51 protein-coding genes, 2 tRNA genes and 1 pseudogene (1 of these 54 only partly in view) are annotated in these 57333 nt (G+C 64.3%); 25 read left to right on the top strand and 29 right to left on the bottom strand.

The window, feature by feature from the left end; genetic code table 11:
- The 8 genes from Q7U29_RS11880 to Q7U29_RS11845 all read right to left on the bottom strand — a co-directional run.
- Positions 1 to 456, bottom strand: the 5' portion of a protein-coding gene (locus Q7U29_RS11880; protein ID WP_304741659.1) for an enoyl-CoA hydratase. Its footprint begins 357 nt before the window's first position; 456 of the gene's 813 nt are visible here — the first part of the coding sequence; it begins with the start codon at positions 454 to 456; its stop codon lies beyond the left edge, outside the window.
- Between the two features lie 32 nt (positions 457 to 488).
- Complete coding sequence (locus Q7U29_RS11875) at positions 489 to 1007, bottom strand: nuclear transport factor 2 family protein (protein ID WP_304741604.1); 519 nt, start codon at positions 1005 to 1007, stop codon at positions 489 to 491.
- A 148-nt stretch (positions 1008 to 1155) separates the two neighbouring features.
- Positions 1156 to 1869: a glutamine amidotransferase gene (locus Q7U29_RS11870; RefSeq protein WP_370691741.1), complete on the bottom strand. Its 714-nt coding sequence runs from the start codon at positions 1867 to 1869 to the stop codon at positions 1156 to 1158.
- A gap of 266 nt (positions 1870 to 2135) precedes the next feature.
- Positions 2136 to 2915 (bottom strand): SDR family oxidoreductase, encoded by a 780-nt coding sequence (locus Q7U29_RS11865; protein ID WP_304741602.1) that lies wholly within the window; start codon positions 2913 to 2915, stop codon positions 2136 to 2138.
- A 181-nt stretch (positions 2916 to 3096) separates the two neighbouring features.
- Positions 3097 to 3612, bottom strand: coding sequence for a TerB family tellurite resistance protein (locus Q7U29_RS11860; protein WP_304741600.1), 516 nt, complete (start codon positions 3610 to 3612; stop codon positions 3097 to 3099).
- 260 nt (positions 3613 to 3872) lie between these two features.
- On the bottom strand, positions 3873 to 5285 hold the full coding sequence (locus Q7U29_RS11855) for an adenylate/guanylate cyclase domain-containing protein (protein WP_304741598.1): 1413 nt from the start codon (positions 5283 to 5285) through the stop codon (positions 3873 to 3875).
- A 47-nt stretch (positions 5286 to 5332) separates the two neighbouring features.
- Entirely contained in the window at positions 5333 to 6721 is a 1389-nt protein-coding gene (locus Q7U29_RS11850) for a cytochrome P450 (protein WP_304741596.1), read from the bottom strand.
- A 107-nt stretch (positions 6722 to 6828) separates the two neighbouring features.
- Positions 6829 to 8199 carry a hydrolase gene (locus Q7U29_RS11845; RefSeq protein WP_304741594.1) on the bottom strand — a complete coding sequence of 457 codons (1371 nt, stop codon included), beginning with the start codon at positions 8197 to 8199 and terminating at the stop codon, positions 6829 to 6831.
- Positions 8200 to 8341: 142 nt separating this feature from the next.
- Here Q7U29_RS11845 and Q7U29_RS11840 point away from each other — a divergent pair, with 142 nt between their 5' ends.
- A complete protein-coding gene (locus Q7U29_RS11840) occupies positions 8342 to 10027 on the top strand; it encodes an MFS transporter (protein WP_304741592.1) in 1686 nt (561 codons plus the stop codon).
- Between the two features lie 80 nt (positions 10028 to 10107).
- On the opposite strand, the gene Q7U29_RS11835 is transcribed toward Q7U29_RS11840, so the two are convergent.
- Together Q7U29_RS11835 and Q7U29_RS11830 are read right to left on the bottom strand one after the other, a co-directional pair.
- A complete protein-coding gene (locus Q7U29_RS11835) occupies positions 10108 to 10320 on the bottom strand; it encodes a hypothetical protein (protein ID WP_304741590.1) in 213 nt (70 codons plus the stop codon).
- Between the two features lie 200 nt (positions 10321 to 10520).
- Positions 10521 to 10799: a hypothetical protein gene (locus Q7U29_RS11830; RefSeq protein WP_304741589.1), complete on the bottom strand. Its 279-nt coding sequence runs from the start codon at positions 10797 to 10799 to the stop codon at positions 10521 to 10523.
- Between the two features lie 315 nt (positions 10800 to 11114).
- Between Q7U29_RS11830 and Q7U29_RS11825 the strand changes: the two genes are divergently transcribed.
- Complete coding sequence (locus Q7U29_RS11825; RefSeq protein ID WP_304741587.1) at positions 11115 to 12134, top strand: polysaccharide deacetylase family protein; 1020 nt, start codon at positions 11115 to 11117, stop codon at positions 12132 to 12134.
- Positions 12135 to 12154: 20 nt separating this feature from the next.
- On the opposite strand, the gene Q7U29_RS11820 is transcribed toward Q7U29_RS11825, so the two are convergent.
- From Q7U29_RS11820 to Q7U29_RS11790, 7 genes are all read right to left on the bottom strand, one after another.
- Positions 12155 to 12427: a hypothetical protein gene (locus Q7U29_RS11820; RefSeq protein ID WP_304741585.1), complete on the bottom strand. Its 273-nt coding sequence runs from the start codon at positions 12425 to 12427 to the stop codon at positions 12155 to 12157.
- 175 nt (positions 12428 to 12602) lie between these two features.
- A complete protein-coding gene (locus tag Q7U29_RS11815; protein WP_304741584.1) occupies positions 12603 to 12968 on the bottom strand; it encodes a hypothetical protein in 366 nt (121 codons plus the stop codon).
- A gap of 157 nt (positions 12969 to 13125) precedes the next feature.
- The gene (locus Q7U29_RS11810) at positions 13126 to 14409 is read right to left on the bottom strand and encodes a hypothetical protein (RefSeq protein ID WP_304741582.1); all 1284 of its coding nucleotides are present in this window, start codon (positions 14407 to 14409) and stop codon (positions 13126 to 13128) included.
- 128 nt (positions 14410 to 14537) lie between these two features.
- Positions 14538 to 14613, bottom strand: a tRNA-Thr gene (locus Q7U29_RS11805).
- A 101-nt stretch (positions 14614 to 14714) separates the two neighbouring features.
- A complete protein-coding gene (locus tag Q7U29_RS11800; RefSeq protein ID WP_304741580.1) occupies positions 14715 to 16427 on the bottom strand; it encodes a heme biosynthesis protein HemY in 1713 nt (570 codons plus the stop codon).
- A gap of 36 nt (positions 16428 to 16463) precedes the next feature.
- Entirely contained in the window at positions 16464 to 17618 is a 1155-nt protein-coding gene (locus Q7U29_RS11795) for a COG4223 family protein (protein ID WP_304741578.1), read from the bottom strand.
- A 63-nt stretch (positions 17619 to 17681) separates the two neighbouring features.
- Positions 17682 to 18413 (bottom strand): uroporphyrinogen-III synthase, encoded by a 732-nt coding sequence (locus tag Q7U29_RS11790; RefSeq protein ID WP_304741576.1) that lies wholly within the window; start codon positions 18411 to 18413, stop codon positions 17682 to 17684.
- A 135-nt stretch (positions 18414 to 18548) separates the two neighbouring features.
- Here Q7U29_RS11790 and tsaD point away from each other — a divergent pair, with 135 nt between their 5' ends.
- The 4 genes and pseudogenes from tsaD (at position 18549) to Q7U29_RS11770 (ending at position 22739) form a co-directional block, all read left to right on the top strand.
- Positions 18549 to 19622, top strand: a complete 1074-nt coding sequence (tsaD, locus tag Q7U29_RS11785; RefSeq protein WP_304741574.1) for a tRNA (adenosine(37)-N6)-threonylcarbamoyltransferase complex transferase subunit TsaD — start codon at positions 18549 to 18551, stop codon at positions 19620 to 19622.
- Positions 19623 to 19721: 99 nt separating this feature from the next.
- Positions 19722 to 20702: an NAD(P)H-dependent glycerol-3-phosphate dehydrogenase gene (locus tag Q7U29_RS11780; protein ID WP_304741572.1), complete on the top strand. Its 981-nt coding sequence runs from the start codon at positions 19722 to 19724 to the stop codon at positions 20700 to 20702.
- Positions 20703 to 20846: 144 nt separating this feature from the next.
- A complete protein-coding gene (locus Q7U29_RS11775; protein WP_304741570.1) occupies positions 20847 to 21260 on the top strand; it encodes an EVE domain-containing protein in 414 nt (137 codons plus the stop codon).
- Between the two features lie 203 nt (positions 21261 to 21463).
- Positions 21464 to 22739, top strand: a pseudogene (locus Q7U29_RS11770) (GGDEF domain-containing protein).
- Between the two features lie 173 nt (positions 22740 to 22912).
- Here the strand turns inward: Q7U29_RS11770 and Q7U29_RS11765 are convergent.
- Positions 22913 to 24097 (bottom strand): DNA topoisomerase IB, encoded by a 1185-nt coding sequence (locus tag Q7U29_RS11765; protein WP_304741566.1) that lies wholly within the window; start codon positions 24095 to 24097, stop codon positions 22913 to 22915.
- A 393-nt stretch (positions 24098 to 24490) separates the two neighbouring features.
- Between Q7U29_RS11765 and acs the strand changes: the two genes are divergently transcribed.
- A complete protein-coding gene (acs, locus tag Q7U29_RS11760) occupies positions 24491 to 26443 on the top strand; it encodes an acetate--CoA ligase (protein ID WP_304741564.1) in 1953 nt (650 codons plus the stop codon).
- 409 nt (positions 26444 to 26852) lie between these two features.
- Positions 26853 to 27365 (top strand): L,D-transpeptidase, encoded by a 513-nt coding sequence (locus Q7U29_RS11755; RefSeq protein WP_304741562.1) that lies wholly within the window; start codon positions 26853 to 26855, stop codon positions 27363 to 27365.
- Between the two features lie 62 nt (positions 27366 to 27427).
- Here Q7U29_RS11755 and Q7U29_RS11750 read toward each other — a convergent pair whose 3' ends face one another.
- Positions 27428 to 28024, bottom strand: a complete 597-nt coding sequence (locus Q7U29_RS11750) for a thermonuclease family protein (protein ID WP_304741560.1) — start codon at positions 28022 to 28024, stop codon at positions 27428 to 27430.
- A 65-nt stretch (positions 28025 to 28089) separates the two neighbouring features.
- The gene (locus Q7U29_RS11745) at positions 28090 to 28320 is read right to left on the bottom strand and encodes a DUF1674 domain-containing protein (RefSeq protein ID WP_304741558.1); all 231 of its coding nucleotides are present in this window, start codon (positions 28318 to 28320) and stop codon (positions 28090 to 28092) included.
- Positions 28321 to 28500: 180 nt separating this feature from the next.
- Between Q7U29_RS11745 and Q7U29_RS11740 the strand changes: the two genes are divergently transcribed.
- From Q7U29_RS11740 to Q7U29_RS11705, 8 genes are all read left to right on the top strand, one after another.
- Positions 28501 to 29865, top strand: a complete 1365-nt coding sequence (locus Q7U29_RS11740) for an RsmB/NOP family class I SAM-dependent RNA methyltransferase (RefSeq protein ID WP_304741556.1) — start codon at positions 28501 to 28503, stop codon at positions 29863 to 29865.
- A 174-nt stretch (positions 29866 to 30039) separates the two neighbouring features.
- Positions 30040 to 31734, top strand: coding sequence for a heparinase II/III family protein (locus Q7U29_RS11735; protein WP_304741655.1), 1695 nt, complete (start codon positions 30040 to 30042; stop codon positions 31732 to 31734).
- 496 nt (positions 31735 to 32230) lie between these two features.
- Positions 32231 to 33373 carry a hypothetical protein gene (locus Q7U29_RS11730; RefSeq protein WP_304741554.1) on the top strand — a complete coding sequence of 381 codons (1143 nt, stop codon included), beginning with the start codon at positions 32231 to 32233 and terminating at the stop codon, positions 33371 to 33373.
- 124 nt (positions 33374 to 33497) lie between these two features.
- Positions 33498 to 33812, top strand: coding sequence for a HigA family addiction module antitoxin (locus Q7U29_RS11725; protein ID WP_304741552.1), 315 nt, complete (start codon positions 33498 to 33500; stop codon positions 33810 to 33812).
- A gap of 388 nt (positions 33813 to 34200) precedes the next feature.
- Positions 34201 to 35793, top strand: a complete 1593-nt coding sequence (purH, locus tag Q7U29_RS11720; RefSeq protein ID WP_304741550.1) for a bifunctional phosphoribosylaminoimidazolecarboxamide formyltransferase/IMP cyclohydrolase — start codon at positions 34201 to 34203, stop codon at positions 35791 to 35793.
- 123 nt (positions 35794 to 35916) lie between these two features.
- Positions 35917 to 36966 carry an aromatic ring-hydroxylating dioxygenase subunit alpha gene (locus Q7U29_RS11715; RefSeq protein WP_304741548.1) on the top strand — a complete coding sequence of 350 codons (1050 nt, stop codon included), beginning with the start codon at positions 35917 to 35919 and terminating at the stop codon, positions 36964 to 36966.
- A gap of 4 nt (positions 36967 to 36970) precedes the next feature.
- The gene (locus Q7U29_RS11710) at positions 36971 to 37726 is read left to right on the top strand and encodes a GntR family transcriptional regulator (RefSeq protein ID WP_304741546.1); all 756 of its coding nucleotides are present in this window, start codon (positions 36971 to 36973) and stop codon (positions 37724 to 37726) included.
- A gap of 70 nt (positions 37727 to 37796) precedes the next feature.
- Positions 37797 to 38777 carry a PDR/VanB family oxidoreductase gene (locus Q7U29_RS11705; RefSeq protein ID WP_304741544.1) on the top strand — a complete coding sequence of 327 codons (981 nt, stop codon included), beginning with the start codon at positions 37797 to 37799 and terminating at the stop codon, positions 38775 to 38777.
- 51 nt (positions 38778 to 38828) lie between these two features.
- Here the strand turns inward: Q7U29_RS11705 and Q7U29_RS11700 are convergent, their stop codons facing one another.
- Positions 38829 to 40214, bottom strand: coding sequence for an MFS transporter (locus tag Q7U29_RS11700; RefSeq protein ID WP_304741542.1), 1386 nt, complete (start codon positions 40212 to 40214; stop codon positions 38829 to 38831).
- A 123-nt stretch (positions 40215 to 40337) separates the two neighbouring features.
- Between Q7U29_RS11700 and ggt the strand changes: the two genes are divergently transcribed.
- From ggt to Q7U29_RS11680, 4 genes are all read left to right on the top strand, one after another.
- Positions 40338 to 42086 (top strand): gamma-glutamyltransferase, encoded by a 1749-nt coding sequence (gene ggt, locus Q7U29_RS11695; protein ID WP_304741540.1) that lies wholly within the window; start codon positions 40338 to 40340, stop codon positions 42084 to 42086.
- 181 nt (positions 42087 to 42267) lie between these two features.
- Positions 42268 to 43164 (top strand): NAD(P)-dependent oxidoreductase, encoded by an 897-nt coding sequence (locus tag Q7U29_RS11690; RefSeq protein WP_304741538.1) that lies wholly within the window; start codon positions 42268 to 42270, stop codon positions 43162 to 43164.
- A gap of 11 nt (positions 43165 to 43175) precedes the next feature.
- Positions 43176 to 44573, top strand: coding sequence for a serine hydrolase (locus Q7U29_RS11685; protein ID WP_304741536.1), 1398 nt, complete (start codon positions 43176 to 43178; stop codon positions 44571 to 44573).
- 159 nt (positions 44574 to 44732) lie between these two features.
- Entirely contained in the window at positions 44733 to 46424 is a 1692-nt protein-coding gene (locus Q7U29_RS11680) for a methyl-accepting chemotaxis protein (RefSeq protein ID WP_304741534.1), read from the top strand.
- Between the two features lie 166 nt (positions 46425 to 46590).
- Here Q7U29_RS11680 and Q7U29_RS11675 read toward each other — a convergent pair whose 3' ends face one another.
- Together Q7U29_RS11675 and Q7U29_RS11670 are read right to left on the bottom strand one after the other, a co-directional pair.
- Positions 46591 to 46926, bottom strand: a complete 336-nt coding sequence (locus tag Q7U29_RS11675) for a GIY-YIG nuclease family protein (RefSeq protein ID WP_304741532.1) — start codon at positions 46924 to 46926, stop codon at positions 46591 to 46593.
- 138 nt (positions 46927 to 47064) lie between these two features.
- Entirely contained in the window at positions 47065 to 47730 is a 666-nt protein-coding gene (locus tag Q7U29_RS11670) for a glutathione S-transferase family protein (RefSeq protein ID WP_304741530.1), read from the bottom strand.
- A 174-nt stretch (positions 47731 to 47904) separates the two neighbouring features.
- On the opposite strand from Q7U29_RS11670, the gene Q7U29_RS11665 reads away from it, so the two are divergent.
- The 3 genes from Q7U29_RS11665 (at position 47905) to panE (ending at position 50293) form a co-directional block, all read left to right on the top strand.
- On the top strand, positions 47905 to 48531 hold the full coding sequence (locus Q7U29_RS11665; RefSeq protein WP_304741528.1) for a DUF2239 family protein: 627 nt from the start codon (positions 47905 to 47907) through the stop codon (positions 48529 to 48531).
- Positions 48532 to 48608: 77 nt separating this feature from the next.
- The gene (locus tag Q7U29_RS11660; RefSeq protein ID WP_304741526.1) at positions 48609 to 49217 is read left to right on the top strand and encodes a 2-hydroxychromene-2-carboxylate isomerase; all 609 of its coding nucleotides are present in this window, start codon (positions 48609 to 48611) and stop codon (positions 49215 to 49217) included.
- A 155-nt stretch (positions 49218 to 49372) separates the two neighbouring features.
- Entirely contained in the window at positions 49373 to 50293 is a 921-nt protein-coding gene (gene panE, locus Q7U29_RS11655; protein ID WP_304741524.1) for a 2-dehydropantoate 2-reductase, read from the top strand.
- 152 nt (positions 50294 to 50445) lie between these two features.
- On the opposite strand, the gene Q7U29_RS11650 is transcribed toward panE, so the two are convergent.
- The 6 genes from Q7U29_RS11650 to Q7U29_RS11625 form a co-directional block, all read right to left on the bottom strand.
- On the bottom strand, positions 50446 to 51027 hold the full coding sequence (locus tag Q7U29_RS11650) for a cytochrome c (RefSeq protein ID WP_304741522.1): 582 nt from the start codon (positions 51025 to 51027) through the stop codon (positions 50446 to 50448).
- 96 nt (positions 51028 to 51123) lie between these two features.
- Positions 51124 to 52386, bottom strand: coding sequence for a sorbosone dehydrogenase family protein (locus tag Q7U29_RS11645; protein WP_304741520.1), 1263 nt, complete (start codon positions 52384 to 52386; stop codon positions 51124 to 51126).
- A gap of 273 nt (positions 52387 to 52659) precedes the next feature.
- Entirely contained in the window at positions 52660 to 52860 is a 201-nt protein-coding gene (locus tag Q7U29_RS11640; protein ID WP_304741518.1) for a hypothetical protein, read from the bottom strand.
- A gap of 10 nt (positions 52861 to 52870) precedes the next feature.
- On the bottom strand, positions 52871 to 53482 hold the full coding sequence (locus tag Q7U29_RS11635; RefSeq protein ID WP_304741517.1) for a GDYXXLXY domain-containing protein: 612 nt from the start codon (positions 53480 to 53482) through the stop codon (positions 52871 to 52873).
- Positions 53482 to 54789 carry a DUF2157 domain-containing protein gene (locus tag Q7U29_RS11630; protein ID WP_304741515.1) on the bottom strand — a complete coding sequence of 436 codons (1308 nt, stop codon included), beginning with the start codon at positions 54787 to 54789 and terminating at the stop codon, positions 53482 to 53484. Before Q7U29_RS11630 ends, Q7U29_RS11635 begins: the two co-directional genes overlap by 1 nt.
- A gap of 169 nt (positions 54790 to 54958) precedes the next feature.
- Positions 54959 to 55033: transfer RNA gene (locus Q7U29_RS11625), tRNA-Gly, on the bottom strand.
- 262 nt (positions 55034 to 55295) lie between these two features.
- Here Q7U29_RS11625 and trxA point away from each other — a divergent pair.
- A complete protein-coding gene (gene trxA, locus Q7U29_RS11620; RefSeq protein WP_304741513.1) occupies positions 55296 to 56219 on the top strand; it encodes a thioredoxin in 924 nt (307 codons plus the stop codon).
- A gap of 189 nt (positions 56220 to 56408) precedes the next feature.
- On the top strand, positions 56409 to 57083 hold the full coding sequence (locus tag Q7U29_RS11615; RefSeq protein WP_304741511.1) for an LON peptidase substrate-binding domain-containing protein: 675 nt from the start codon (positions 56409 to 56411) through the stop codon (positions 57081 to 57083).
- The last annotated feature ends 250 nt before the right edge of the window (positions 57084 to 57333 follow it).

Raw genomic sequence — 57333 nt, 5'->3', positions numbered from 1 at the left:
ATGTTCGGCGATCAGCCCGCGGCGCGAAAACGCGGTCGTGAACACGGTGTTGTCGGCGGCGAAACGCAGGTCGCAATACAGCGCGTGCACGAGGCCAATGCCCGCGGTGGCACCGTTCAGCATGCCGATGATGGGCTTTGAAATCGACGGATAATAGCCGTAGCGGCTCTGCCAGTCCGGCCGCCGGTTCATGTCGAACGCTGGCAGGCTCTGGGCGCGCTTGATGTCGTCGGGATCGAGACCCTTCAGCGCATCCATATCTGCGCCGGCGCAGAAGCCGCGGCCTGCTCCGGTCAGCACGATGACGCGCACATTGTCGTCGGCCGCTGCCGACTCCATGGCATGGCGCACATCGCGCTCCATGATCGGCGTCCATGCATTCATGCGGTCGGGCCGGTTCAGCGTAATGGTCGCGATCTTGTCGCTCACCTCGTAGAGAATATGCTGATAGGCCACCGGATCTTGCGCCACTGCGCGTTGCTGCTGGGTCATGGGTCGTGAGTCTCCCTCGTCGCACGCGAGCCTTTGGGCCGCGCCAGATAATCGATGGTTTCCGGTCGCTCCTTGAGCCAGCCGGTCCAGCGCTTGAACACCTTGGTCATGCGGTCCGGCTCGACGCCGAGCTGCGCCATCGCCACGCCGCCATTGACGGATTCGCGGTACTCGGCAATCAGGCCGTCGCGGATGATAAAGCGGCTCATGCCGTCGATGACGACGCGCTGGCCCTTGAACTGCGGGATGGTCGAGGTGAAGCTCGACAGCGACCACGCATAGCCTTGCCGGCCGTCGAAAACCGGATCGAACATTTCCCAGCGATAATCCGCGGCATCGCGGTGAAACAGATCCTGCATCATGTGGGCAATGTCGGCGCGGCCCTGATGAGGGCCGTAGATATAGTCGTGGTAGATGCCGTCCTCGGTGAAGTGCCTTGCGAAGCGCGCGCCGTCGCCTGATTCCGCCGACAGCGTGAAGTCGCTCAAAAGCGCAGCGAATTCGTCGCCGGTCATCCCGCCTCCCGATGCCTGCTGATTGACCGCAAGCTTGTGCTGTAGACACTAGCACATCTGCAGATTTGGAAAGGCCTGGAGAAAGGACTTCCTGGGAGAAAGGATTTGGAGAACCGCCGCACGGAATATCGCGGCGTTTTTTGCCGCGCTATTCCGCGGCTTCCGACATCGCCGAGCGCGGCACGCGCGTCAGCCAGTCGTCGAGAAACGCCTTCAGCCAGGCGCGCTCGGTGACGTCATGGATGGCGCGGTCGGCGAAGTGATGGTGGCGCGCCCGCGCGCCGGGTGCGTCGAGGCGATCGTAGCCGCGCGTGGTCCAGCGATGCATCATCGCGTAGGTCACATCGGGATGAAACTGCAAGCCGAACGCATGACCCGATTGAAACGCCTGGACCGGGAAGTCGCCGCCCTCGGCCAGCAATTCGGCGCCATAGGGAAGTTCGAACCCCTCGCGGTGCCAGTGGTAGACGTGATCCGGCCAGTGCGGGCACAGCGCCAGCCCCGCTTGCGTCGGGCGGATCGGGTAATACCCGACCTCCGCCCGGCCTTCCGGATGGGGTGCTACCCGCGCGCCGAGTTGCATGGCGAGCATCTGTGCGCCCAGGCAAATTCCCAGAAACGGCCGCTGCTCCCGCAGCGGAACCGAAATCCAGTCGATTTCCCGGCGAACGAATTCATCGGGGTCATTGGCGCTCATCGGCCCGCCGAAAATCACAGCACCGGCGTGGTCGTCGAGGGTCTCCGGCAAGGGGTCGCCAAAACGCGGACGCCTGACATCCAGCCGGTGGCCGAGCGCCCGCAGCGCGTTGCCGACCCGGCCCGGCGTCGAGCACTCCTGGTGCAGGACCACCAGCACCGGCAGCAGGGATTTATCCGGCGAAGGCGCGAAAGGCGCCGCGGCCGCTCCAGCAGGGAAGCGCAGGACATTTTCGCCCGGGATCTTCTCGCCCAAGATTTGGTCCGACTGAAACATCGACTTTTTCTTCTCAGTGGCCATCAAGCCGGCAACATACCTAAGTCGCCGTTAATTTCGGGTGCGTTCACGGGAAATATAAGCAAATCGCGGGCCAGAACGGCGCGATGGCCAGGACAGCGGCTTGAGACAGCGGCTTGAGACTGCTGCTTGGGTCAGCGCCTGCGCAGCTGCAGGCGGGCGACCGCCGCCAGGATGAACCCGCGCGGAAACAGCCGGAGCAGGAACGGCACGATCTTGACGCCAAGGCCCGGGATCACCGTCCGCTTGTTGGCCATCAGCCCGCGATACCCCTGCTGTGCGACATCCGCCGGGGTGACATTCAGGATCACGGAATCGACTCCGGGCAGAAATCCCGCCCGCGACTGAAATTCCGACGGTACCGGCCCCGGGCACAGCGCGGTGACCCGCACGCCGTGCTGTGCCAGCTCAGCCCGCAACGCCTCTGTGAAAGACAGCACATAGGCCTTGGACGCATAGTAGACCGCCATGCCGGGCCCCGGCAGAAAGCCGGCAATGGAAGCCAGATTGAGGATACCGCCGCGGTGCCGGATCAGGCTGTCGGAAAACCGCAGGGACAGTTCGGTCAGGGTCCGGACGTTGAGGTCGATCATGCCGAGCTGCTCGGCGCGGTCGCGGTCGACAGCCCTGCCGAACATTCCGAAGCCCGCATTGTTGACGACGTAATCGACCTCGACGCCTTCGGCGGCCAGGATCGCGGCAATCCTGTCACCGGCGTCGGGTTGCTCGAGGTCGCAGGCAATCACGATCGGCACCGCGCCGCCGCCGGCCACGATTTCGTCAGCCAGTGTCGCCAGGCGATCCCCGCGTCGCGCCACCAGGGCCACGCGATGGCCGTTCGATGCGAAAACGCGCGCCAGCTCGGTGCCTATGCCCGCAGAGGCACCCGTAATCAGCGTCACACGCTCGGTCACGATTCAATACTCATAAATCAATTGCAGGAAACGCGGCTAACAGCCGGGACGAGAGCATAGGGTTGAGGGGAGACGCAAGTCACCTGCAAGCATATCGTACGCGCAAAGGCACAATGCTGCCCGTCGAAGTGCCGCGTTTAGAGGGCTTATCTCACCCGGGACCGGCGTGACGCCGGGCACGTTAAATTTTCGTCATGTCGGATACCGCACCGTTGACGGCGCCGCCGCTGGCCGCCTCGGGTCGCCGTGCGGCCACACGGTGCTTCAGCTCGATCCGGTCCCGCGAGGCCACGCCCAGCAGATCCGCGGCGCGCCAGACCACGTTATCCTCGAACTCGCTGACCTGCCCGTCGGCATAGACCAGCTCCCACATCATTTCGACGATGCGGAGCCGGCCTTCCGCATCCACCGAACGCATGATGACACTGGTGAAATGATAGAGATCGACCGCCTCGCCCTCGACCAGCGTCGCCGACGCGATCAGGTGATCCGCCGTGCCGCGATCGAGCCCGAAGCGGCTTTCGATCAGGCTGTGCAGCTTGCGCTTTTCGGTCTCCGTCGGCTCGCCGTCGATCGAAATGACGTGAATCAACAACGCCGTCGCCGCCAGACGATACCCGGTATCGTCAAACGCCCGATCCGCCAGCGCGGTGGGAGAAACAACGTCGGCAATAAATTGGCGCAGTCCGTCCAGCATTGGTTTTCCTGCCGAAATCCGGGGGGTTATTCGGGGCTTGCTCGCCGCAAGCGGCGGTAGCTGATATATGGGTCGGAAAATCAACCCGCGCAATCCACGCCGGTTCCCGGCCTGCATTACGATTGGGCAATCTCGCGCGGTCGTCATGGCCGGGCTTGACCCGGCCATCCACGTCTTTTGACGGATTGCGAAGAAAGGCGTGGATGCCCGGGTCAAGCCCGGGCATGACGAGTCGATAAATGTCGGCCGAACCTCAAATACTAAGGTATTTCGTACACCACGATCTTGTCGGCGATGCCGCGCAATGCCGCCTGCTTTTGAATGGGCGTGATCGACTCCCGCCGCAAAATGGCGGCCACCTCCGGCGCATCGTTGACCGGCCCGGTGATATGCATTTCCTGCGAGGTCGACAGGCTCTGAACCCGGGCGGCGATGTTGACGGTCTGGCCGAAATAATCCTGCCGCTCGTTCAGCATGACGGCGAGGCAGGGCCCTTCATGAATGCCGATCTTGACCACCAGGTCCTGGGTGCCGCGCGCGGCATTGAGCCCGTCCATCGCGGCGCGCATCCGCAGGCCCGCGACGATCGCGTGCTCCGGCCTGACGAAAGTCGCCATCACGGCATCGCCGATCGTCTTCACGACGGCGCCCTTCTCCGAGGAGATGATTTCCAGCAGCGCGTGGAAATGCGCGCGCACCAGATCGAAGGCGGCGAGATCGCCGACCCTCTCATACAGCGCGGTAGAGCCCTTGAGGTCGGTGAACAGGAATGTCAGCGAGGTGATCTTGAGCCGCTGATCTACATTGAGATTGTCCGCCTTGAATACGTCTCGGAAGGTCTGGTTCGAGAGCATCCGCTTGGCGGTGAGGAACGGCTTGCGCTTGCCGATCAGGTGATGCATCACATCGCCCGCGATAAAGACAGACGGCAGCACTCGCACATCGGCCTGATTGTCGAGCGACAGCCGCAGCGGTCCCGGCCGCATCGTTCTGGTTCCGCCGGTAGGCGTTGGCGTCTTGCTGTAAACCAGTGACAGCTGTTGACGCTCCCTGGTCGGCTCACCCTGAACATCGATGAATTGCGCCGAATGCGTCACCGGCTCGAACACGATGATGAATTCTTTCGGCAGTTGCAGCGACAGCACTGCCTTCTCGCCCGCCGGCAATTCGAGCGTATCGAGCGTCACCTCATCGGCCAGCGTCGCGACGGATTCCCGGTCGAAATCGATACCCGAACTCCAGAACACCTGTTTGTAGTATTCCCAGACCGGCAGCGAGTTCGGATCATGCGCGGCGATGCGCCTGATACGGGGATTGACCGTGAAGGCTACCTCGACCTGCTCGTCGACGGAGGCTTCGTAGCCGCACGCGCAGAGGCCGCAATGATAGTCATCCGGACTCAACGATTTCAGCGTGCCGTGGGCGCCGAGCACACCGCCGCATCCGGGGCACAGCACGTTCCAGGAAAGGTCGAACAACCCGAGCCGGGAAGCATGGAGAAAGCCCGAAATCACCCGTTCCTCGTCGAGCCCGGTCCGCTTCGAAAAGTCCAGCGCGTTGATGCGGTTGAGCTCGTGGTCCTCGCCCTGTTCGACCGCAAGCTCGATCGCAGCGGCCACCACCGGATCGGCGGTCTGCTTCAGCAGGGCAAATTGGGCCTTGAGGTCGTTCATTGCGCAAGCCTAGGGCAGATCGCGTGTCTATCCAAGCAATGCATTCGTCACCGCGGCGTAATCCCGAACATCGGCGAGCGATCGGGTTGCGTCGTCACCACGCCGACCGGCATCACCGGCGCTTTATCAATGAGTTCGACCTTGAACGCGCCGATCAACTTGGCCAGCGCCAGGGTGGCCTCGACCAGCGCGAAATGCGCGCCGATGCAGACCCGGGCGCCGACGCCGAACGGCAGATAGGCGAAGCGGTCGGGCGGCGGCGCGGGCGGCATGAAGCGCGCCGGAATGAAGGCGCCCGGATCGCGCCAGAGCTTTTCATGCCGGTGCAGCAGCCACGGCGCGATCAGCACGATGTCGTTTTTCTTCACCGGCATGCCGCCGATGATATCGGCCGCGCCGGCCGCGCGAGCGATCAGGAACGCCGGCGGATAGAGCCGCATGGTCTCGTCGACCACGGCGCGGGTAAACTTCAGCCGCTCGAGATCGAGCGTGCCGCCAGCGGTCGCGGCCTTCACTTCGGCGGCCAACCGGTCCTGCGTCGCCGGGTCGAGCGCCAGCAGATACAGCGCCCAGAACAAGGCCGTGGCGGTGGTCTCGTGGCCGGCGAGAATCATCGTCGCCACCTGGTCGCCGAGTTGCTCGTCGGTAAAGGCGTCGCCGGTCTCGGGATCGCGCGCGGCGCCCATCAGATCGAACAGATCGCTCGGCGGCGCGCCCTCCTCCTTGCCGGCGGCGCGGCGCTCCGCCATCAGCATGGCCACGAATTGCGTCCATCGCTTGCGGAAGCGGGAGCGAGCGAAATCCTGCGGGCTCGGCCAGCTCAGCGGCAACACCAGATCGAAAAAATGCGGCCGCGCAAGATTCTCGCCGTACTCCATCACGAAGTCGCGCAGCGCCGCGCCGTGGCGGTCCATGCCGAACGAAAACATCGTGCGCCCGGCGATCTCGAGCGTCATGCGCTGCATCGCCTCGCGCAGATCGGCTGGCGCGTTGTTGGCCGCCTGAAGCTTTGCAATGGTCTGGTCGGTCGCAGCCAGCATGTGCGGAATCAGAGGCATCACCGCGCGCGGCGTGAAGGCTGGTGCCAGCGTCCGACGCTGATGTTTCCAGGTACGGCCTTCGGCGATCAGCAGGCCTTCGCCGAGCACCGGGCGCAACACCCGGATTGCCGCCGGCGTGCGCACGTAATTCTCGTAATTGTCCACCAGCACATGCCGGATCGCGTCGGGGTCGTTCAGGATAAAGCTGCTGCGCCCGAAGAAGCGGCTGCGGATGATATCTTCTTCGTAAGAACGGTCCCCCCAGACGCTGATCGCGCTGGTGCGCATCGCCATCACCCGGCCGAAAAGACCCATGCTGTCGGGCGCGCGCGGCGGCGCCGGCGGCACCAGCGGCGCACGCGTGACCGGCGGGTCCCAGGCTTCGGCTATGCTCATTGACGGCCTCGCAGTTCTCAGGGACAGATCTGCCCGTCGGGCGCCGCTCTATCAGGTCCGGAAATCCGGGCGCCAGGAAGGCGGACGAATGGGGGACCATCCAACAGCTAGTAAGTCAGCTCGGCGATCGCAATCCTGTTTTCCGATGCCGGCCAGGCCCGGGCGACGATCCGCTCCTCGTTGAACTGCGCGACGACCGCGCGCCCGGCCTCCGCGGCCGGCAGCCGCAAGGTGGTGACCGAATCGGTGGGCACGCCGGCTTTGACATCCTTAGGCTCCTGCCCATCGAGCAGCACCACGTCGCGGGGAAGGCCGAAATAGCCGCGCGGCCGCGACAGGATGACGACCGCGCCGGCGGTCGCATCGGCTGGTCCCAGCGGGCGCGCGGCGCGCAGATGCACGATGTCGGAGGAGCGCGGAAACGGCGACCGGTAAAGATGCGTGGTGGTCGAGCCGGGCGAGGTGAGCACGATCTCGAGATACCAGGTGGGATCGACCGACGCTGAGCCCCAGCGCCCGTCCGCGCCGGTTTGCGAGGAATGGACCGGGCCGCCCAGCCGTTCGCCGGTATCCGGCGATACGCGATGCACGTCGACCGAGGCGCCCGCCACCGGGCGGTTGGTTTGAACGCCGCCCGGCGTGCCCGTCACCAGGCCGCTCAGTTTGACTTCCGCTTCCGGCGCGATGGAGATCCGGGCGGGCTCGCGGCCGGCGATGAATTTGTAGATCTCGCGGAACGCGCGCGGATGAAACGCCGTCTCGCGGTGGTCGATGGCGCCGAGCACGAGGTTGGTGGCGCCCTTGAGCGCCGGGCCATCCGGTGTGATGCCGGTTGGCGTGCCCGGTTTGCCGACGAAGCGGCCATCGGCTTGGGCGTATTTGTCGATGCCGTCGCTGCGCAATGTCAGGAACGCGGTGCCGGGCGTCACCTCGCTGTCGCCCTCGTTCAGCCCGCGCAGGAACGGACCGCGGCCGTTGAACTCGCTGCCCGGCATATCATCCCAGTCGAAGATGCCATGGTTGGGAACCCCGCACAGCACGGCGTGGCTGACATCGGCGCCGCCGCCGTTCTTGATATAGCTGCGAATCGAATTGCCGCCGCGGGAATTGCCGACCAGCGCGACGCGCGACGCCCCGGTGCGGCGTTTCAATTCCTTGATGGCCTCGCCGAGTTCGCGGCGCTGGTCCTCGGTCGAGGACCGGTTGGGCTGCGCCACCGCATCGTCGGATCGCGCCAGCGGATCGGTGAAATTGATCGCCAGCATCCGGTCGCGCGCAACCCCGTTCGATTCCATCCGCCACAGCGTGGTGACCCACAGCCCGGAATGATCGCCATTGCCATGCACGAACAGAACCGGCGGAACTTGCGCCGCCGGGGCGGTCGGCGCCGTCTGCGCGAAGGCCGACGGACCGAAGGTGCCGGCCGCCAGGGTAAGGGCGCTGGCGCCCTTCAATAGCGTCCGCCGCGATATGATCATGAGGTGCTCCCGTCATTTCGGTCTTTTAGCCGCCCTGTGTGACCGCTGATAGCGGCCTAAACACTGGACAGCCAAGGACTTTCGCAGGCATCACTGCAAAACGCAGGGAATCAGGGCCGCGACCGGCCCGTCGGAAGGGGCAATGAAGGAACCGCCGAAGCGCTCGATGTTATCAGGGGACGGCGTGGCCGCCCCGCTGCGGCATGCGGTGTTCCGGCGGATCTGGCTCGCCAGCCTGCTCTCCAATCTCGGCCTCCTGATCCAGGGGGTCGGTGCCGCCTGGGCGATGACGCAGATGACGTCGTCGGCCGACAAGGTTGCGCTGGTGCAGACCGCACTGATGCTGCCGATCATGCTGATCTCGATGCCGGCCGGCGCCATCGCCGACATGTATGACCGGCGCGTGGTGGCGCTGGGCTCGCTGTGTTTCGCGCTGACCGGTGCGACGGCGCTGGCCGTGATGGCTTGGCTCAATCTGGTGACGCCGAATATCCTGCTGGCGTTCTGTTTCGTCGTCGGCTGCGGCATGGCGCTGTTCGGACCGGCGTGGCAATCCTCGGTCAGCGAACAGGTGCCGGCGGAGCATTTGCCGGCAGCGGTGGCGCTGAACGGCATCAGCTACAATATCGCACGAAGTTTTGGGCCGGCGATCGGCGGCGTCATCGTCGCGACTGCGGGCGCGGTCGCGGCCTTCGCCGCCAACGCGCTGCTTTATATCCCGCTGTTGATCGTGCTGTTTCTCTGGCGCCGCAACAGCGAGCCGTCACGGCTGCCGCGCGAACGTCTCAACCGCGCCATTGTTTCCGGCGTGCGCTACATCGCCAACTCGCCGTCGATCCGCATCGTGCTGACGCGCACGCTGGTGACGGGCATCATCGGCGGTTCGGTGATGGCGCTGATGCCGCTGATCGCCCGCGACCTGCTGAATGGCGGCGCGCAGACCTACGGCATCATGCTCGGCGCGTTCGGCATGGGCGCGGTGATCGGCGCGCTCAACATCGGCACGTTGCGCAGACAAATGAGCGGCGAGGCCGCGATCCGCGCCTGCACGATATCGATGGCGGGGGCGATCACGGCGGTGGCGTTGAGCCGGCAGCCTGTACTGACGGCCGCTGCGCTGGTGGTGGCCGGCGCGGTCTGGATGGCTGCGGTGGCGCTGTTCAACATCGGCGTCCAGCTCTCCGCGCCGCGCTGGGTCGCGGGCCGCTCGCTGGCGGCGTTCCAGGCCTCGATTGCCGGCGGCATCGCGATCGGCAGCTGGGGCTGGGGCTATTTGACCGACCTGGCCGGCGTGCAAACCGCGCTGCTGGTTTCCGCCGCCATGATGCTGGTGTCGCCCTTGCTCGGCCTGTGGCTGCGGATGCCGCCGGTCGGCGCGCGCAACGAGGATGCGGAGGTTCTGGCCGACCCCGAGGTGCGGCTGTCGCTGACCGGCCGCAGCGGGCCGCTGGTGGTCGAGATCGAATACCGCGTCGATCAGGAAAGCGCCCGCGCCTTCCACAATGTGATGCAGGAAGTGCAGCTCAGCCGGCAGCGCAACGGCGCCTATGGCTGGTCGATCGCGCGCGACATCGCCGATCCCGAACTATGGACCGAACGCTATCACTGCCCGACCTGGCTGGATTATCTGCGCCAGCGCAATCGCTCGACGCAATCCGAACGCGCGCTGCATCAGCGCGCGATGGATTTTCACCTCGGACCCGATCCGGTGCGCGTCCGCCGCATGCTGGAGCGGCCGTTCGGATCGGTGCGCTGGAAGGAAGACACGCCGGACCGCGCCGCGAGCGAAGTGTTGCCGGTGGCGACGGCCGCGGGCAGCAGTACGTAGTTTCGCGCTTCCCCCCTCCTCCCACGCGCTCTTGCGCGTGGTGGGGAGGGGAGAGAGATTCCGGATTCGCGCGGGGAGATTTACTGCCCGTGCCTCGTCAGCAGGGCCTGGCATCCCTTGCTGAGCCTGGCGCGATTTTGCCTCAGGCAGGCCAGCACGACCTGATCGCCCCCATCGAGATGGGCGCGGCAAAAACGTGAAGCGTCGCGCGCGCAGACGTCCTGTCCCTGCTGCTGTGCCGAAGCAGCCGAGGTCATCAGAACGAGCGGAATGATGCAAAGAAATCTGGTCATATGATTACGCCTACCCGGTCATGATCCAGGCGCGTTCTAATGCGCTCAAGCCGGCGCCGCAACGCCTTTGGGGTAAGGCCCGACCAGTGACGCCGTCATGCCCGGGCTTGTCCCGGGCATCCACGACTTGGAGGCACGGCAGCGAGGCAGACGTGGATGGCCGGGACAAGCCCGGCCATGACGATTTCCTGGACCCGAAATTACTGCGCGGCGACCTTGCTGGATTTCTGCGCGAGATCGCGGTCCATCACGGCCCGGCAGCCGGTGCTCAGGCTGGCGCGCTTCTTCATCATGCAGGCGGTGATCTTCGGGATATTCGGGATCTCGTCGCTGCACAGCTTGAACGCGTCGCCGGTGCACATCTGCTGCGCTTCGGCGCTGAAGGCGAAGCTCGGGGTCGCCGACAGGGCGGCGAAAGAAACCGCGAAGGCCAGCACGATACCGGCTTGGCGGATGGTCCTGGTCAAATAGGCGGTCATATCAGGCTCCCTTTGGCCCGGCTCGGCGGGCCCGTTGTTGATGACCAGAGCATGCCGGAACGGTTGCGCCGCCGCTGTGACGTCCATCACACAGAAAGCCGGCCCCGTTTCCGGCCACTCGGGCATCGGTCTCGACGAGGATACGGCGCGCCCATCTGCCGGTTTCAGGAACGGGATCGTCAGCGAACGACGCTTCGTCGCGCCGCCTGGCAAAAATAATTTCGTCGGACCGGCCGTCGTTGGTGGGGCGTTAAGACCTCGTTTGCATTAATGGCCCTTGAGTATGTTGTGGTGAATTTTGTGGAAAGTGTAACGATGCGTAATGCATTTGGCCTGTTGGGCGCGTGTGTTGTTTCGGCTGTCGTGATCGCCGCCGTGTGGTACTGGACCTCTTCGCCGCGTGCGGATGCGGCCGCTCCTCCCCAAACCGTCAATGCACGAAAAGCCGAGCCGCTTCCGGTCGTCGCCGCCAAGCCGGCCGTGCCCGATGTCGAAGTCACCGCGGCGCTTTCCGCGCCCGCTCCCGCCAAGCCCGCCGCACCCGTGCAGGCAAAATGCGCCAACCCCGATGCGCTCGGCGTCAGCCGCGTCGTCGTCGCCGACACCACGGGCGGACCGGGCTTCGGCTTCCAGCAATTCAAGCAGCTCGACTTTCTCACCGAGAAGGAAGTGGTGCTGACCTTCGACGACGGCCCGTGGCCGACCACGCCCTCGGTACTGAAATCGCTGGCCGAGGAATGCACCAAGGCCACGTTCTTCCCGGTCGGCAAGCACTCCACCTATCATCCGGAAATCCTGAAGCAGGTCTACAATGCCGGCCACACCGTCGGCTCCCACACCTGGTCGCACGCGCATCTCGACAGCAAGAAGCTGACCGAAGCGCAGGTCAAGGAAGAGATCGAAAAGGGATTCAGCGCCATCAAGATGGCGATCGGCACCGCACCGGCGCCGTTCTTCCGCTTTCCCGGCCTGCAGCATACCCCGGCTTCGGTGGACTATCTCGGCACGCGCAACATCGCGATGTTCTCCACCGACGTCGACTCCTTCGACTTCAAGTCCAGGGACGCCGCACAGATCGTCACTAATGTGATGACCAAGCTCGACAAGACGGGCAAGGGCATCATCCTGATGCACGACCTGCAGAAGCGCACCGCGGAAGCGCTGCCCACGCTGCTGCGCCGCCTCAAGGCCGGCGGCTACAAGGTGGTGCACATGAAGGCCAAGGTGCAGCTGGAGACGCTGGCCGAATACGACGCTCTGCTGATCAAGGACATGAAGCTGCCGGCCGTCGCCAGCCGTCCGGTCAGCAGCGTGATCCAGACGGTGACGGAATAACGCGCCCGCGCAGCCTTGGCTCAGGCTTTCTTGGGGCAGGCCGCCTTGCTCTTGACGGTCTGCACCGGAGCCTGAGGCTGCGGCGGCGCGTGAGGTTGACTGCTCGCGCCGGCCAGCGCCGGCCGGCTCGCGCTGAGAAATTCTTCCCAGGCGACCTCGGACGACCAGTTGACCCATCGAACGACGGCGCCGACCAGCGCGAGCAAAACCATCACCTGGACCAGCAGGATTCGAACAATCCCCAAGCGGTCGATGGTGCGGCCTATTCTGCTTTGATGGTCCATTGAAGGCATGGTCGCCTCCCTCGTTCAGTTTCGTTCGCGTATTACCGCGGCTGCGAAATATGGATGTGAACTGCTTCACAGCTCACGATTAGTTCAAACCCCGTGAGTTCGGCTCACGCGTGAGTGATGGGTCATGCGCATGGCGCGCGACCCGTTGACGATTCTCAATGACGCGATTGGCGTCTCACCAATAGATGCCGTGGCGATTCAATTCGCGGATCACCCGCGCTTCGGTCGATTCGCGCCGGCGTTTCGGCTTTTCGGTGCCGGTCGCCCGAGAAGCTTTCTCGGCGACGGAATTTGTGGTCTCGGCCTTCGGCGCTTCGGTCGCCGCACCAACGGCCGCAGGCCGCGCGACATAAACAGGCGCTTCGCTGGCGGCCGGCGTTTGTACCGCCTTCGGCGCCTCGGCCGGCTTTTGTTCGACCGGTTTGGCTGGCTCTGCCGCCGCCGGCTGTTCGTTCGATGCCAGCGTCAGGCTTCGTATCGGACCGGCCTGGGCGGTCGCCGACGCCAGCACCATCGCGGTGATCAAGAAGTATTTGCGCATGTGAAGTCTCCCGTGGTTCAGCGTTGCGGGGAGACTAGGCTGGGCGCGGCTATGGCTCTGTGAGATGCGTCACACAGACATTTGAAACGCGCTTCAGATGTGCCTTGACGGCTGAGGCAGGTAAGACTGACAGTCCACTGCATTCGAGGTTATCGGTTTATTCACTCGCCGGGATTGGTTTCCTGCTGTGATACTCAACGGAAAACTTCGAGAGCGCGATTGTCCGCCTAAGTTTGGCTTCACTCAGTGTCAGATCGAGAAAATTGAACAGTTCGTTTTCATCAACGAACCGTTTTCCCTCGCTCAAGCAGAAAAATAAAACTCGGCTTACCAGCGTTTCTGCGTGTATCAAGATCGCATCAGCCTCCTCTTGATTTAGCGTGCGGACCGCGTGAATTGATGAGTTACGCCGCAACCTCACATGGTGGGCAATTTGACGCGCAGTTTCCTTATCAAGGAAGAGCAGAGCAGTCCGGCTTACTGTAACCTCGTATTTGTCGCGCTGCGTACCGGTTAGGCTCTCCAACGCCCCCCACATCCCAAGCAGAGCTGCTTCCGCGTCATGTTGATCGAGAGCACGGCAGTAACGTAGTAATCCCGACCTGATGTGGTTGGAGAGCGGGTTGTCTTGCAATTTTCGCCACCAGCCCTTCAGGTTCTGATTGAATTTCTTGGTTTTGCCGTCCTTGAACCTAACCGTTGGTGTCTCGTGCAGCCAGCGATGCTCGTACCAAAACGTCTTGGTAGCAATAGAGCCATCAACGTTATGGACTGTTCGGTACGGGCCACTGCGAAACCGGTTCACCGCGTGTGGAGCGCTCATCCGCGAGAAGGGATTCACTCCTCGTTTTGAGTTTACGAACAGATTTAGCATGCCGCGTAGAGTATCAATTGAGTCAGTAGCGACCGCATGCGCTTCATGTGCATCAAATGCCGACACATGTGCTAGCACGTTAGTAAGTCCTTCAGACGCTTGGGAAATCTTGTGAGATCGCAAGACGTCCGACAGATCGTCTCTAGATTGTCGGACACCCCTCATGAAGTTTGATTTTTGTGATGGCTGCCATTGCAGCCGGACGTCACCGTCCTTCATGCCAGAGAACAATCTTAAGCCGGTGTAAGTCACCGACGAGACCATGACGAAATCTGTCTTGGCCCGCGAGGAGAGTTGAGTAAACGCTTTATCGCATCTTCGAAGGAATGCGTCGCAATCCTTCAGCGTCAAAACTGCATCGTTCAGCGCTTGTTCAACGCAACGATGTTTGAGCTGGCCGACTTTCTCGGAAGCACGTACCGCGGACTCAAGAACGGGCAACCAAAAATGATAATCAGCCGCATCGAACGAGATGCGAGCATCCTTTCCGATTTTTCGACAAGCTGCAATCTTCCCCAACACAAGTGGATTATTGAAGCCCTGCTCCCAACTAAAATTGCTCCCCATCAACAACGTCCTCGTTTTCCGCAGCACGAGTATGCAGAGCCGATCGTCACGGCGACCATGCGCCGCTCATATCGCGGTCCGACGCCAAGCCGACGTAATAGCAATCTTTAGATATCTTAGGAGGAAACTGGTGCCGCAAACAGGACTCGAACCTGTGACCCCGTCATTACGAATGACGTGCTCTACCAACTGAGCTATTGCGGCGGACCAAGCGATGCGCTCAGGCAGCGGCCTGAAAACGCTGGCCCCTGATATCGGGCAGGAGGCGTTTTTGCAAGAAAAACGCTCTCCGAAATCTCCCTAAATCAGCTCCCCCATCGGGACAGAAACCCGCGCCAGCCGCCGGCCTGGCTCTGTGTCGGGCTCAATTGTTCCCTGAATTCCTCGCTGGCGGGATCGTCGTCGATTCCGGGGTCGTCGGGCGCCCGCACGATGGGGATCACCTGGGGAATGGTCTTGGGAATATCCTGGCGGGCACGGAACAGCGGCGCAGGCGCCGGGGCCACGGGTTCGACCGGCGGCGGGGACGGCGCGGGCACCGGTTCGGACTCGGCCGCAGCGGCCGGTTCGGCCGCCGGCGCCAGGGTCGGGGAATTGTCCTGCGCCGCAGCCGGCGGCGAGGCCTCCTCGGCGGTCACCTCGGCTTCGGGCTGTTTCGGCGGCTCGACACGGCGCGGCGGCGCCAGCATCTCCTCTTCGAGGGCGAAGGCTTCGATGGCGGCGCTGCTGTCGGACGGCAGTGCCGCCAGCGGCGTCTGCCATTGAAACGCATCCAGCCGCCCGGATACCGGCGACACCGGCCGCCAGCGATCGCTGACATAGCCGTCCGCGGTCCACACCGGATCGTGCTGCGCGCGCACCGCGCGCAAGGTCCAAGCCCGCGCCCGGCCGCTGTCGCCATGCTCGGTGCGCTCGATTTCCGCCATCAGCAGCGCCACCCGCTGCGTCGGCACCGCGATGAACCGCGCCAGCGCGGCCCGCGCGCGCTCGTATTCCGCGGCATCGATCGCGGCGCGCGCGATCGCCAGCGCGCTTTCGATATGGCCAGGCGCCTTCGCCGCCAGCGTCTCGATCCGCACCAGCCGCTGCCGCGCGGAATCGCCGAGCTTCACATGCGCATAGGCATCGGCGAGATCGGGATGCGGCTGCGCCAGCCAGGCCGTCTCCACGATCCGCATCGAACGCCGGATCTGATGCGCCTCGGTCTGATACTTGCTCGCCAGCACCGCAGCCGGCACCAGCGTCGGCGCCAGCTTGATCGCTTCCATCGCGCTTTCGCGCGACTTGTCGCGGTCGACCTTCTCCAGCTCCAGCGCGCGCGCCGTCAGCAGCACGCCGCGCTGGCGCCGGTAGGTGGCCTTGTCGATCAGCCCCGAGGCGAGATTGTTGTCGAGAATAGCAAGCGCGCCGCTCCAGTCGCCCTTGGCGCAACGGAAGCCGAGCAAGGCATGCGAGGCCCAGATCGAGGCCGGCGCCAGCTTCAGCGCCTCTTCGGCGATCATGACCGCGCCGACCGGATCGTCGGCACGCTGCGCTTCGATGAACAGCCCGCGCAGGCCCAACAATCGTGTGTCCTCGCGCTCTGCCATGGCGCGGAAAGCGCGTTGCGCGCCTTCGCGGTCGCCGTCCATCTGGGCGGATTGCGCGTGCAGCAGCAGCGCCAGCGGATCGTGCCCGGCATCGCGGCGCGCGACATCGGCATGGCGGCGCGCCGCAGCGGAATCGCCGTGACCGATCGCCAGCAATCCTTGCGTGATGGCATGGCGGCCGCGCGCCTGGCGGCGTTCGCGCCGCCGGTGCTTCAGACGCTGCGGCGCGCCCCACAGCGCGCGCAGGATCGCCCATACCAGCATGACGGCGACAATGGTGATGCCCAGCGCCAGCGCGAACACCGGCAGCGAGGCCTGGATACGCCAGCCGCCCCAATTCAGCGCGACATCGCCGCCCTGATCGGCGACCCATGCAGCGCCAGCCGCTGCGAGCGCGATCAACACCAGGTACAGAATGATCCGATACATGAAGGTCCTATCGTGCAGGTCTATTGAACAGGCTTGTTATTGAACAGGTTTGGCGAGCGTCGCCATCGCATCGGCGGCGAATTGGCGGGAGGCCGCGAGCGCGGCATCGCGGGCATCGGCCTTGTCTAGCCAGGCTTGCGCGGCGGCGCGATCGGCCGGCGCCAGCGACTTCAATTCGCGCCGCGCCTCGGCGAAATCGTTGCGCAACGCCGCCGCCGTGACCCGCGCCACCACCGCGCCGCGATCGGTGCCGACGGCGTCGCTACGCTCGATACGGACGAGTTTGGCGGCACCCGCCTGCAGCCGGTCGACAATGCCGGTACCTGTCGTCGAGGTTTCAGGCGCCGGGGGCGACAATTTTGGCACCAGCGTCAGCAATTCGCGGCTCAGGCTGTTGGCGCTTGGCACCCCGGAAGCCGCAAAGCCTTCCAGCGGTTTCAAGGCCTCCGGATTCGGCGCCAGCGCTTTCGCTGCACTAATCGCCGCGGGATAGGGATCGCCGGTTCGAACGAGAACGTCGAGCAGGGCCGCCGCCACGATGCGGCGCAGCGGCACATCGTCGGCCGGCTTGGCGATTTCCTTGCTGAGCTCCGCATTCTGCGCGCTGGCGGCGCGTTCGATCTGGGCAATGCGTTCGTTGATCGCGGACAGGTCCGGCGGGGGTGCGGCTTGCGGCGCCGATTTCGCGTCGTTGATGGCTGAAGCGAGTTTGTCCGATTGCGCCCGCTGCGCCGCAAGCTCGCCGCGCAACGCGGCCAGCGATTTTTCCAGGGCTTCCGAGCGCGCGGCGACCGTCGGATCTGGCGTGGCAACGGCAGCGGGCGTGGCTACCTTGGCCTCCATGCTGGCGAGGCGCGCCGCAAGGTCATCGACGGCGGCGGAACTGATCAGGGAATTGGCTTGAGGCGCCGGGGCTGGCGGCGACGTCGTTAGCGGCCATCCCGCGAACCAGGCAGCGCCGAGCACCAGCGCGGCGGCGCTGGCGCCCGAAAGGGCTCCCACGAGCGCCGCGGAACTCCTCGCCGGCGCAGGCCGCGGCGGCGATGGGTCCGGCTCCGCTTCGGCGGCGGGGGCCGTCTTTCGGGTCTCGCCGGAGACCTCCGTCGCCTCGAGGTCGATGGTCGGCGGCTCGCGCCTGGCACGGCCGGTATCGGGCGCTGGTCCGGCATCTTCGGGCCTGTCATCGACCATTATGACGGTTCCTCATCAATTGTGGCGAACGTTACGGGATTCGACCTGATCCTCTTACCGCGATCAGGCCCGCAACGCACGCTCAAGCGCCCCGAACAGGGCATTTTCATCCGGCGTCGCCGCCACCATGACCTGCGTCGCCCCGGCCTCGCGGAGCACGGCCGCGACGGCGGCGGAGATGCAGCCTTGCGGAATCGACAACGCCGATATTTCGACGCCACCGGCCCGCGCCGCATCCAGAAAGGCGCGCGCGCTGCGGCGTGAATAGTGCAGCACCGCCTCGATCCGGCTGGCGGCGAACGCGTCGCAAACCTCGCGCGGCAGGCTCGCCATTGGGACCATCCGGTAGGTGGTGTGGGTGACGACCCGCAGACCGCTTTCGCCGAGTTCGCCGGCCAGATCCCGGGCCAGATCGGCGCCGGCCAGATACAGCAGCGTCGAGGCTTTCTTCAGCTCCTTCGCCTTGACCCTTGCCAGCACCAGGTCGCGCAAGCCGGCAGCGTCGCCGCTGGCCGGCATCACATGGGTAAACCCGGCGCGGCGCGCGGCGCTGGCGGTATGCTCACCGACCGCGAACAGCGGCAACTCGTGCAGCCGGTGGCCCTTGAGTTCGATGCCGCGCAGCGCGTTGGCACTGGTGACAACCACCGCGCCGTAGCGCGCGTCCAGATCGTCATGGAACGCGACCGGCTCGAACCGCAGCATCGGCGCCTGCAGCACCTCAAAGCCTCGGTCGCGAAGCGCCATGGCCGTGGCTTCATCGTCGGGATGCGGGCGGGTAACGAGAACGGCCATGCGTCGTGTTCTTTTGGCGCTGGATTTCAGGAGCAACGGACGATTGCACTTTGAGACCCCGCAGTGCTACGCGAGGATAGGCAAACGCCGCTTTGGCCGATAGCGCAAGGGCTCAAATTGGGTAACGACACGTCAATGCTGGTGCTGGGAATCGAGACCACCTGCGATGAAACCGCAGCCGCCGTGGTCGAGCGCCTGAGCGACGGGTCGGGGCGCATTCTGTCCAATATCGTGCGCTCGCAGACCGAGGAACATGCCGCCTTCGGCGGCGTGGTGCCGGAGATCGCGGCGCGCGCCCATGTCGATGTGCTCGACGGCATCGTCGACAGCGCGATGAAGCAGGCGGGGGTCGCCTACTCCAAACTTTCGGCGGTCGCCGCCGCCGCGGGGCCCGGCCTGATCGGCGGCGTGATCGTCGGCCTCACCACCGCGAAAGCGATAGCGATGGTGCACGATACGCCGCTGATCGCGGTGAACCATCTCGAGGCCCACGCGCTGACGCCGCGGCTGACCTGCGCGCTGGCGTTTCCCTATTGCCTGTTTCTCGCCTCCGGCGGCCACACCCAGATCGTCGCCGTGATCGGCGTCGGCAATTATGTCCGGCTCGGCACCACCGTCGACGACGCCATGGGCGAAGCCTTCGACAAGGTGGCCAAAATGCTTGGCCTGCCCTATCCGGGCGGGCCGGAAGTCGAGCGCGCCGCGGTCGGCGGCGACGCCAAGAGGTTTGCCTTGCCGCGGCCGATGCTCGGACGCGCCGACGCCAATTTTTCGCTGTCGGGATTGAAGACCGCGGTGCGTAACGAAGCCAGCCGGCTGGTCCCGCTGGAGCCGCAGGACATCAGCGATCTCTGCGCCGGCTTCCAGGCCGCGGTGCTGGAATCGACGGCGGATCGGTTGAGCGTCGGCCTGCGGCTGTTTCACGAGCAGTTCGGCCCGCCGCGCGCGCTGGTCGCCGCCGGCGGCGTCGCCGCCAACCAGACGATCCGCGGCGCGCTGCAGGATGTCGCCGCCAAAGCGCAGACCACGCTGATCATTCCGCCGCCGGCGCTCTGCACCGACAATGGCGCGATGATCGCCTGGGCCGGCGCGGAGCGGCTGGCGCTGGGCATGGTCGACACCATGGACGCCGCCCCCCGCGCGCGCTGGCTGCTCGATGCCAACGCCACGGCACCGGCCGGATATGGCAGGACGCGGGCGGCATTCTAAAATATCGAAAACAACCCCATGCAAAGATAGAATCGCCGTATCTCGATACCGTGCAGCAACCTGAATTGATCCATCCCGCTCTGGCCAAGGCCCGCCGCCATGCCGTCCTTTAACTCCATCAGCGTGATCGGCGCCGGCGCCTGGGGGACGGCGCTGGCCGCGGTCGCGGCGCGGGCCGGCCGCGAGGTCGTGCTTTGCGCGCGCGATGCCGCGATCGCCGCGCAGATCGCGGCGACGCGGGAGAATCCGCGCCTGCCCGGCGTGCGTCTGAATGCAGGCATCGAAGTGATCGCCGACATGGCGGTTGCCGCCCGCGCCGACATCCTGCTGATCGCAACGCCGGCGCAGCATCTGCGAGCGGCGGTGACCACGTTGGCGCCTCATCTGGCCAACGGCACGCCCGTGATCGCCTGCGCCAAGGGTATCGAGCGCGGCACCCATCACTTCATGACCGAGGTGATTTCCGAAGCCGCACCTGCTGCGGTTGCCGCCATCCTGTCGGGGCCGAGCTTTGCCGACGACGTGGCGCGCGGCCTTCCCACCGCGGTGACGCTGGCGGCGAAGGACGAGCGGCTTGCCAGTGAGCTGGTGCAAGCGCTGGGGTCTTCGACCTTCCGGCCCTATCACACCTCGGATGTCCGCGGCGTCGAGATCGGCGGTGCCGCCAAGAACGTGCTCGCGATCGCCGCCGGCATCGTGGTCGGCCGCAAGCTCGGTGCCTCGGCGCAGGCGGCCCTGACCACGCGCGGCTTCAGCGAATTGGTGCGGCTCGGCCGCGCCTGCGGTGCGCGCAGCGAAACCATGGCGGGCCTCTCCGGCCTCGGCGACCTGATCCTGAGCTGCTCCAGCGTGCAGTCGCGCAATTTTGCCCTCGGCGCAGCGCTGGGACGCGGCGAGCCACGGCCATCGGGGAAGCTCGCCGAAGGCGAGTTTACCGCGCCCGTTCTGATCGAGCTGGCGACTTCGCAGAACGTCGATATGCCGGTATCGTCGGCGGTCGCGGCGATATTGAGCGGCCAGGCTTCGATCGACCAAGCGATCGAAAGCCTGCTGACGCGCCCGTTCAAGGCAGAGGGATGACGTACCCTTCGTCATGCCCGCGCAAAAGCGCGAAGCGCGTCTCCGCGCTTGACCCCGCGGGCATCCACGTCTTGATATTGGGATCGGGCAGAAGACGTGGATGGCCGGAACGAGTCCGGCCATGACGGATGGATGGTAGGTGTCATGAACTACTGGCTGGTGAAATCGGAACCCTCGACCTGGTCGTGGGACCAACAGGTGGCCAAGGGCGCAAAGGGCGAAGCCTGGACCGGCGTGCGCAATTTTACGGCGCGGCAGAATCTCGTGAAGATGAAGAAGGGCGACCTCGCCTTCTTCTATCACTCCAACGAGGGCAAGGAGATCGTCGGCATCGCCGAGATCATCAAGGAAGCCTATCCGGATCCCACCGACAAAAGCGAAAAATTCGTCTGCGTGGATATCAAAGCCGGCAAGCCGCTGAAGATTCCGGTGACGATGGCCGCCATCAAGGCCGACAAGCGGCTGACCGAGATGGCGCTGGTGAAATATTCGCGGCTGTCAGTGCAGCCGGTGACGGCGGAGGAATGGAAGATCGTCTGCAAGATGGGCGGGATGTAGCAGTTCCCTTCACGCCGAGATCGGTATCATAAAACCGCTCATTGCCGTGTAACTACTCCTCTGCCCTCGCTGCAGGAGAAATTTAGCAATTCAGGCGCTTACTCCGGACCGTGCGGCAAGCAGGGCGGGAGGAGGACCAGGTTTTGAAATCGGGTGCCAGCCGCCGGAATCCGACGCCGTGCGACGACACGGCGCCCGTGTCCATGACGCCTGCTCTCGAAGCCGAGACCGAGCGGCTGCTGTCACAGCGCACGCGCGACATCCGGTTTTCTCCCGAGATGGATCGCCTGTATCGCGCCAAGGACTGGCCGCAACGAAGCAAGATTGCCCGCTCATGGATGGTCTGGGTCGCGCTGATCAGCATCAGCTTCGTACCGGTCAGCTACCTTCTCGCTCCCCACCTGCTTTGGCTCACTGCCGCCATCAGCGGGGTGCTGGTTCCGGCGTTGCACGCCTGTACTTACCTTGTCTGGCGAAAGCCCCGCAGCGCCTCCATCCTGGGCCTGTCGATCATGCTGCTGATGAGCAGCGTCATGCTTGCTTACGGCTTGCTCGCCGTCGCGGCCGGCGGCGCCGGTTATGAGCGTATCCTGATCAGCGTCATGTTCGTGAACACGATCGCCCTCGTCGTTCTCAACGTCGACTATATCTGGACGCTGTCCCTGATGGTCTCTTCCGCGGCGATTTTTTTTGGCTTTGAAATCTTCAACCCCCAGATCGAACTCAAGGAAGCGATCGGAACGTCGATCTTTTATGCGATTGGAATGTATGCGGCGACGATCGCGCGGAAGACCCAATCGATCCTCGGTCAAAAAGCCTTCCTGATGTCCTTGCGCAACCAGTATCGCAGCGACGCGCTGCAAAGCGCCAATCGCCAGCTGGAAATACTGGCGACGCGCGACCCCCTCACCGGGCTGGCCAACCGCCGTTCGGCGACCGATCTCATCGATCGGCTCTGGCGTGACCCGGCGATCCCGAAAGCCCGTATCGCGTTCATCATGGCCGATATCGACTTGTTCAAACTATTGAACGATACCGCCGGCCATGCTGCCGGCGACGATTGCATCAGACGGGTGGCGAAGGCGATCGAGGAATCGGTGCGAAGACGCCGTCTTCCGCTATGGCGGCGAGGAATTCCTCGTCGTGCTCGCCGACACTTCGCCCGATCGCGCCTGGGCCATCGCGCAACGCATCCGCAGCTCGGTGGAAGCGCTCGCCATCGTCAATCCCGGAATTCATCCCGCGGACGGCTCCAGCGGCGTGGTGACGATCAGCCTCGGCGTCGCGTTCGCGCGGGAAGATGCCGCGCCGGAGATGGTCGCAAAATGGGCCGACGACGCCCTTTACGACGCCAAGCGGGGCGGCAGGAATGTCGTGTTCCTGTCCAACGCCCACGCCGCCGGGGGAATGATTCACGCGCAGCCCTTCGCTGCGCCGTCAGGCCATTCGGCGCCCAATTCTCCGAGAATGATGACTTAGTTGGCGGCTGACCGGCTTCCCCTCTCCCCTTGTGGGAGAGGGTGGATCGAATGCGCGGTTAGCGCATTCGAGACGGGTGAGGGGTTGGCTCAACGGATAGTTTGCCCGCGGATAGAGACCCCTCATCCGGCGCTTCGCGCCACCTTCTCCCACAAGGGGAGAAGGAAGAAAGGTCAAGCCGCCGCGGTCGCGACCACTTGCGCCAGCAGCTGCTCGCGCTTCGACTGCGAGCGATAGCCCTTCATGGTCGCCGCGAAGCGTTCGAGGATGCCGTCCTCGAAGGCGGTGACGATGGTGTCGTGGACGTAGCTCTTGCGGCAGATCGCCGGGGTATTCGACAGTTCGTCGGCGGCGGCGCGCACCGCGTCCAGCACCTGCTTCTTGCGGCCGTGCGCGCTGGCGGCCGGCGAAATCCGCGACAGCGATTCCAGCACCACGGCGGATGCCATCAGGGTGCGGAAATCCTTCAGCGAAATCTTGATGCCGGCGATCTCGCGCAGGAACGCGTTCACGGTGGTGGTGGAGACCGCGCGAACCGTGCCGGACCCGTCGCGATACTGGAACATGCGTTTGCCGGGCACGGTGCGCAGGATGCCGATGGCGCGCACCAGCTTGGCGGCGTCGCATTCCTTGCGCACGGCCTTGCCGCCCTTGGCCTTGAAGGTCAACACGAGGTTGTCGTCCTCGACCACGACGTTGGACTTCAACAGCGTGGTGGCGCCGCGGGTGCCATTGAGCTTCGCGTAGGATTCATTGCCGGGCCGGATCGCGGTACGCGCGATCAGCTCGATCACCGCCGAAAGCGCGAATTCGCGGGTCGGCGTATCGCCCGAGAGGTGCATCGAGACGTTGCGGCGAATTTTCGGCAGGGCACCGACCAGCCGCGCCAGCCGGTGTGCCTTGCGCCGTTCGCGGACCTTCTCCCAGTCCGAGTGATAGCGGTATTGCAGCCGGCCCGCGGCATCGCGGCCGACCGCCTGCAGGTGCGAGGAGGGATCGGGAGAATAGCGAACCTCGGCATAGGCCGGCGGTACCGCCATCGAATGCAGGCGCTTGATAGTGCCGGCATGGCGGACCGCAGTGCCGTTGGCGCGCACGAAGGAATAGTTCTTGCCGCGCTTGATGCGGCGGATGGTGAGCTCGTTCTGGTCGCCGAGCTTGAGGCCATGCTCCTCGGCGAGGTCTTCCACCGACGTCTTCGCAGTGGTCTTGGCAGTGGTCTTGAGGGCAGTTTTGGCAGCGGGGGCCGGCCTGGCGGCGGGTGCCAGTTTCGGCAGTTGGCCCAGCGCTTTCGCCAGTTCAACGGCAGGATCGGCGGAAACGGGCCGCGCAGCCTCGAAATTCTGCTGATCCATCATGGCTTTAGACGCCTTGCTCCAACTGTTCGTCCGGTAATGCCGATTATCGGTCTTTGGTTCCGGCGGGGGTCTGACCCCCGGGGAGGCCATTTAGGGGGTAATCGCCGGCAGCGCTAGTCCGTCCCCTGGCCCGAACGGTTCGTAAATACCGCTAGAGACGGAATGGGCGCCATGCAGAGGTTTTTTGGCTAACGGCCAACGCGATCGTGATGGAGCCCGGCGCCTGCGGCGGGGCCGACCGGCGGCGGCTTGATCCTGCGCATGGCGGGGGAACCCCGCCTAATGTCCTATTTCTTCCGCTTGTCGGTGCCGCTAGGCCCGACGCATAATCGTTGCAACAAACGGGACGGCCTGCAGTGCTCGCGTTCACTGGCCGCATGGGTGGAGGGTAACATGTCCGAGAAAATCTACGACGTATCGGCGGAATGGGCCAAGCGCGCCTTTGTCGATCAGGCCAAGTACCAGGAGATGTATGCGCGCTCGGTGAGCGATCCCAACGGGTTCTGGGCCGAACAGGGCAAGCGTGTCGACTGGATCAAGCCGTTCCACAAGGTCGAGAACACGTCGTTTGCGCCCGGCAACATCTCGATCAAATGGTTCGAGGACGGCGTCCTGAATGTGGCCTGGAACTGCATCGACCGGCATCTCGAAACCCGCGGCGACCAGACCGCCATCATCTGGGAAGGCGACGACCCCTCGCAGTCGAAGCACATCACCTACCGGCAGCTGCACGACGAAGTCTGCAAGATGGCCAACATCCTGCGCACCCGTAACGTCATGAAGGGCGACCGTGTCACCATCTATCTTCCGATGATTCCGGAAGCCGCCTACGCCATGCTGGCCTGCGCGCGGATCGGCGCCATCCATTCGGTGGTGTTCGCCGGCTTCTCGCCCGACAGCCTTGCCCAGCGCATCACCGATTGCCAGTCCAAGATCATCATCACCGCTGACGAAGGCCTGCGCGGCGGCAGGAAGGTGCCGCTGAAGGCCAATGTCGATGCCGCGGTCGCCAAATGCGGCGGCGTCGACTGGGTCGTCGTGGTCAAGCGCACCGGTGCCGCGGTCGACATGAACCCGTCGCGCGATTTCTGGTATCACGAGGCCGCCGAGATGGTGACCACGGAATGCCCGTGCGAGCCGATGCATGCCGAGGATCCGCTGTTCATCCTCTACACCTCGGGCTCGACCGGCCAGCCCAAGGGCGTGCTGCACACCTCGGGCGGCTACCTGGTATTCGCGTCGATGACGCATCAATACGTGTTCGACTATCACGACGGCGACGTCTACTGGTGCACCGCCGACGTCGGCTGGGTCACCGGCCACAGCTACATCCTGTACGGGCCGCTGGCCAACGGCGCGACCACGCTGATGTTCGAAGGCGTGCCGAATTACCCCGACATGTCCAGGTTCTGGAACGTGATCGACAAGCACAAGGTCAACATCTTCTACACCGCGCCGACCGCGATCCGCGCGCTGATGCAGGCCGGCGACGATCCGGTCAGGAAGACCTCGCGCAAGAGCCTTCGGCTGCTCGGCAGCGTCGGCGAGCCGATCAATCCGGAAGCCTGGGAATGGTATTACCGCGTCGTCGGCGACGAGCGCTGCCCGATCGTCGATACCTGGTGGCAGACCGAGACCGGCGGCATCCTGATCACGCCGCTGCCCGGCGCCACCAAACTCAAGCCGGGCTCCGCGACGCAACCGTTCTTCGGCGTGGTGCCCGAGATCGTCGATGCCGACGGCAAGGTGCTGGAGGGCGAATGCAGCGGCAATCTGTGCATCGCCAAATCCTGGCCGGGCCAGATGCGCACGGTCTATGGCGACCATGCCCGCTTCGAACAGACCTATTTTTCGACTTACAAGGGCAAGTACTTCACCGGCGATGGCTGCCGCCGCGACGCCGACGGCTATTACTGGATCACCGGCCGCGTCGATGACGTCATCAACGTCTCCGGCCATCGCATGGGTACCGCCGAAGTCGAGAGTTCGCTGGTGGCGCACGCGCTGGTCTCGGAAGCCGCCGTCGTCGGCTATCCCCACGACATCAAGGGCCAGGGCATCTATGCCTATGTGACGCTGATGACCGGCACCGAACCCTCGGAAGCGCTGCGCAAGGAGCTGGTGGCGTGGGTGCGCAAGGACATCGGCCCGATCGCCTCGCCCGATTTGATCCAGTTCGCGCCCGGCCTGCCGAAAACCCGCTCCGGCAAGATCATGCGCCGCATCCTGCGCAAGATCGCCGAGGACGAACCGAGCAGTCTCGGCGACACCTCGACCCTGGCGGATCCCGCCGTGGTGGAAGACCTCGTCGCGCAGCGGCAGAACAAGAAGGAAGCGGGGGCATAGGGGGCGGGGTCTCCAAGACCCGTTCCCCGGGCAAAGCGCAGCGCGCCAGCGATGCGCTGCAGATCCGGGGTCCATCTCGCAGCACCGTTTCTGTCCCGTGGGTCCCGGCTCTGCGCCGCGTCACTTCGTGGCGCGTCGCGTCCGGGACACGAGGATTTTCGCGCCTCCTCACACGATCGTCAGGGAAGACCGCTTCGCGCCTGCGCTTTCCTGCCGAGTGTTGTTTTCAAGTCATTTACTTTGTTCTCAACATTTCCTTTGTTGGTCCGCATTGAACGGGCTCAGAGCCCGGCCTCGAAACCGGTTGGTTAAGCCGCGCGGTCAAGAATGCGCGGGCGAACCGATATTTTGCAGGCCTTTCGGAAATTTGACGGCCCCAGGGGCGTCCCGAGTTAAAGTGGAGAGATTGATGTCGTTGAGGATTGCGGTGGCGCTGGCAGCCACCATCGGGGCGGGGGCCCTGCTGTCGACCGCGGCCGAGGCGCGCCCGGACATCGTCGGTTTCCGCGGCGACTATTCGCCGGGAACGATCGTGGTGAAGACCAATGAGCGCCGGCTCTATCTCGTCGTCGAGCAGGGTCGCGCGGTCCGCTATCCCGTCGGCGTCGGCCGCGCCGGCAAGCAATGGGCCGGCACCACCAGGATCGACGGCAAGTACACCAATCCCGCCTGGTCGCCGCCGGCGGAAGTGAAGCGCGACAGACCTTCGATGCCGAACGTCATCCCCGGCGGCTCGCCGCGCAACCCGATGGGCGTTGCCGCGATGACACTGGCGGGCGGCGAATATGCGATCCACGGCACCAACGCGCCGGGTTCGGTCGGTGGCTTCGTCTCCTACGGCTGCATTCGCATGCTGAACGCCGATATCACCGATCTCTACCAGCGCGTCTCCGTCGGCACGACGGTGGTCGTGACGCGCTGATCCATCCTTCAGCGCTTGAGGGCTCAAAAGCCGCGCAATTGCGCGGCTTTTCGTTTGAGGACTCAACCCGGACACCACGAATTGCGGTGGCCGCCGCGATAGCCGCGCGCGTGGCCCGCGGCGAGCAGCGCCGCCGAAACATTGTCGGTCCGCCGCGTCGCGACATCGGCGACGACGCGGCCGTTATATTTGTCGGGCCCGATATTGTAGATCGCGACCCCGCCTTCGCCGAGCAGGCCGCGCAAGGCCGCACCTGCGGCTTCGGCCAGTTCCAGCTCCTGCGCGCAGGCGGCCTTCAACTCCGGCGCATCGACGCCACGCAGGCGAACCCGCGTGGTCGGCTCGAGCCCGGGCGACAGATGCACCCGCGCCTCAAACGTGTCGCCATCGATGGTCCTGAGCACGTCGACCGGATGCCGAACGCTGGAATTTCCGGCGCGCCGCCAGACCATTTCGGCGTCGCGCGCCGCCTGGCTATCGGCTGATGGCTGCGAGACCGGTGCCGGCCAATTCACCCACTGCCGCAGCGGCAACAACGTCGCCGGCGCCACGCCAAGAATGAAGATCCAGGGCAGGAGCGCTGAAAAGCGACGGCGCCAGGGCCTGCCCGGATCGCAGGTCTTGCACCGATGAGTATTTATTCTGTCAAATGGGGACATATTCCCAAAAGTGGGGTGAGTCGCGCCGAACCGGCAAGCGCTTCCGAGTTCAAAGATAGACCGGATCAAAAATCCGAGGCGATGCCCTTGTTCTCCCAGTCGCCATAGCGCGTCGGTTCCGGGCCCTTCGGGCCCTGCAATTCCTTCGGTGCGACCCGTGCGTTGGCCGCGGCGGCTTGCCGGCGCGCTTCGGCCTCGGCCAACGCACGCTGGGCCGCCGCCGGCAGTGGCTTGCGTTCCCCAGCAGCTGGTTCGGGCAGTGGTGGCTTGTCGGTCGTGTCAGCGTTTCCAGCCATTGCCCAATCCCTGCTCAATCCGGACTTCGAGAATAAAGCTCACACCCGAACTGTGAAATCATAAAGGCGATTCTTATATTTGGCATATTCGCATGTCAGAGGTGCTGTCCTTTCGATATCAGCGCCGAAATCGCGTTGAACGGTCGTCCCTTTCCTTATCTCCTGAGATGTTTCCGCTCCATGCCTCCTCAAAGATTCGCCCTGCCATCCGAAGTGCCCGGCCTCGCGGCGCGGCGGATCGCGGCGGATATTCTCGACGGCGTACTGCACAAGCACCGAACTCTCGATGACCAGCTCGACGGCGCCGGCGCCCATCCCGGGCTGAAGACGCTGCCCGACCGCGACCGCGCCTTGATGCGACGGCTGGTGGCGACCATCCTGCGGCGGCTCGGCACCCTCGGCCATGTGCTGTCGCGGCTGCTCGACAGGGGTATTCCGACCGACGCGCCGCGCGCGCAGAGCGCGCTGCTGATTGGCGCTGCCCAAATTCTCTGGATGGACGTGCCCGATCACGCCGCGGTCGATCTTTCGGTGCGGCTGGTGCAGTCGGACCGGCGCGCCGCCAAATATGCCGGGCTGGTCAACGCGGTGCTGCGCCGCTGCGCGCGCGAGGGACCGTCGCTGATCGACGAGGTCAAGTCGCAGACGCTGGACGTTCCGCCATGGCTGCTGGCGCGCTGGATCGCATTTTATGGCGAGACCACCGCGCGGGAGATCGCGGTGGCGCTGAGCCATGAACCATCGCTCGATATCACCGTGAAGTCCGACGCGGAGCAGTGGGCGACGCGGCTGCACGGCGAAACGCTGCCGACGGGAAGCGTGCGCACGCTGCTGCAGGGCTCGGTGAAGATGCTGCCGGGCTTTACCGATGGCCAGTGGTGGGTGCAGGACGCCGCCGCCGCCCTGCCGGCGCGGCTGTTCGGCGACATCGCCGGCAAGCGCATCGCCGATCTCTGCGCCGCCCCCGGCGGCAAGACCGCGCAATTGATCCAGGCCGGCGCCCAGGTCACCGCGGTCGACCGTTCGCCCGGCCGCATGGCGCGGCTGAACGACAATCTCACCCGGCTGGGGCTGGAAGCTGCGACCGTGGTGACCGACGCCGCCGAATGGCAGGGCGGCGACATTGGTGGGAGTCCGGGCGAAGGCTTCGACGGCATCCTGCTCGATGCGCCCTGCGCCTCGACCGGAACGATCCGCCGCCACCCCGACGTCGCCTGGCTGCGGACGGAGGCCGATATCGGCGCGCTGATGGCGCTGCAGAAGCGATTGTTGCAACGGGCGACCGCGCTGCTGAAGCCCAGGGGAACGCTGGTCTATTGCACCTGTTCGCTGGAGCCGGAAGAAGGCGAGCAGGCCATTTCGGCGCTGCTGGCCGCCGAGCCCGCCATGCGCCGGGCCCCGATCGACGCCAGCGAGGTCGCCGGCCTCAGCGAAATCCTTAATTCGGACGGCGATTTGCGCACCCTGCCCTGCCATTTGCCGCACGAGGACCCCCGCCTGGGCGGTCTCGACGGTTTTTACGCCGCCCGATTGGTTAAATCCTGATTTTGCACTGCATTTTCGCGTTCCGGCGCTGATTCGCCCGGTTTCAAGATGGTGTCTTGGCGGCGTTTCCGGATTAAAAGGATTCGCATCTAATTCTCCCAATCAAGGCAAGGCGTGACGGTCGCTCAACGCAGACGTATCTCGACGCTGATCCTGGGCCGCTTCGCGCGGAACATGATCTCGCGCGTCAGCGGCGGCTCGGTCGCGGTGTCGCGGCTGTGGCCGGGTCGCACCGACCGGCTGATCATCGCCCCGCACGATCTGCGCACCGCCGACGCCACCCGCGCCGCCGAGATCTATGCCGGCCGCTTCGTGTTCGCCGGCAAGATCGTGACCTGCCACGGCCGCTCGATCTTCGACCTCGAGCCGCCGTCGGAAGACTGGGAAGTGGCGCTGCTCGGCTTCGGCTGGCTGCGCCATCTGCGCGCCGCCGACACCGCGCTGACCCGCGCCAATGCCCGCTCGCTGGTCGACGACTGGATTTCCAATCCGGCGCACAAGCGCCCGGTCGGCCGCCGCGCCGACGTGCTGGCGCGCCGCGTCATCTCGCTGCTGTCGCAGGCGCCGCTGGTGCTCGGCGATACCGACGGCAAGTTCTACCGGCGCTATCTGCGCGGGCTGACCCGCGAAATCCGCTATCTGCGCTACACCATGCTCGACATTCCCGACGGCGTGCCGCGGCTGCAGGTGCTGATCGCGCTGTGCTACGCCTCGCTCTGCCTGCAGAACCAGGCCCGGCATATCCGCACCGCCACGAAAAAATTGTCCGACGAGCTGCAGCGCCAGATTCTTCCCGACGGCGGGCATTTTTCACGCAATCCCGGCGCGCTGATCGAACTCCTGATCGACCTGCTGCCGCTGCGGCAGACCTTTGCCGCCCGCAACATCGCGCCGCCGCCGGCGCTGCTGAACGCGATCGACCGCATGATGCCGATGCTGCGTTTCTTCCGCCACGGCGACGGCAGCTTTGCGCTGTTCAACGGCATGAGCAGCGCGCCATCCGATCTGCTGGCGACGCTGCTGGCCTATGACGATACCCACGGCGCGCCGATGGCACACATGCCGCACACCGGCTTTCAGCGCCTCGATGCCGGCGCCATGACCATCATCATGGACACCGGCCCGCCGCCGCCGCCGAGCGTCAGCCACGACGCCCATGCCGGCTGCCTGTCGTTCGAACTGTCGTCGGGTCTCAGCCGCATCGTGATCAATTGCGGGATGCCATCCACCGGCCGCGACAACTGGCGCGCCTTCGCGCGCGGCACCCCGGCGCATTCCACCCTGTGCTATCACGATACCTCGTCCTGCCAGTTTGTCGAACTGTCGGCGATGAAGCGGCTGCTGCGCGGCTCGCCCGTGGTGAGCGGTCCGACCACTGTCGAAAGCTATCGCGAGATGGTCGCCAACGGCGTGTTGCTGACCACCTCGCATGACGGATATCTGTCGCGGTTCGGTGTGGTGCATCGCCGGGTGCTGATGGTGGCGCAGGACGGCACCAGGCTGGACGGCGAGGATACCCTGTCGCCGGCGCCGGGCGGCCGGATCAAGGGCAACGAGACCGATTATGCGTTGCGGTTTCATCTGCATCCCGCCGTCAAGGCAAGCCGGCTTTCCGACGCCCGCGGCGTCATGCTGGTGCTGCCGAACCGCGACGTCTGGACCTTCGAGGCGCTCGACGACAAGGTCGAGCTGGAGGACAGCGTGTTCCTGGCCGGCAATGACGGTCCCCGCCGCACCGCCCAGATCGTGATCCGGCAGGAATCCCGCCACGCCGCCTCGATCCGCTGGAGTTTTGTCCGCTCGACCACGTCGGCCTCGGCCACCACGGCCAGGCGCAACGCCCGCCGCGAGCCGGAATTGCCGCTGTAGGGAGTCTAAGCGTCATCATGGCGAGCGCAGCGAAGCAATCCAGCTTTACCGCAGCATAGCTGGATTGCTTCGTCGCTTCGCTCCTCGCAATGACGGGGTATAGTTTAAGTGTCCGGCTTCAATCGAACGGCTTCATGAAACATTTAATCTCGGTGTCCATCAAACCGGCAGCAGCTCGAAGCTTATGATTGTGATCCAAAATCTCCATCGAAACATTATCCGAAGCTTTACAATCTTTGGTCGATCACGCGGCTGGCGTGAAGTCAACGAGTGGGAGAGCCGAGCTTCCATAACGGAAGCAAGCTTGGCGCCATTGTTATTCGACGCGAGTTTGACCGGCGGGTGCGAGAATTTACGTGTCCGCAGAATGAGCGGTTCAGACAGAAGCAAAAAAGAGAGGCCTCCCAACCGATCCTTCAGCTCAGAATGCTGTTGACGATAGTTACCAAACGACTCCATTCTACCCCTGATTGAGCAGGAGGAAAAAATGGGAAGTATGCGAAATTTTTATTTTGGCGCTATTTGTGCCGCTTGGGCGTTGACAAGTGCGGTGCCGATCTCTGCTGCCGGAGTGCAAGAATGCGACAAAGCCTTAGTAATCTCAACGTACGACTCAATTGCATCGGATCGGCTTGACTATCGACTTGCAGAATCAGTGGACGAAGAAACCTACAAGAAGATCAAAGAGAAGCATGGCGGTGGTATATCCGTTCCGATCTATGGAGTTCCTGTTGGAGCCGATTATAACCAGTTCAAGGACAACGTGCGACGTTACACGCTAAACCAACGCCGGTCAGAATCTCTTAATAGAGATCAAGCATTAAGCGTCAAATGGACGGGCTTGGATCAGATTGCCAGCAGCGCTTACAGGCAGTGCTTGAACACGGTTCTGGCCATGTCGCCCGGAAAGGTGACGATAGCGGCAGTGTATGCAACAAATACCGACGTATCATTTGTCGTTCGATATACTAAAGCAGGAGGGCAACCCGACCCAATTGCAATGAAATGGACGACCAACCTTCGCACAATTGACGGTTCTCCTCTACCTAACACCCTGAGTTCTGGTGCAGACAAGTATATTGTTTTTCGGCAGCCAGCCGTCTCTCAGCAAATCGCTTTCAATAGTGATGCTGGAGGCGGAGTGATTCCTGTAGCGGCTTTGCCAAGGCGCGTTCCCCGTCCGCCATGCGCCGCCAAGGCCGGGCCGTATAATTTCGACGGAACAAACTGCGGGGACAACTATGAAATCAGCGGTCGTCGTGCCCTTATTAGATTTGGGAGCGGTAGGCAAACTTCGATTCCGGAAAACAATCCCCAGTACGATGCGTCCATAGGGAAATGGCTGCCCGGCGACTTCAATGGCGACGGCTTGACCGATCTAGCTCACGTCGCTCGACCAATTGGTCGTATCCACATTCATTTTGCAGAGGTCGGCGGCAATTTCCGCTCGCCAACAACCCTGGAAATCAGGCAACTGATCCCGGGCTACGACGCGAATTTAGGAAACTGGGACGTTAGTTTCGATTCATCGACAGGTCGCGCATTTCTGATTCACGATCCAAGCTTGCCAGACAAACGAAATCACATTTGGAAATCAAATGGCGACGGAGGTTTTACAATGGCAACGACGACCAAGTGACTGGATAGTTCGGTCGCCACTAAACGCGCGAATGAAACGCCTAGTGCCGCGGATATTCGCCGGTTGCCTACTTGTGGCAGGGCCACGCCTTGCTCATTGCTAGTGAAAAGAAAGAGGAGCAAACATGGTCTATGCGGCAAAGCGCGGCAAGAACCGCTGCCCCACCCATCCCGGTGCGCTGCTTCGCGAAGACATCATTTCAGCCACCGGCCGCACCAAGGCGGAGATCGCCGGATTGCTCGGGATTTCACGGCAGCATCTGTACGACATCCTGCAGGAACGAAAGCCGGTGTCCCCTGCTATTGCGGTCCGGCTGGGCAAGCTTCTTGGCGACGGCGCGGGAATTTGGACCCGGATGCAGGCCGCGTACGATACCTGGCATGCGGAGCGGTCCGAAGATGTCCGTCATATCCCGACCATCAAGGCAAAGGCAGCTTGAGACTCCGGGAGCCGGAATAGCCGCTGTAGGAACTTTAGGCGCTGGCATTGCGAGCCAACGAGTCGGCGCGAAGCCGTCGCCCGATGACTGGCTCCGTGAAGCAATCTAGCTTTACTCGCCACAACAGGACTGTCGTCGCCCGGCTTGACCGGGCGATCCAGTACGCCGAGGCATCTCGGTTCAAGTTCTGGCGTCTCTGGGATACTGGGTCGCCCGGTTAAACCGGGCGATGACAGCGGTGTTTGCTTCATGCAGCAGGGTCGGCCGCTGCCAGCCCCACCCCTCACGCAACACTCCCTGTGGTCAACGCAGGCCCCCTCTGCGCTTGCGGTTTCGTGATCGCCAAAACCATGCTACCGGGCTGGCTTACCAGCCAGGATACTCCCCCATGACCGACCATCCGCGCCGCGTAACCCGCGCTCTGTTGTCCGTTTCCGACAAGATCGGGCTGATCGAATTTTCCCGGGCGCTGGCGGCCCACGGCATCGAGCTGGTCTCGACCGGCGGCACCGCGAAGGCGATCGCCGCCGCGGGCCTTGCGGTGAAGGACGTCTCGGAGCTGACCGGTTTTCCGGAAATGATGGACGGCCGGGTCAAGACGCTGCACCCGAAAGTGCATGGCGGATTGCTGGCGATCCGCGGCAATGCCGAACATGCCGACGCGATGAAGACGCACGGCATCGCGCCGATCGACCTGTTGGTAGTCAATCTCTATCCGTTCGAGGCCACCGTCGACAAAGGCGCCGGCTACGAGGACTGCATCGAGAACATCGACATCGGCGGCCCCGCGATGATTCGCGCCGCGGCGAAGAACCACGACGACGTCGCCGTGGTCGTCGAAGCCGCCGATTATCAGGCCGTGCTCGACGAACTCGCCGCCAACAAGGGCGCGACCACGCTGACCCTGCGCCGCCGTCTCGCAGCAAAGGCCTATGCCCGCACCGCCGCCTATGATGCGGCGATCTCGAACTGGTTCGCCAACGAACTCAAGACCGAAGCGCCGGATTTCCGCGCCTTCGGCGGACGGCTGATCCAGGCGCTGCGCTACGGCGAGAATCCGCACCAGACCGCCGCGTTTTATCGCACGCCCGACAAGCGTCCCGGCGTCGCCACCGCGCGGCAGCTGCAAGGCAAGGAACTGTCGTACAACAACATCAACGACACCGATGCGGCCTATGAATGCCTCGGCGAGTTCGATGCCGCGCGCACCGCGGCTGTCGTCATCGTCAAGCACGCCAATCCCTGCGGCGTCGCCGAAGGCGTCGACCTGGTCAGCGCCTATCGCAAGGCGCTGGCCTGCGATTCGACATCCGCCTTCGGCGGCATCGTCGCGCTGAACCGCACGCTCGATGCCGACGCCGCGCGCGCCATCACCGAAATCTTCACCGAGGTGATCATCGCGCCGGATGCGACCGAAGAGGCCATCGCCATCGTCGCCACCAAGAAGAACCTGCGGTTGTTGCTGGCGGGCGCGCTGCCCGATCCGCGTACGGTGGGCCTGACCGCCAAGACCGTTGCCGGCGGATTGCTGGTGCAGAGCCGCGACAACGCCGTGGTCGACGGCATGACGCTGAAGGTCGCAACCAAGCGTGCGCCGACCGACGCCGAAATGCGCGATCTGAAGTTCGCGTTCCGCGTCGCCAAGCACGTCAAGTCCAACACCATCGTCTATGCCAAGGACCTCGCCACCGTCGGCATCGGCGCCGGCCAGATGAGCCGGGTGGATTCCGCGCGGATCGCCGCGCGCAAGGCGCAGGATGCCGCCGACGAATTGAAGCTGGCCGCGCCGATGACCCGGGGCTCCGTGGTCGCCTCGGACGCGTTCTTTCCGTTCGCCGATGGACTGCTGGTCGCGATCGAGGCCGGCGCCACCGCGGTGATCCAGCCGGGCGGGTCGATCCGCGACGATGAAGTCATCAAGGCCGCCGACGATGCCGGGATCGCCATGGTGTTCACCGGCGTCAGGCATTTCCGGCACTAAGCGGCCTTTGAACCAGAACCTGGATACATAAAAGGACTATAATACCTCTATTCGAGTCATACTTGTCGCTTCCTCGGGGTTGATGTATACAATCGGCATCCAATCAACGCCGAGCAAGCCGTCATGGCCCCATCCTTCCCCCAAAATGCCTGGTACGCCGCCGCCTGGGATGCCGATATCAAGCGCGCGCTGTTTCCGCGGACCATTTGCGGCAAGCAGGTCGTGATGTACCGGCAAGCCGACGGGCAGGTGAGCGCGCTGGAAGACGCCTGCTGGCATCGGCTGGTGCCGCTGTCGAAGGGGCGTCTCGAGGGCGACACCGTGGTGTGCGGCTACCACGGCCTCAAATTCAATGCGTCCGGCCGCTGCACCTTCATGCCGTCGCAGGAGACCATCAATCCGTCGGCCTGCGTGCGCGCCTACCCCGTGGTCGAGCGCCACCGCTTCATCTGGCTCTGGATGGGCGATCCCGCATTGGCCGACCCCGCGCTGGTGCCGGACATGCACTGGAACGACGATCCAGCCTGGGCCGGCGACGGCAAGACCATTCACGTCAAATGCGACTACCGGCTGGTGGTCGACAATCTGATGGACCTGACGCACGAGACCTTCGTGCATGGCGGCAGCATCGGCAATGACGCCGTCGCCGAGGCGCCGTTCGAAGTTACCCATGGCGACACCACCGTGACCGTGACCCGCTGGATGCGCGGCATCGAGGCGCCGCCATTCTGGGCCGGACAGCTGCAAAAACCGGGACCGGTCGATCGCTGGCAGATCATTCACTTTCAGGCGCCCGGCACCGTCAACATCGATGTCGGGGTCGCGCCCGCAGGCACCGGTGCGCCGGAAGGCGACCGCTCGCAGGGCGTCAACGGCTACGTGCTCAATACCATGACGCCGGAAACCGCAACGACGTGCCATTACTTCTGGGCGTTTGCGCGCAATTATCGCCGGACCGAACAGCGGCTGACTACGGAAATCCGCGAAGGCGTCGCCGGTATTTTTCATGAAGACGAAATCATTCTGGAAGCGCAGCAGCGCGCCATCGACGCCAATCCCGACCGCGTGTTCTACAATCTCAACATCGACGCCGGCGCGATGTGGGCGCGGCGCATGATCGACCGCATGATCGCGCGCGAAAATCCCCCGGCAGCTATGCAGGCGGCGGAGTGAAGCGATGAACGAACGCGACCCCGACCGCGCGGTATCGCACACCGTGCGCGCCCAGCTCGCGCTGCGCGACCTGATCCTGTCCGGGCGGTTGCGGCCAGGCGAGCGAATTTCGGAATTGGGCGCGGTGGAGACCACCGGCGTATCGCGAACGCCGGTGCGCATGGCGCTGGTCCGGCTCGAGGAGGAGGGGCTGCTGGAAGCGATTCCCTCCGGCGGCTTCATGGTGAAGGCCTTTACGGAACGCGACATTCTCGACTCCATCGAGCTGCGCGGCGTGCTCGAAGGCCTGGCCGCGCGCTTCGCCGCCGAGCGCGGGGTTTCCGCGCGCGATCTGGAGCCGCTGAAGCAGAGTCTGGCGGAGCTTGACGAGCTGGTGGCGCGCGACGCGGTCTCGGTGGAGGCATTCTCCGCCTACGTCACCATGAACGCCCGCTTTCATGCCCTGCTCACGGAATTGTCCCGCAGCGCGCCCCTGATCCGGCAGATCGACCGCGCCTCCGCGCTGCCGTTCGCTTCTCCCAGCGGCTTCGTGATGGCGCAATCGGCGCTGCCGGAAGCGCATCAGATCCTCATCATCGCGCAGGACCATCACCGCATCGTGGTCGACGCCATCGAGAATCGCGAAGGAGCGAGGGCAGAGGCAGTGATGCGCGAGCATGCGCGGCTCGCCGCCCGAAACCTGCGGCTGGCGCTGCGTAACCGGACCCATCTGGATCTGCTGCCGGCGCTGGCGCTGATCCGTTCGCCTGTTACTGAATAGCAAAGCGTTTTCAAGCGAAGTGGATACCGGTTCGCGTCGAGAAAACGCGTCAAGACAAAGAGTCTACATCATGCGGTTCGAGCGCAAATGGACGAAGTGCACCGTTCACGCCATTCGCGACGTGGCATCAGCAACTCGCGAATTCGTGCTGCGGCCCGAGCCATTCTTCATCGAACATTATTCGCCGGGCAGTCATGTCACGGTCGGCGTGGCGATCGACGGACGGCCGGAGACCCGCAGCTATTCGCTGGTCGGCGACGCCGGCCCTGACGGCTACCGCATCGCGGTTCGGCGCGCGCCCGACAGCCGGGGCGGCTCGCGCTACATGTGGTCGCTGCAGCCGGGCGCGCGGATCGAGGTTTCGAGCCCGGCCTCGCTGTTCGAGATCGACTGGTCGCGAAAATCCTGGTGCCTGGTTGCCGGCGGCATCGGCATCACGCCGATCTTCGGCATTGCCGGCGCGCTGATGCGCCGCAACGCCGACGTGGTGCTGCACTACGCCGTGAAATCGCGGCGCGACGCCGCGTACCTCGATGAACTCACCGGCTTGCTCGGCGATCGCCTGATCGTCCACGCCGGCGACGAAGGCCGGCGCATCGACCTCGAGCACAGCTTCGGTCGCCTGCCGCCGGATGCGATGGCCGCGATCTGCGGCCCGATGCGGCTGCTCGGTGCGGCACGGCGCAGCTGGACATCGACCGGGCGCGCGCCCCAGGATTTGCGCTACGAGACCTTCGGCTCCAGCGGGTTGTTGCCGACCGAACCGTTCCGGATCCGGATCGATCCTGGTGGTCAGGAGATTCTGGTGCCCGAGAACAAATCGATGCTGGATGCGCTGGGCGAGGCCGGCTTCGAGGTGATGTCGGATTGCCGGCGCGGCGAATGCGGCGTCTGCGCGATCGACGTCGTCGCGGTGGACGGCGCGATCGATCACCGCGATGTGTTCTTCAGCGACCACCAGAAGCAGACCAACGGCAAGATCTGCCCCTGCGTGTCGCGCGCCGTCGGCGCCATTACCGTCAATACGCAGTATCGGAGCGATGCCGGCTGATGCAGGATTCATTCTCTCGTCGTCCCTGCGAACGCAGGGACGATAGGGAGATTACTCTTCCTTGACCCGCGACAGCAACGCCAGGCCGGCGACGAAGAACAGCACCAGCACCGCCATGCCGGCCTTCTGGCTTGCGGTGATGGCGGTGATGGCGCCGACCAATAGCGGGCCGACAAAGGACGTCACCTTTCCGGTCAGCGCGAACAGTCCGAAATATTGCGCGACGCGGTCTTTCGGGGCCATGCGGACCAGCAGCGAGCGCGACGCCGCCTGCAGCGGGCCGCCGGCCATGCCGATCAGGCAGCCCAGCACCAGATAGGCGCGCTCCGCGGCACCGGAAAACAGCGCCCCGCCGGGCACCGGCGGCGCCACCTTGACCAGGAAGATCGAATCCCTGTCGACAGACAGAATGGCGATGATCGACAACAGCAGGACCACCGTACTGCCCGTGATGACCCGCTTCGGCCCGAGCGTATCGTCGAGCTTGCCGCCGAGCCACGCGCCAAAGGTACCGGCGATCGCGAGCAGTATCCCGAACGTGCCGATCTGGATGGTGTGCCAGCCGAAGGTGCTGGCGGCGTAGATGCCGCCGAATGCGAACAGCGACACCAGTCCGTCGGTGTAGATCATGTTGGCGAGCAGGAATGCCGCCATCGACTTGCGTTTCGGCAGCTCGGCGAGCGTTCCCTTCAGTTCGGTGAGACCCGTGCGCAACGCTTCGCGCACCGGCAGCTTCGCCGGATAGTCCGGCGTCAGCAGGAACATCGGCGTCACGAAGATGATGAACCAGATCGCCGTTAGCGGACCTGTGATGCGATCGCCCTGATGTGTCAGGGGATCGAGACCGAACAGCGGCATGAACCCGAACAGCGTCCGCCCGGTGGCCGGGTTGGCCGCCAGAAACCCGAGCACCAGGATCAGGCTGATGATGCCGCCGACATAGCCGGTGGCCCAGCCGGTACCGGACAATCGTCCGATCTTGTCGGGCGGCACCAGCGACGGCATCATCGCATTGTTGAAGACCATGGCGAATTCGACGCCAATGGTCGCGATACCAAAGGCCAGCAGCAGCGCCGGGATCACGCTGGGATCGCCGGGCTTGCCGAACCACATCAGCGAGGAGCCGATCACGAGCAGCGCGCCGAACACAGCGATCCACGGCTTGCGGCGGCCGCTGGCGTCCGCAATCGCCCCCAGCACCGGCGACAACAGCGCGATCACCAGCCCCGCCGCCGCGGTGGCAAAGCCCCACATCGCCTGCCCGCTGGCGGGATCGGACGCCACATGGGTGACGAAATAAGGCGCGAACACGAAGGTGGTGATCAGCGTGAAATAAGGCTGCGCGGCCCAGTCGAAGAAGATCCAGCTGACGACGGCGGCGCGTCGCGGATAGGTCTTGGTATCCGCAATGCGCGCATCCGAGGCAATGATTGTCATGCTCAAAATCTTCTGTCGAATCACGAAGAGGCGTTTTGCCCCTGACATCGGAACTCATATAGCATTCGTGGCGGCAAAGAGACTGCGTCATTTCGCTGATCGCAGCCCACAATGGATGGTTTGATGGTTTCGTTCACAGCCGAACGGCGCACGTTGCTCGCCGCAATCGCACTGGTTGTCGTGTTGGTCGTGCCAGCAGGCGCGCAGGAGCGCCGCGCCTACATCCCCACGGGTGCTGCTCACGCCGTTTCCGCCAAGCAGGGCATGGTGGTGGCGCAGGAGAAAATCGGCGCGCGGATCGGCGCCGATATCCTGCGGCAGGGCGGCAATGCGGTCGACGCCGCGGTTGCCACCGGCTTTGCGCTGGCCGTCACCTATCCGCGCGCGGGAAATATCGGCGGCGGCGGCTTCATGATCATCCACTCCGCGGAACGTCGCGAGGACGTCGCCATCGACTATCGCGAGACCGCGCCGACCGCAGCCACGCGCGACATGTTCCTCGGCGCTGACGGCAAGCCAGACATCGCCAAGTCGCGCGATTCCGCGCTCAGCATCGGGGTCCCCGGCACCGTCGCGGGCCTGGCGCTGGCCCTGGAGAAATACGGCTCCGGCCAGTTCACGCTGGCGGACCTGCTGAAGCCGGCCATCGTGCTCGCGCGCGACGGCTTTGTCATTGCCGACGACATGGCCGACACGTTGCCCGGCATTGCGCGGCGGCTGTCGCGCTGGCCGGCCTCGGCAAAGATATTTTCCCGCGCCGATGGCTCTTCGCTGCGGGAAGGCGACACCCTGGTGCAAACGGATCTGGCGGCGACGCTCGCGGCGATCGCGGCGCAGGGAGCCCGCGGATTTTACCATGGGCCGGTCGCGGAAAAGCTGGCGGCGGGGGTTCGCGACGCCGGCGGCATCATGACGGTGGACGATCTCAGATCCTATCAGCCGGTGATCCGCGCGCCGGTGCGCGGCAGCTACCGCGGCTACGAGATCATCTCGATGCCGCCGCCGTCATCGGGCGGTGTCGTGCTGCTGGAGACGCTGAACATTCTGGAAGGATTTCCGCTGCCGGACATGAAGCAGGGCGCAGCGCCCTCGCTGCATGTCATGATCGAGGCGATGAAGCGCGCCTATGCCGATCGCGCGCGCTATCTCGGCGATCCCGATTTCATCAGCGCGCCGGTGGCGACGCTGATGTCGAAGGAATACGCCGCCACACAGCGCGCCAGCATCGACCTCGACCGCGCCACGCCGTGGACCGATGCGCTGGATGCGTTGTCGGTGACGCCGCGGCGCGAAGGCAGCAACACCACGCACTATTCAGTGGTGGACAGTCGTGGCAACGCCGTCAGCAACACCTATACGCTGAATTTTCCCTATGGGGTCGGCCTGATCGCCGACGGCACCGGCGTGCTGCTCAACAACGAGCTCGACGACTTCACCGCCGCGCCCGGCGCTTCCAATGCCTTTGGCCTGGTCGGGTTCGAAGCCAATTTGCCGGGACCCGGCAAACGGCCGCTGTCCTCGATGACGCCGACCATCGTGCTGAAGGACGGCAAACCCGTGCTGGTAACGGGCTCGCCCGGCGGCAGCCGCATCATCTCGACGGTGCTGCAGGTCATCGTCAACGTGCTCGATTACAAAATGGATGTCGCCGCTGCCGTCGCGGCGCCGCGCCTGCATCACCAATGGCTGCCGGATGTGGTGCGGATCGAGCGGGGTTTCGCCGACGACGCCCTGGCTGGGCTGCGGGCCCGGGGCCATGAGGTGATCGAACCGCTCGGCCAGACCTCGGCCAATTCGATCGGCGTGACGCCGAATGGATTGCTCGGCGCCCCCGATCCGCGTACCCGTGGCGCGGAAGCCTCGGGACAGTAGTTCGGATCAGACAATCGGTAGCTGCTGCCCATGCTTCGAGACGCGGCCAAGAGGCCGCTCCTCAGCATGAGGTTGTTGTGTTTCGACAAGCTAAACCTCATCCTGAGGAGGCAACAAAGTGGCCGTCTCGAAGGATGGGTCGCAAGCACCGCTGGCAAAGACCGCGGCAGGGGAGAAAAACATGACATCACTCAAGGGCAAAACGCTATTCGTATCCGGCGGCAGCCGCGGCATCGGGCTCGCGATCGCGCTGCGCGCCGCGCGCGACGGCGCCAATGTCGCGATCGCCGCGAAGACCGCGGAGCCGCACCCAAGACTCAAGGGCACCATCTACACCGCCGCCGAAGAGGTCCGCGCCGCCGGGGGCAGGGCGCTGCCGATCCTGTGCGATATCCGCGAGGAAGCCCAGGTGATGGCGGCAATTGACAAGACTGTCGCCGAATTCGGTGGCATCGACATCTGCGTCAACAATGCCAGCGCCATCAGCCTGACCAATTCGCAGGGCACCGACATGAAACGGTTCGACCTGATGATGGGCATCAATACCCGCGGCACCTTCATGGTATCGAAATATTGCATCCCGCACCTCAAGAAGACGGAAAACCCGCACATCCTGATGCTGTCGCCGCCGCTCGACATGCAGACGAAATGGTTCGAGCATTCCACCGCTTACACCATGGCGAAGTTCGGCATGAGCATGTGCGTGCTGGGGCTATCAGGTGAATTGAAATCAGCCGGTGTCGCCGTCAATGCGCTGTGGCCGCGCACCACCATCGCCACCGCCGCTGTCGGCAATCTCCTCGGCGGCGACGCCATGATGCGCGCCAGCCGCACCCCTGACATCATGGGCGACGCCGCCTATGTCATCTTCACCAAGCCATCGCGTGAATTCACCGGGCAGTTCTGCATCGACGACAAGGTGCTGTATGAAAGCGGCGTGCGCGACTTCGAGCATTACCGGGTCGATCCTTCGGTGCCCCTGATGTCGGATTTCTTCGTACCCGACGACGATTTGCCGCCGCCCGGCGTCAGCGTGAGGGCGCTGCCTTCCGTGGGCGACGCGCAGAAGGGACGCTGATCGGGGGGCGCGTGGTCCTGCGAAAACTCATTGCGGGCGTTGTGGTCACGGCGCTCCTGCTGGCAGGCGTCGCGGTGGCGGCGGTCATCTTCCGTCCCGATCGCGCCATTCGCGTCGCCACCGGTTTCGTCGCCCATAATCTCTGCGTCAAGGTCTTCGTCTCCGGCCTCGATCCGCAAACGGTGTTTGTGGAAGCCAACGATCGCGCCGGTATCCGCCGGCTGCGCTATCTGCTCGGTTATCGTCTCGATGCAACCGCAAAAACCGTCGAAGCTTCGACTTTGGGATTCTTCCGCAGTCGCGCGGCGTTTCACGAAGGCCAGGGCTGCATCGAATTGCATGGATCTAAGCCGCCCTACCTGCTGCGAAGCGATCTGCAGGCGTTGAAGGCGCCGAAAACGCCACCGCTTCTCCCCGAGATCGCGGGACCTGGCGTTGTGGAGCCATCCGACCCCGCCTTGAGGGCCGCACTCGATCATGCCTTCGAGGAGCCCACCGCACCGCCATTGCGGCGGACCAAGGCGGTGGTCGTGGTGCATGACGGCCGCGTCATCGCCGAACGCTATGCCGCCGGCGTCAGTGTCGATACGCCGCTGCTCGGCTTCTCCATGACCAAGTCCGTGGTCAACGCCCTGATCGGGATACTGACCCAGCAAGGCCTCGTCACGCCGTCGATGCCGGCGCCGATACCGGAATGGCGGGCGGCTTCCGACCCGCGACGCGAGATCGAAGTCGAGCATCTGATGCGCATGACATCGGGCCTTGCGCTCGATGAAACCAATTCCGGCTTCGATCCATCGAGCCAGATGTCCTTGCATGAAGACATGGCCGGTTTTGCCGTGAGGGCGAAACTGATCGCGCCGCCGGGATCCCGATGGCATTATTCCAGCGCGACCACGCAGTTGCTGGCGCGGATCGTCCGCGACGCCGTCGGTGGCCCCGAGCAGACCCTGGCCTTCGCGTGGCGCGAATTGTTCGGTCCGCTGGGAATGCGTCACGTGACGCTGGAGTTCGACGGCGTCGGCACGCTGCAGGGATCGAACTGGATGCTGGCGAGCGCCAGGGACTGGGCGCGATTTGGCCTGCTTTACCTCAATGACGGCGTGGTCGGCGGCAAACGCCTCCTGCACGAGGACTGGGTGGACTTTTGCATCGCCGCCTCACCCGGCTCGGACTACGCCGCGGGCTTCTGGACCAATCGCAGCGAGCACCCGGACGCGAAAGGGCGCATCAGGCTCGGGATTCCCCACGACGCGTTCTTTGCGTCCGGCGATCTCGGCCAGCGCGTCGTCATCCTGCCATCGCACAACCTCGTGATCGTCCGGCTCGGCGACTCCGCCGACCCCACCGGCGACATAAGGGGGCTCGGCCGCCTGGTCAGCGAAGTGATTGCTGCGACGCGGCCTTGATGCAGGCTGAACGAGCCGGCGCAGCGCCTCGCGTCATTGCTCCGTCGCTAACGGCTCGCCTTACCCGACTCCGATCCCGTAATACTACGGGGCACAATCGCCCGAAAGTTCTTAAGATCTGCGCGGTATTGGTCAGTCTTTCTTAATCGGAGAGACGACATGATTGGGTTCCGCAACATCGCGATCATAGCCAAAATTGCGGTTCCAGCGACGATCGTCGCCATCGTCTCGATCGGGATCGTGCTTTATGCCTCGCTGGCGGTGACCCAGTTGTCGGACACCGCGGCGGCGCTGGTGGATGGCAACGCCACGCGGGTGCAGCTTGCGCTTCAGGCCGAGAGCGCCTTCAACAACGCCGCCATCAGCGAAAAGAATGTGATCCTCAGCGACGAGGAAAAGGTGGCGAAGGGACATATCGCGCTTTACGACAAGGCGACTGCTGCCACCCTCGACGCCATCAAGCGATTTGAGGCCATTACCCAGGAAGCGGAACAGCGCGCCCTGATTGAGACCTTCCGCACCGCCGTCATCGGCCGGCGGGAAGCCAGCGCCCAGGTGTTCCAACTGGCGCTCGCCGGCAAGGTGAAGGAAGCGTTCGACCATTCGCGCGGCGTCGCCGCCAAGCATCGCCAGGTCGCCATCGGTGCGGTCAGCAAGCTGATCGCCATGAACGTGGAGAAAATGCGGGAGGCGCGCGACGCCAGCGTGGCCATGGCCGCGCAGACCCGGGCATGGCTGGTGATCGGCGCCGCCGCCGGGCTGGTCTGCGCCTTCGGCGTGCTCGGCTGGATCGCGCTCTATCAGATTTCCCGACCGCTCGCCGCGATGACGGGCGAGATGACCAAGCTCGCCAACGGCGATCTCGACATCCAGATCGAGGGCGCCGACCGCGCCGACGAGGTTGGCGGACTCGCCCGCTCGTTGCAGGTGTTCAAGGAGAACGCGATCACGGCGCGCCGGCTCGAGGCCGAGCAGCGCGAACAGCAGGAGCAAAAGCAGAAGCGGCAGCTTGCCGTGGAAGGTTACATCGCCGTCTTCGACGAGCAGGTTTGCGAGGCACTGGACACCCTGACCGCCGCGTCGACGGAGATGCACGCGACGGCAGGCAGCATGTCGGCCACGGCCGAGGAAACCAGCCGGCAGGCCACTGCGGTTTCCACCACCTCGGACCAGACGTCGTCCAATGTGTCGACCGTGGCGGCGGCGACCGAGCAGTTGCACGCCTCCACCAACGAGATCTCGCGTCAGGTGACGCAGTCGGCCGAATTCGCCTCAACGGCGGTGGTCGAGGCGGAACGCACCAACGCCACCATCCAGGGGCTGGCGGACACGGCGCAGAAGATCGGCGACGTGGTCGCGCTGATTCAGAACATCGCCTCGCAGACCAACCTGCTGGCGCTCAACGCGACCATCGAAGCCGCGCGGGCCGGAGAGGCCGGCCGCGGTTTTGCGGTGGTGGCGAGCGAGGTCAAGGCGCTGGCTACTCAAACCGCCAAGGCGACCGAGGATATCTCGACGCAGATCGCCGCCATTCAGGGCGAGACCGGCAACGCGGTCGAGGCGATCAAGGCGATCGGCGGCACCATCCGCCAGATGAACGAAATCGCGTCGGCGATTGCCGCGGCGGTCGAGCAGCAGGGCGCCGCGACACGGGATATTTCCAACAACATCCAGCTGGTGGCGCAAGGCACCAGTGGCGTGGCTGTCAATATCGCCGGGGTGAACGAGGCCGCGCAGGAGACCGGCACCGCGGCCGGCGAGGTGCTCACCGCGGCCGACGATCTCAGCCGTCAGGCCGACAAGCTCCGGGCCAATGTGAACGGCTTCCTCGACAAGATCCGCGCGGCGTAACGAGGTTGCGGAGGGGCCGTTTCTTACTTCTCCCTCGCCCCGCTTGCGGGGACAGGGTTGGGGTGAGGGGGGCTCTCCGCGCATTCGACTCGTTGAGAGTCCCCCTCACCCGGCGCTGCGCGCCGACCTCTCCCCGCAAGCGGGGCGAGGTGAGTCACACGCCCGCCTAGACCACCGATCCGTTCAGCATCGACCGCCAATGCGCCGCGCGCTCTTTCAGCAGCGTGTCCCTGACATAGGCGAGTTCCTCGTCCTTCAGCCGTTCGACCGCCTCGAAGGTGAAGGTGTCGCCGCCATGCGTGGTCCACGCGCCCTGCAGGTCGCGGTTGGAATGGCTGCCCATTCGCAAGCCGAACCAGATCCGGTTCTGGATGGTGTCGAGATTGGGCGTCTGGCCGACCCAGGCCTGGCCGGAGGCGCCGCAGCGAACGACATAGATGCCCGCGACGGTTTTGCGCTCCTTGTAAGCGGTGATGGCCGCCTTCTTGTCTTCGCTTTTCATGACGGCCCTCGGGGGAAAGTCTGCCCGTTGGCAATGGCGATAGCAGACGCCCCGTTGGCCGTCAATTTACTCCGGGTAATATTAATTATTCAGTTCTGGTAAAGGCTTGAGCGGACGACGGGGGCAGACGGCCAACCATTACCGTCCAACCGTGTACGGCCCGCCCTTTTCCAGCGCCCGCTTGTAGGCCGGACGGGCGTGAATGCGATCGAGGAACGCCATGGCCCTGGGGTGGCCTTGCTCGAGCCCGCCGCGCGCGGCGGCGGCCTCCAGCGGAAAACTCATCTGGATGTCGGCGGCGGAAAATTCATGGCCGGCGAACCACTCGCTTTTCCCGAGCTCGCTCTCCCACCAGGCCATGTGCTGCTTGATCTGTGGATTGACCAGCGCGGTCAGCGCCTGATTGCAGACCTTGCGCACCAGCGGACGCAGCAGCGCCGGCGCGCGCTTCGGCATCAGCGTGAACAGCAGTTTGAGCAGCAGCGGCGACATCGCCGATCCCTCGGCGTAGTGCAGCCAATAGCTATAGCGCAGCCGCTCCGGCGTTTTGGCCGGTGGAATCAGGCGGCCCTCGCCATAAGTCTCGATGAGGTATTCGGCAATCGCGCCGGACTCGGCGACCGTGTTGCCGTTGTCAGTAATGACCGGCGATTTGCCGAGCGGATGCACCGCACGCAGTTCCGCCGGCGCCCGCATGTCCGGCTGACGCTGATAGCGGACGATCTCGTAGGGAACGCCAAGTTCTTCCAGCAGCCACAGCACGCGCTGGGAGCGGGAGTTGTTGAGGTGATGGACGGTGAGCATGGCGTCTCCCAAGGGGCGTGGCGTGGCGCGACGGTAGCGGCGGCGCATGGTGGTGCCAGCCGCACGCCCGAAAGTCGAGATACCCAGACGGACTGTATGACTGTATTACCCGGGCATTATTGACGCCGCCATATTACCCGGATAATAATCCCATCAGAAACTGAGAGATTTGTCATGAATCCGGAATCTGATCCGGCTTGCGTCGCCTTCGAGGGCGACCGGCGCATCGCTTCCGGCGATCTGCGCGCGGTCGTCCGTGCGGCAAAGGCGACGCTCGACCGCGCCAGGGATGCCTCGATCATCGTTTTCGACGGCAACACCAGCGCGACCATCGAGATCGATTTCCGCGGCTCCATGGCGGATGTCCTGGCGCGGCTGCCGGACGATGCTCGGGCGCAGATCCCCGCGGAAGCCGCCGCGGCGTCCGCCCCGCGCGGTCCCGGCCGGCCGAAACTGGGCGTGGTCGCACGCGAAGTGACGCTGCTGCCGCGGCACTGGGAATGGCTGGCCAGGCAGCCGGGCGGCGCCTCGGTCGCGATCCGCAAACTGGTCGAGCAGGCGAGCCGGACCGGTGAAGACAAGGACCGCATCCGTCAGGCCCAGGAAGCGGCCTATCGCTTCATGTCGGTCACCTCGGGCAACCGACCTCATTACGAGGAAGCTATCCGCGCGCTGTTTGCCGGCGACGCCATCCGGTTCGAACAGCGGATCGCCGAATGGCCCGACGACATCCGCGCCCACACATCGGGGCTGGCGGAGCGGGCATTCCGTCTCGCGGCGCAGCCGGGCGCCTCCGGTTGATCCCGCCCGGGCGAACCGCTAGGCTGTTGGAATGACAAGGATCATATAAGAACCGTCGCATCAGGGAGACCGCCGCTTTGAGTCCGACCGCCCCGCAATTCCTGTTTGATTTCGGCAGCCCCAATGCGTTTCTCAGCCACGAAGCGATCCCGGCGATCGAAGCGCGCATCGGTGTGAAATTCGAATACGTGCCGATCCTGCTCGGCGGCATCTTCAAGGCCACCAACAACAGATCGCCGGGCGAAACCCTGGCCGGCGTCAAGAACAAGCCCGAGTTCAACAAGCTGGAGACCGAACGCTTCGTCAGGCGGTTTCAGGTCAAGCCCTATGTCTGGAACCCGTTCTTTCCGGTCAACACCCTCAATTTGATGCGCGCCGCCGTTGCCGCGCAGTTCGAGGGCGTGTTCGAACAATACGTCGACGCCGCTTTCCATCACATGTGGGTCGAGCCGAAGAAGATGGACGACCCGGAAGTGGCGATGAAGGCTCTTGCGGCGTCCGGTCTCGACGCCGCAAAGCTGTTCGCGCGCGCGCAGGAGGCGGACGTCAAGGCCAAGCTGATCGAGAACACGCAAAGCGCAGTCGAGCGCGGCGCGTTCGGCTCGCCGACCTTCTTCGTCGGCAAGGAAATGTTCTTCGGCAAGGAACAGTTGCGCGACGTCGAGGAACTGGTTTCGGGGAAATAACCCACGTCTGCCTCATGGTGAGGAGCCGCGCATCTTGCGCGGCGTCTCGAACCATCAGGTCCGTATTGTTCTTCATCCTTCGAGACGCATCGCAAGAGCGATGCTCCTCAGGATGAGGTTGGACAACAACAGCAACAACAACAAGGATCTCTCCCATGCGCATTCTCGTGGTCGGCGCCGGAGCCATCGGCGGATATTTCGGCGGCAGGCTGCTGGAGGCCGGCCGTGACGTGACCTTCCTGGTGCGGCCGCGGCGCGCCGCCGAGCTCGCCAGCGCCGGCCTCGTGATCAAGAGTCCGAACGGCGACGTGACCTTGAAAAACCCGCCGACCGTGCAAGCCGGCAAGCTCGCCGAAACATTCGACGTCGTGCTGTTGAGCTGCAAGGCATTCGACCTCGACGACGCCATCAAATCGTTTGCCCCGGCGGTCGGACCGCAGACCTCGATCGTCCCGCTGCTCAACGGCATGCTGCACCTGGATGTGCTCGACAAGAGGTTCGGGCCCGAGCGCGTGCTCGGCGGCCTCTGCGCGATCGCCGCCACCCTGAACGAAGCCCGCGAGGTGGCGCAGCTCAACCCGATGCAGTCGCTGAATTTCGGCGAACGCGACGGCAAGCTGTCGGAACGCGTCCGCGCCATCGCCGAAGTCATGGCGAGCGGCAAGCTCGGCTCGGTGGCCAGTGAGAACATCGTGCAGGAGATGTGGGAAAAATGGGTGTTCCTGGCCTCGCTCGCGGCCTCGACCTGCCTGATGCGGACCTCGGTCGGCAATATCCTGGCGGTACCAGGCGGCAAGGATTTCATCCTCGGCATGCTCGATGAATGCAGCGCGGTGGCGTCAGCGGAAGGCCATGCGCCGAGCGGCCCGTTCTTCCAGCGCACCAGGGGGCTGCTGACCACGGAGGGTTCGCAGATGACCGCGTCGATGTTCCGCGACATCAAGACGGGTGCGGCGGTCGAAGCCGATCACGTGATCGGCGACCTGATCGCGCGCGGCGACGCCGCCAAAATGCCGGTGCCGCGGCTGCGGATCGCCTACACCCATCTCAAGGCGTATGAAAAGCAGCGGGGGTGAATCTCTATCTTGCGTCCTCCCTGCGAACGCAGGGACCCATAACAACAGCCGTTCGTGGTTATACAGAGCTGTTGCTCCAGCTCTTTCGAAGTTTGACATCTGTGGTTATGGGTCCCCGCGTTCGCGGGGACGACGATGGAAATGCGCAAGCTTCAGAGATGCGCGAGATAATGCGCCAGCGCCTCGATTTCCTCCTCGCTGAGGGAATAGGCGACATTCGCCATCGCGGCCATGCCGCCGCCGGATCGCACGCCGGACTTGTAGTCGTGCAGCGCCTTCACGAGATACTCCTCGCGTTGGCCGGCGACGCGGGGAATCGCCTTGGTCCCGGCATAGTTGTCGGTGTGGCACGAGGTGCAGCGCCGGCCCGCGGCGGCCTGCGCGCCCTTGGATGACAGATCCGGGTTATCGTCAGGCTTTGCCCTGGGTGGCGTCAGCGAGGCGAAATAGGCGCCGAGATTGCGGATATCCTCATTGTTGAGTTGATCGACGACCGGCAGCATCTGCTCGTTCTTGCGGGTGCCGGCGCGAAAGAACACCAGCTGCCACTGGATGAACTGGTCGGGCTGGCCGGCGAGCGAGGGAATGTTCTCGAGCTGGGAAATGCCGGCTTCGCCGTGACACGCGATGCATATTTCGGCCTTTTGCTTGCCGGCGGTGACATCGGCGGCGTGGGCGAACGATCCGCAGGCCATCATCGCGGCGAGCATGGTCCCGGCTAACGCAATCCGCATCCTGATTTCCCTCCGAGCTCAACCGCCAGCACCGGGTTACAACAAAAAGCTGCGGCCACTCGTTCCCGAGCAACCGCAGCCCTGCGTTATCCAGCCTTACTTCTTGCTGTAGCTGATGCGATAGATCGCGCCGGCCCAGTCGTCGGCGACGTACATCGAGCCGTCCTTGCCCAGAACGATATCGGCGGGCCGGCCGAGATAGTTCTTGTCGCCCTCGAGCCAGCCGGAGGCGAAGATCTCCTGCTTGGCGTTCTTGCCGTCGGGCCCGACGATCACCCGCTTGATCCGCGCGCCCTGGTACTTGGCCCGGTTCCAGGAGCCGTGTTCGGCGATGAAGATGTTGTTCTTGTACTCGGCGGGGAACTGGTCGCCGGTGTAGAACTTCATGCCGAGCGGAGCCACATGCGCGCCGAGTTTCAGCACCGGCGGCGTGAACTCCGAACATTTGTGACCCATCGCGAACTTCGGATCCGGCATGTCGCCCTGGTGGCAGTAGGGATAGCCGAAGTGCTCGCCCAGTTTCGAGATCATGTTGAGCTTGTCGCTCGGAGTGTCGTCGCTGAGCCAGTCGCGGGCGTTTTCGGTGAACCAGTACTTGCCGCTGCGCGGATCGACGTCGCCGCCGACGCTGTTGCGGACGCCGAGCGCCACCAGTTCGGCGTTGCCGGTCTTGGGGTCGACGCGGCGGATCTGCGACAGGCCGGTCGGCGGAATCCCGATGTTGAAGGGAGGCCCGAACGGCAAATAGAACCAGCCATCCTTGTCGACCGCGATATACTTCCAGCCATGAGGGACGTAGGGCGGCATGTCGTCATAGACCACCTTGCCGGCGCCGAGATTGTCGAGATTGGCCTCGGCGTTGTCGTACCTGATCAGCTTGTCGATATCGACGACGTAGAGCGCGCCGTCGCGGAACGCGATGCCGGTCGGCATCTTCATTCCCTTGAGGACGGTCTTGACCTCCTTCTTGCCGCCGACGTCCTTGATCGCGTAGACGTTGCCGACGCCGAACGAGCCGACGAACAGCGTGCCCTTGTCGCCCCAGGCCATCTGCCGCGCGGACAGCACGCCGGACGCGTAGACTTCGATCTTGAAGCCCGCGGGCAGCTTGATCTTCTTCATCATCGCCGCGAGTTCGGCTTCGGATGCGCCGGTCGGCGGACCCGACGGTGGCGCCTGCCCCCTCTGGGCTTCGATCTCGTCGCCGAGGAACCAGTCGGGCGGCGGATTGGCCCAGAAGTCCTTGGTACCGGATTCGTATTTCTTCAGTGGCTTTTGCTGCGCGCTGGCCTGACTGGCCCCCGCAACAAGGGCAATCGTCGCGAGCGCAAGAATGGATCGATTGAAGGCCGATTTCATCGCGTCACTCCCCTATGCAGCCGGTGCGGCCGCGCGTGTTATTTATTTTGAACGTTTCGAGAGACGAACTTTGGTCTGTGGTGAGGTAGGTCAGACGCAACAATGCTAGCACATCTTCCACGGGTGAGAAGTGTGTGTTGCGCGGTCCTGTCAGGCGAACGCAAATCGAACGAAAATTCTTATTGAGGTCAGGTCAGCCGGAAGGCGTCGCGCCGGGTCGCGCTGCATTGCGGCAACGTCCCATTGCAGCGCGGGCGCCGTGACGCCTGGCAATCAGTGGGAAGGCATCATTTCCGCGTGACGGTCAGTTTTGGCCACGCCTCGATTGTTGCGATAGAAGTAATCGTAGAGGCCGGGGATGCCGATCGCCGCGTCGTTGACGAAGAGAAAAAGTCCGCCGTCGTGCGTGGGTGCACGGCGCGGCCGGATATCTCGGCTGCGAAATCGGGCAAAGCTGCCGTGAACGAACGGCATCACACCTTCATCAATAGGGCGGCTCATCATAGACAGGCACGCCATCGATCAGCAGGCGCTTGATCGCGGCCTGGCCGGAAGGCGCGACCGCTGCGACAACCTCCAGCCGCGCCTTTTCCATCAGCTCGATTTTCCTGCCCTCGCCCTGCGGCACGAAATAACTTTCAAGGCCATAGCGCACGCCGACTGCGTTGGTTCCGAGCTTGCAATCCCGCGTCCCGGCTTCGTTCAGCCGGCAAGTCGAGCTGGCCGTCACAAAACCCGCGATGACGATGTCGTTCCCGATGACCGTGGGCCGCTCGGCAGAAATGGCGACCGCCTTCGCCTTGTTGTTTGCGTCGGGTCGCAGCGTCACGAACACCTGCTGCCCCCGCTTGAAAGAGGTCGTGAGATTCGACTCCACGTTTACCGTGCCGATCCGGTAGGCGAGCACGACGTAATCGCCGCGAAACAGATCGCGCGGATCGACCGGCGCGATCTCGAGCCGCACTTCCTGTCCGCTTCGCAGGATCGCCGCGCGCGGCAGGATCATGGCCAGGATCAGTCCGCAGAGCACCAGTGCGGCAAGGAGATAGCGCAGCAGCAACGGCACGCGAGCGATGATGTTGTCCAGCACAGGCATCAGGCTGCACTCCCTGACACTGTGTCGACGGCGGATCTGGACCAGTTCGCCAGCCTGTGCGCCCCCGCCGCCAGCACCAGCAGCGCCACGCCGGCGACAAGGAAGAACAGCGACTGGCTCAGCAGCGTGCCAATCGTCTGCCAGAGCAGGATCAGGATCGACACACCGAACACCGCGTAGCCGACGACGATGAATGTCCTGAAACCGATGAGAAGTCCGCCCGCGATCAAGCCCACGGCGCTGACGAAGACGGCGATGGAGACGAGCGCGCGCCGGAGCACATCGGCTCCCGCCAGACCGGCGAACATCACCGGAATGATCAGGCCGACGGCACAGGCCGCGATGATGACGAGCCTGCCGCTGTCGCGTTGCCGCGCCAGCACCGCGAGGGCCGCCAGTGCGGCCAGCGCCGCGCCATAGGCCGGATAGACGGCGGAAGTGGCGGCATGCACGCCGAGGCTCGACTTTTCCAGAACCAGCGCGATCTCGACGCAGAGCAATATTCCGAAAACCACCGCGCCCCACGGCAGCAGCGCCTTGATGGCGGCGGGCCAGCCCCGGTCCAAAGCCAATAGCCCGATCGCGATATAGGCCGCCGAGATCGCGAGGCCTCCATCGACCAGGTTGAAGAAAACCTTGGCGCCGCCCTGGGGCATCAACAGCGCCCCCAGCCAGAAGCTCAGCGCCACCACGGCCGTGTGCGCGAGCAGCCGATTTTCGCGGCCCAAAGCCAGCAGCAAACCCGGCACGAACAGCAGCAGGAAAGACCAATGGGTTTCGCGAAAATGCGCCGCCTCGAACCGTCCGCATGACCACGACGTCATCGCCACGAAGGCAACGACGAGCGGGCCGCTCTTGCCCGTCAGCGCGGCGGCTATCAATCCGCCGATCGCGACCAGCATCGCGCCGGCCGGCCAGTCGCTCGGCAAATGATACATCTGACCGACGAGGGCGATGCCGGCGCCGAAGCACAGCGTGGCGAAGGTGATCGCCGCATCGGCGGCGGCCGGGTGGCCGCGCCGCTGCAGCAGCAGCGCGGGAAGAAAGCAGCCGGCGATGATCGCGAGAATGCCGACCAGCCGCACCAGGCGCGGAATTTCCTGCCAGTTCGCCGCCACGAAAGCACTGACGCTGGCCGCCAGCATCAACGCGCCGAGCATCGCGAAGATGCCGGGAAGGCGCGACTTCGCCTCGTCGCTAAACCGTGCCTTGCGGATGGACTGCGCGGCGTCGCCCGAAATCACCCCCGCGGCGACCCATTTGACCAGATCCGCCTCGAGCTGTTGCCGATAGCCGCGTTCGAACACTCGTTATCCTCATCCTCGCGCGCGGCGTGACGCCTGCAACCATCGGTGCGGAACCTTGCACACCGGTTTGACGCGGGAAAGACCGTGGCGGTTCAGCGACGAGCCACCAAACAACAAAGCCGCCCGAGGGGCGGCTTGTCGTTCGATCGCTTTGCCAATTTAGAAAATCTGGAGCGGGCGAAGGGATTCGAACCCTCGACCCCGACCTTGGCAAGGTCGTGCTCTACCACTGAGCTACACCCGCATCCGAGAGATTGGCGGCGCACGCGCCGGCAACGCGCAGAGCTATGCCAAATGCCGCCCATGAATGCAACAGCCGCACGACGCCAGGAATGACCGGAAATCAGGCCGTTCAGGGGGTATCGGCGGCATTTCGCGGCATTTCCGCCCGAAAGCCCCCGGTTCGGGTTCCACCGATTGCAAATTGGCCCTCCAGGGGCCAATTAGGGCACAGACCGTGCTAGAATAACTCCCAATCCGAAAAAGACATCCAACGAGGATCCCCCGTGACGATCATTGAGCAGGGCAGCGGACCGGCGCCCCAGGCGGCGCCCGATTTGATCAAGGAAACCACCACCCAGACGTTCGTGAAGGACGTCATCGAGGAATCGAAGCGCCAGCCGGTGCTGATCGACTTCTGGGCGCCGTGGTGCGGCCCCTGCCGCCAGCTTACCCCGATTATCGAAAAGGCGGTCCGCGCCGCCAAGGGCAAGGTCAAGCTGGTCAAGATGAACATCGACGAGCATCCGGCTATCCCCGGCCAGATGGGCATCCAGTCGATCCCGGCCGTGATCGCGTTCGTCAACGGCCAGCCGGCCGACGGCTTCATGGGCGCGGTGCCGGAAAGCCAGGTCACCGCCTTCATCGACAAGCTGACCGCGGGCATGCCGAACGCCGGCGAGCCCGATATCGCGGAAATCCTGGCTGAGGCCGAAGCCGTGCTGGCCGAAGGCGATGCCGCCACCGCGGCGCAGATCTATGCCGAGGTGCTGGCGGCGGATGCCACCAACATCCCCGCTCTGGCGGGCCTGGCCAAATGCTATGTCACGACAGGCGCCATCGAGCAGGCCAGGCAGACCATCGCCATGGTGCCGGAATCCAAGCGCAACGACGCCGCGGTCAAGGCGGTGCAGGCCTCGATCGACCTGGCCGAGCAGGCCAAGGCGGTCGGCCCGGTCACCGAACTCGAACAGAAAGTCGCCGCAAACCCGCTCGATCATCAGGCCCGATTCGATCTGGCCACCGCGCTCAATGCCGGCGGCAAGCGTGCCGAGGCGACGGAACAGCTGCTCGCCATCGTCAAGAAGGACCGCAAGTGGAACGAGGACGGCGCGCGCAAGCAGCTGGTGCAGTTCTTCGAGGCATGGGGTCCGGCCGATGAAGCCACCATCGAAGGGCGGAAGCGGCTGTCGACCATTCTGTTTTCGTAGGCTGGCGAGATGAGTCGCTTGCTGCCCATGCTTCGAGACGCCTCGCTTCGCTCGGCTCCTCAGCATGAGGTTGTTGTGTTTCAACAAGTGTAACCTCATCCTGAGGAGCCCGGCGAAGCGAAGCGATGCCGGGCGTCTCGAAGGATGGGCCGCAACTCCGATTTGTGAAGCAAACTCGCGGGACTGCCAATGCCGATCAATGCCGAATATCGCGGGCCCGGCGACCTTCCCGAGGTGATCCCGGTGTTTCCACTGCCGGGCGCGCTGCTGCTGCCGCGCGGCCAGATGCCGCTCAACATCTTCGAGCCGCGCTATCTCGCGCTGGTGGACGATTCGCTGCGCGACGGCCACCGGCTGATCGGAATGATCCAGCCGGATTTTTCCCATTCGCGCGATGAGGCGAAGCCGGCGCTGTTTCGCGTCGGCTGCGTCGGACGCATCACCCAGCTCGCCGAATCCGGCGACGGCCGCTACATCCTCGAACTCACCGGCATCGCCCGCTTCAAGGTGATCGAGGAGCTGACGGTGCTGACCGCCTACCGGCAATGCAAGGTGGACTATTTCCCCTACATCGACGATTTCACCGCGCGCAAGGGCGAGGACGAAGTCGACCGCGAGGCGCTGCTGACGGTGCTGACGGATTTTCTCAAAGCCAACAATCTGAAAGTGGACTGGGAAGGCGTCGAAAGCGCGCCGAACGAGGCGCTGGTCAACGCGCTGGCGATGATGTCGCCCTACGGCGCGCCGGAAAAGCAGGCGATGCTGGAAGCCCCCGACCTCAAGACCCGCGCCGAAATCCTGGTCGCGGTGACCGAGATGGATCTCGCCAAGAAGCGCACCAGCGGCGATACCGGATTGCAATAGCCCGGGCTTACGCGGCCCGGACCGTCGCGAGAAACTCGTCCACCTCGGCAATGCTCGCTGCCGTCCGCCGGCAGGGACGGAATGTTGCGCGCGCTCGGCGACGCCTAGAGCTTCAGCGCCATCTCGCGGGCGATCTGGAGCAGCTGTTCGACAAGACTGACCTGATCGCAAAGGCTCTTTTTCACCGCTTGATTGTCTGTTCGCTTCGCTATCTGGCGTGCGTGCTGGGCCGCGATGTCCAGCAACAGGA

Origin of the sequence: Bradyrhizobium sp. (assembly GCF_030654605.1) — a bacterium.
In the GTDB taxonomy this organism is placed as follows: domain Bacteria; phylum Pseudomonadota; class Alphaproteobacteria; order Rhizobiales; family Xanthobacteraceae; genus Bradyrhizobium.
The sequence above is the reverse complement of the archived record's forward strand: the minus strand, read 5'-3'. Positions and strand labels throughout refer to the sequence as shown.

Coding starts and splice junctions, on each gene's coding strand:
- Q7U29_RS11845 (WP_304741594.1), bottom strand. CDS start 8,199: ATGATCATATCGCGGCGGACGCTATTGAAGGGCGCCAGCGCCCTTACC.
- Q7U29_RS11815 (WP_304741584.1), bottom strand. CDS start 12,968: ATGCGCAAATACTTCTTGATCACCGCGATGGTGCTGGCGTCGGCGACC.
- Q7U29_RS11775 (WP_304741570.1), top strand. CDS start 20,847: ATGAACTACTGGCTGGTGAAATCGGAACCCTCGACCTGGTCGTGGGAC.
- Q7U29_RS11690 (WP_304741538.1), top strand. CDS start 42,268: ATGACATCACTCAAGGGCAAAACGCTATTCGTATCCGGCGGCAGCCGC.
- Q7U29_RS11820 (WP_304741585.1), bottom strand. CDS start 12,427: ATGCCTTCAATGGACCATCAAAGCAGAATAGGCCGCACCATCGACCGC.
- Q7U29_RS11670 (WP_304741530.1), bottom strand. CDS start 47,730: ATGCTCACCGTCCATCACCTCAACAACTCCCGCTCCCAGCGCGTGCTG.
- Q7U29_RS11735 (WP_304741655.1), top strand. CDS start 30,040: ATGATCTCGCGCGTCAGCGGCGGCTCGGTCGCGGTGTCGCGGCTGTGG.
- Q7U29_RS11875 (WP_304741604.1), bottom strand. CDS start 1,007: ATGACCGGCGACGAATTCGCTGCGCTTTTGAGCGACTTCACGCTGTCG.
- Q7U29_RS11700 (WP_304741542.1), bottom strand. CDS start 40,214: ATGACAATCATTGCCTCGGATGCGCGCATTGCGGATACCAAGACCTAT.
- Q7U29_RS11810 (WP_304741582.1), bottom strand. CDS start 14,409: ATGGGGAGCAATTTTAGTTGGGAGCAGGGCTTCAATAATCCACTTGTG.
- Q7U29_RS11675 (WP_304741532.1), bottom strand. CDS start 46,926: ATGAAAAGCGAAGACAAGAAGGCGGCCATCACCGCTTACAAGGAGCGC.
- Q7U29_RS11850 (WP_304741596.1), bottom strand. CDS start 6,721: ATGAGCATAGCCGAAGCCTGGGACCCGCCGGTCACGCGTGCGCCGCTG.
- Q7U29_RS11750 (WP_304741560.1), bottom strand. CDS start 28,024: ATGTCCCCATTTGACAGAATAAATACTCATCGGTGCAAGACCTGCGAT.
- Q7U29_RS11615 (WP_304741511.1), top strand. CDS start 56,409: ATGCCGATCAATGCCGAATATCGCGGGCCCGGCGACCTTCCCGAGGTG.
- Q7U29_RS11745 (WP_304741558.1), bottom strand. CDS start 28,320: ATGGCTGGAAACGCTGACACGACCGACAAGCCACCACTGCCCGAACCA.
- Q7U29_RS11730 (WP_304741554.1), top strand. CDS start 32,231: ATGCGAAATTTTTATTTTGGCGCTATTTGTGCCGCTTGGGCGTTGACA.
- purH (WP_304741550.1), top strand. CDS start 34,201: ATGACCGACCATCCGCGCCGCGTAACCCGCGCTCTGTTGTCCGTTTCC.
- Q7U29_RS11635 (WP_304741517.1), bottom strand. CDS start 53,482: ATGCCTGTGCTGGACAACATCATCGCTCGCGTGCCGTTGCTGCTGCGC.
- Q7U29_RS11795 (WP_304741578.1), bottom strand. CDS start 17,618: ATGGTCGATGACAGGCCCGAAGATGCCGGACCAGCGCCCGATACCGGC.
- Q7U29_RS11665 (WP_304741528.1), top strand. CDS start 47,905: ATGAATCCGGAATCTGATCCGGCTTGCGTCGCCTTCGAGGGCGACCGG.
- Q7U29_RS11645 (WP_304741520.1), bottom strand. CDS start 52,386: ATGAAATCGGCCTTCAATCGATCCATTCTTGCGCTCGCGACGATTGCC.
- Q7U29_RS11860 (WP_304741600.1), bottom strand. CDS start 3,612: ATGCTGGACGGACTGCGCCAATTTATTGCCGACGTTGTTTCTCCCACC.
- Q7U29_RS11790 (WP_304741576.1), bottom strand. CDS start 18,413: ATGGCCGTTCTCGTTACCCGCCCGCATCCCGACGATGAAGCCACGGCC.
- Q7U29_RS11825 (WP_304741587.1), top strand. CDS start 11,115: ATGCGTAATGCATTTGGCCTGTTGGGCGCGTGTGTTGTTTCGGCTGTC.
- tsaD (WP_304741574.1), top strand. CDS start 18,549: ATGCTGGTGCTGGGAATCGAGACCACCTGCGATGAAACCGCAGCCGCC.
- Q7U29_RS11835 (WP_304741590.1), bottom strand. CDS start 10,320: ATGACCAGATTTCTTTGCATCATTCCGCTCGTTCTGATGACCTCGGCT.
- Q7U29_RS11840 (WP_304741592.1), top strand. CDS start 8,342: ATGAAGGAACCGCCGAAGCGCTCGATGTTATCAGGGGACGGCGTGGCC.
- Q7U29_RS11640 (WP_304741518.1), bottom strand. CDS start 52,860: ATGCCGTTCGTTCACGGCAGCTTTGCCCGATTTCGCAGCCGAGATATC.
- Q7U29_RS11710 (WP_304741546.1), top strand. CDS start 36,971: ATGAACGAACGCGACCCCGACCGCGCGGTATCGCACACCGTGCGCGCC.
- ggt (WP_304741540.1), top strand. CDS start 40,338: ATGGTTTCGTTCACAGCCGAACGGCGCACGTTGCTCGCCGCAATCGCA.
- Q7U29_RS11715 (WP_304741548.1), top strand. CDS start 35,917: ATGGCCCCATCCTTCCCCCAAAATGCCTGGTACGCCGCCGCCTGGGAT.
- Q7U29_RS11855 (WP_304741598.1), bottom strand. CDS start 5,285: ATGAACGACCTCAAGGCCCAATTTGCCCTGCTGAAGCAGACCGCCGAT.
- acs (WP_304741564.1), top strand. CDS start 24,491: ATGTCCGAGAAAATCTACGACGTATCGGCGGAATGGGCCAAGCGCGCC.
- Q7U29_RS11740 (WP_304741556.1), top strand. CDS start 28,501: ATGCCTCCTCAAAGATTCGCCCTGCCATCCGAAGTGCCCGGCCTCGCG.
- Q7U29_RS11725 (WP_304741552.1), top strand. CDS start 33,498: ATGGTCTATGCGGCAAAGCGCGGCAAGAACCGCTGCCCCACCCATCCC.
- Q7U29_RS11780 (WP_304741572.1), top strand. CDS start 19,722: ATGCCGTCCTTTAACTCCATCAGCGTGATCGGCGCCGGCGCCTGGGGG.
- Q7U29_RS11650 (WP_304741522.1), bottom strand. CDS start 51,027: ATGCGGATTGCGTTAGCCGGGACCATGCTCGCCGCGATGATGGCCTGC.
- panE (WP_304741524.1), top strand. CDS start 49,373: ATGCGCATTCTCGTGGTCGGCGCCGGAGCCATCGGCGGATATTTCGGC.
- Q7U29_RS11765 (WP_304741566.1), bottom strand. CDS start 24,097: ATGATGGATCAGCAGAATTTCGAGGCTGCGCGGCCCGTTTCCGCCGAT.
- Q7U29_RS11800 (WP_304741580.1), bottom strand. CDS start 16,427: ATGTATCGGATCATTCTGTACCTGGTGTTGATCGCGCTCGCAGCGGCT.
- Q7U29_RS11755 (WP_304741562.1), top strand. CDS start 26,853: ATGTCGTTGAGGATTGCGGTGGCGCTGGCAGCCACCATCGGGGCGGGG.
- Q7U29_RS11830 (WP_304741589.1), bottom strand. CDS start 10,799: ATGACCGCCTATTTGACCAGGACCATCCGCCAAGCCGGTATCGTGCTG.
- Q7U29_RS11680 (WP_304741534.1), top strand. CDS start 44,733: ATGATTGGGTTCCGCAACATCGCGATCATAGCCAAAATTGCGGTTCCA.
- Q7U29_RS11705 (WP_304741544.1), top strand. CDS start 37,797: ATGCGGTTCGAGCGCAAATGGACGAAGTGCACCGTTCACGCCATTCGC.